60 protein-coding genes (2 of these 60 running past the window's edge) are annotated in these 53,855 nt (G+C 63.8%); 20 read left to right on the top strand and 40 right to left on the bottom strand.

All coding sequences use genetic code 11. The annotated features are described in order from the left end of the window. From ACSC1S_RS09895 to ACSC1S_RS09885, 3 genes are all read right to left on the bottom strand, one after another. Positions 1 to 1,918, bottom strand: the 5' portion of a protein-coding gene (locus tag ACSC1S_RS09895) for a DHH family phosphoesterase (RefSeq protein ID WP_435364147.1). It extends 269 nt beyond the left edge of the window; only the first 1,918 of its 2,187 coding nucleotides appear in the window; the start codon lies at positions 1,916 to 1,918; its stop codon lies off the left edge, out of view. A gap of 47 nt (positions 1,919 to 1,965) precedes the next feature. Further along, a complete protein-coding gene (locus ACSC1S_RS09890; protein WP_435320252.1) occupies positions 1,966 to 2,220 on the bottom strand; it encodes a DUF7521 family protein in 255 nt (84 codons plus the stop codon). Positions 2,221 to 2,300: 80 nt separating this feature from the next. Beyond that, entirely contained in the window at positions 2,301 to 2,654 is a 354-nt protein-coding gene (locus ACSC1S_RS09885; RefSeq protein ID WP_303647521.1) for a winged helix-turn-helix domain-containing protein, read from the bottom strand. A 140-nt stretch (positions 2,655 to 2,794) separates the two neighbouring features. Between ACSC1S_RS09885 and ACSC1S_RS09880 the strand changes: the two genes are divergently transcribed. Continuing rightward, positions 2,795 to 2,995 carry a DUF7835 family putative zinc beta-ribbon protein gene (locus tag ACSC1S_RS09880; RefSeq protein WP_435318697.1) on the top strand — a complete coding sequence of 67 codons (201 nt, stop codon included), beginning with the start codon at positions 2,795 to 2,797 and terminating at the stop codon, positions 2,993 to 2,995. A gap of 95 nt (positions 2,996 to 3,090) precedes the next feature. On the opposite strand, the gene ACSC1S_RS09875 is transcribed toward ACSC1S_RS09880, so the two are convergent. Next, positions 3,091 to 3,354 (bottom strand): hypothetical protein, encoded by a 264-nt coding sequence (locus ACSC1S_RS09875; protein ID WP_435320251.1) that lies wholly within the window; start codon positions 3,352 to 3,354, stop codon positions 3,091 to 3,093. A 103-nt stretch (positions 3,355 to 3,457) separates the two neighbouring features. On the opposite strand from ACSC1S_RS09875, the gene ACSC1S_RS09870 reads away from it, so the two are divergent. Further along, positions 3,458 to 4,198: a metal-dependent hydrolase gene (locus ACSC1S_RS09870; protein WP_435364146.1), complete on the top strand. Its 741-nt coding sequence runs from the start codon at positions 3,458 to 3,460 to the stop codon at positions 4,196 to 4,198. Here ACSC1S_RS09870 and ACSC1S_RS09865 read toward each other — a convergent pair whose 3' ends face one another. The 4 genes from ACSC1S_RS09865 to ACSC1S_RS09850 form a co-directional block, all read right to left on the bottom strand. Then, positions 4,199 to 5,305 (bottom strand): PAS domain-containing sensor histidine kinase, encoded by a 1,107-nt coding sequence (locus tag ACSC1S_RS09865; protein WP_435364145.1) that lies wholly within the window; start codon positions 5,303 to 5,305, stop codon positions 4,199 to 4,201. A gap of 63 nt (positions 5,306 to 5,368) precedes the next feature. Next, positions 5,369 to 5,791: a DUF8036 family membrane protein gene (locus ACSC1S_RS09860; RefSeq protein ID WP_435318694.1), complete on the bottom strand. Its 423-nt coding sequence runs from the start codon at positions 5,789 to 5,791 to the stop codon at positions 5,369 to 5,371. Beyond that, positions 5,784 to 6,068 (bottom strand): ArsR/SmtB family transcription factor, encoded by a 285-nt coding sequence (locus ACSC1S_RS09855; RefSeq protein WP_435320250.1) that lies wholly within the window; start codon positions 6,066 to 6,068, stop codon positions 5,784 to 5,786. Before ACSC1S_RS09855 ends, ACSC1S_RS09860 begins: the two co-directional genes overlap by 8 nt. 89 nt (positions 6,069 to 6,157) lie before the next feature. Next, positions 6,158 to 7,435: a hypothetical protein gene (locus tag ACSC1S_RS09850; RefSeq protein WP_435364144.1), complete on the bottom strand. Its 1,278-nt coding sequence runs from the start codon at positions 7,433 to 7,435 to the stop codon at positions 6,158 to 6,160. Positions 7,436 to 7,663: 228 nt separating this feature from the next. Between ACSC1S_RS09850 and ACSC1S_RS09845 the strand changes: the two genes are divergently transcribed. Then, a complete protein-coding gene (locus ACSC1S_RS09845; RefSeq protein WP_435318692.1) occupies positions 7,664 to 8,056 on the top strand; it encodes an OsmC family protein in 393 nt (130 codons plus the stop codon). A 36-nt stretch (positions 8,057 to 8,092) separates the two neighbouring features. Here the strand turns inward: ACSC1S_RS09845 and ACSC1S_RS09840 are convergent, their stop codons facing one another. Continuing rightward, positions 8,093 to 8,953 (bottom strand): ubiquinol-cytochrome c reductase iron-sulfur subunit, encoded by an 861-nt coding sequence (locus ACSC1S_RS09840; protein ID WP_435364143.1) that lies wholly within the window; start codon positions 8,951 to 8,953, stop codon positions 8,093 to 8,095. 153 nt (positions 8,954 to 9,106) lie between these two features. Here ACSC1S_RS09840 and ACSC1S_RS09835 point away from each other — a divergent pair, with 153 nt between their 5' ends. Then, positions 9,107 to 9,562 carry a DUF5799 family protein gene (locus tag ACSC1S_RS09835; RefSeq protein WP_435318691.1) on the top strand — a complete coding sequence of 152 codons (456 nt, stop codon included), beginning with the start codon at positions 9,107 to 9,109 and terminating at the stop codon, positions 9,560 to 9,562. A gap of 6 nt (positions 9,563 to 9,568) precedes the next feature. On the opposite strand, the gene ACSC1S_RS09830 is transcribed toward ACSC1S_RS09835, so the two are convergent. Continuing rightward, positions 9,569 to 9,712 carry a DUF7557 family protein gene (locus ACSC1S_RS09830; protein WP_435318690.1) on the bottom strand — a complete coding sequence of 48 codons (144 nt, stop codon included), beginning with the start codon at positions 9,710 to 9,712 and terminating at the stop codon, positions 9,569 to 9,571. A 174-nt stretch (positions 9,713 to 9,886) separates the two neighbouring features. Here ACSC1S_RS09830 and ACSC1S_RS09825 point away from each other — a divergent pair, with 174 nt between their 5' ends. After that, complete coding sequence (locus ACSC1S_RS09825; protein WP_435364142.1) at positions 9,887 to 10,681, top strand: class I fructose-bisphosphate aldolase; 795 nt, start codon at positions 9,887 to 9,889, stop codon at positions 10,679 to 10,681. Further along, entirely contained in the window at positions 10,678 to 11,538 is an 861-nt protein-coding gene (locus ACSC1S_RS09820) for a class 1 fructose-bisphosphatase (protein WP_435364141.1), read from the top strand. Before ACSC1S_RS09825 ends, ACSC1S_RS09820 begins: the two co-directional genes overlap by 4 nt. Here the strand turns inward: ACSC1S_RS09820 and ACSC1S_RS09815 are convergent. From ACSC1S_RS09815 to ACSC1S_RS09775, 9 genes are all read right to left on the bottom strand, one after another. Continuing rightward, positions 11,535 to 12,152: a class I SAM-dependent methyltransferase gene (locus tag ACSC1S_RS09815; protein WP_435364140.1), complete on the bottom strand. Its 618-nt coding sequence runs from the start codon at positions 12,150 to 12,152 to the stop codon at positions 11,535 to 11,537. The genes ACSC1S_RS09820 and ACSC1S_RS09815 overlap by 4 nt on opposite strands. 87 nt (positions 12,153 to 12,239) lie before the next feature. Beyond that, on the bottom strand, positions 12,240 to 12,707 hold the full coding sequence (locus ACSC1S_RS09810) for a PTS fructose transporter subunit IIB (RefSeq protein WP_435364139.1): 468 nt from the start codon (positions 12,705 to 12,707) through the stop codon (positions 12,240 to 12,242). Then, positions 12,704 to 14,395: a phosphoenolpyruvate--protein phosphotransferase gene (ptsP, locus tag ACSC1S_RS09805; protein ID WP_435364138.1), complete on the bottom strand. Its 1,692-nt coding sequence runs from the start codon at positions 14,393 to 14,395 to the stop codon at positions 12,704 to 12,706. Before ptsP ends, ACSC1S_RS09810 begins: the two co-directional genes overlap by 4 nt. Then, positions 14,392 to 14,673 carry an HPr family phosphocarrier protein gene (locus ACSC1S_RS09800; RefSeq protein ID WP_435318684.1) on the bottom strand — a complete coding sequence of 94 codons (282 nt, stop codon included), beginning with the start codon at positions 14,671 to 14,673 and terminating at the stop codon, positions 14,392 to 14,394. The genes ptsP and ACSC1S_RS09800 overlap by 4 nt, the downstream gene beginning before the upstream one ends. After that, positions 14,670 to 15,140 (bottom strand): PTS sugar transporter subunit IIA, encoded by a 471-nt coding sequence (locus tag ACSC1S_RS09795; protein WP_435364137.1) that lies wholly within the window; start codon positions 15,138 to 15,140, stop codon positions 14,670 to 14,672. Before ACSC1S_RS09795 ends, ACSC1S_RS09800 begins: the two co-directional genes overlap by 4 nt. A gap of 65 nt (positions 15,141 to 15,205) precedes the next feature. After that, positions 15,206 to 16,384 (bottom strand): PTS fructose transporter subunit IIC, encoded by a 1,179-nt coding sequence (locus ACSC1S_RS09790; RefSeq protein ID WP_435318682.1) that lies wholly within the window; start codon positions 16,382 to 16,384, stop codon positions 15,206 to 15,208. Between the two features lie 110 nt (positions 16,385 to 16,494). Beyond that, a complete protein-coding gene (gene pfkB, locus ACSC1S_RS09785; RefSeq protein WP_435318681.1) occupies positions 16,495 to 17,400 on the bottom strand; it encodes a 1-phosphofructokinase in 906 nt (301 codons plus the stop codon). Continuing rightward, positions 17,400 to 18,164 carry an HTH-type transcriptional regulator GlpR gene (gene glpR, locus ACSC1S_RS09780; protein ID WP_435318680.1) on the bottom strand — a complete coding sequence of 255 codons (765 nt, stop codon included), beginning with the start codon at positions 18,162 to 18,164 and terminating at the stop codon, positions 17,400 to 17,402. The genes pfkB and glpR overlap by 1 nt, the downstream gene beginning before the upstream one ends. 189 nt (positions 18,165 to 18,353) lie before the next feature. After that, positions 18,354 to 19,331, bottom strand: coding sequence for an isocitrate/isopropylmalate dehydrogenase family protein (locus ACSC1S_RS09775; protein WP_435364136.1), 978 nt, complete (start codon positions 19,329 to 19,331; stop codon positions 18,354 to 18,356). 420 nt (positions 19,332 to 19,751) lie between these two features. On the opposite strand from ACSC1S_RS09775, the gene ACSC1S_RS09770 reads away from it, so the two are divergent. The 3 genes from ACSC1S_RS09770 (at position 19,752) to ACSC1S_RS09760 (ending at position 22,164) form a co-directional block, all read left to right on the top strand. Beyond that, complete coding sequence (locus tag ACSC1S_RS09770; RefSeq protein ID WP_435364135.1) at positions 19,752 to 20,369, top strand: hypothetical protein; 618 nt, start codon at positions 19,752 to 19,754, stop codon at positions 20,367 to 20,369. Positions 20,370 to 20,427: 58 nt separating this feature from the next. Continuing rightward, on the top strand, positions 20,428 to 21,681 hold the full coding sequence (locus ACSC1S_RS09765) for an acyl-CoA thioesterase/BAAT N-terminal domain-containing protein (RefSeq protein WP_435364134.1): 1,254 nt from the start codon (positions 20,428 to 20,430) through the stop codon (positions 21,679 to 21,681). Between the two features lie 210 nt (positions 21,682 to 21,891). Continuing rightward, on the top strand, positions 21,892 to 22,164 hold the full coding sequence (locus ACSC1S_RS09760) for a hypothetical protein (RefSeq protein WP_435364133.1): 273 nt from the start codon (positions 21,892 to 21,894) through the stop codon (positions 22,162 to 22,164). A 275-nt stretch (positions 22,165 to 22,439) separates the two neighbouring features. Here the strand turns inward: ACSC1S_RS09760 and leuD are convergent, their stop codons facing one another. The 7 genes from leuD to ACSC1S_RS09725 form a co-directional block, all read right to left on the bottom strand. Continuing rightward, entirely contained in the window at positions 22,440 to 23,066 is a 627-nt protein-coding gene (gene leuD / locus ACSC1S_RS09755; RefSeq protein ID WP_435364132.1) for a 3-isopropylmalate dehydratase small subunit, read from the bottom strand. Continuing rightward, positions 23,059 to 24,486 carry a 3-isopropylmalate dehydratase large subunit gene (gene leuC, locus ACSC1S_RS09750; protein WP_435318673.1) on the bottom strand — a complete coding sequence of 476 codons (1,428 nt, stop codon included), beginning with the start codon at positions 24,484 to 24,486 and terminating at the stop codon, positions 23,059 to 23,061. The genes leuD and leuC overlap by 8 nt, the downstream gene beginning before the upstream one ends. A gap of 1 nt (position 24,487) precedes the next feature. After that, positions 24,488 to 24,766 (bottom strand): DUF7989 family protein, encoded by a 279-nt coding sequence (locus ACSC1S_RS09745; protein WP_435364131.1) that lies wholly within the window; start codon positions 24,764 to 24,766, stop codon positions 24,488 to 24,490. Positions 24,767 to 24,780: 14 nt separating this feature from the next. Further along, a complete protein-coding gene (gene ilvC, locus ACSC1S_RS09740; RefSeq protein WP_435364130.1) occupies positions 24,781 to 25,830 on the bottom strand; it encodes a ketol-acid reductoisomerase in 1,050 nt (349 codons plus the stop codon). Next, the gene (ilvN, locus tag ACSC1S_RS09735) at positions 25,827 to 26,426 is read right to left on the bottom strand and encodes an acetolactate synthase small subunit (protein ID WP_435364129.1); all 600 of its coding nucleotides are present in this window, start codon (positions 26,424 to 26,426) and stop codon (positions 25,827 to 25,829) included. Before ilvN ends, ilvC begins: the two co-directional genes overlap by 4 nt. Continuing rightward, positions 26,423 to 28,195, bottom strand: coding sequence for a biosynthetic-type acetolactate synthase large subunit (gene ilvB / locus ACSC1S_RS09730; RefSeq protein ID WP_435364128.1), 1,773 nt, complete (start codon positions 28,193 to 28,195; stop codon positions 26,423 to 26,425). The genes ilvN and ilvB overlap by 4 nt, the downstream gene beginning before the upstream one ends. 316 nt (positions 28,196 to 28,511) lie before the next feature. Beyond that, positions 28,512 to 29,771, bottom strand: coding sequence for a LeuA family protein (locus ACSC1S_RS09725; protein ID WP_435364602.1), 1,260 nt, complete (start codon positions 29,769 to 29,771; stop codon positions 28,512 to 28,514). A gap of 320 nt (positions 29,772 to 30,091) precedes the next feature. Between ACSC1S_RS09725 and ACSC1S_RS09720 the strand changes: the two genes are divergently transcribed. Beyond that, a complete protein-coding gene (locus ACSC1S_RS09720; protein ID WP_435318669.1) occupies positions 30,092 to 30,547 on the top strand; it encodes a ferritin-like domain-containing protein in 456 nt (151 codons plus the stop codon). An 87-nt stretch (positions 30,548 to 30,634) separates the two neighbouring features. Then, positions 30,635 to 30,931: a DUF5779 family protein gene (locus ACSC1S_RS09715; RefSeq protein ID WP_261651647.1), complete on the top strand. Its 297-nt coding sequence runs from the start codon at positions 30,635 to 30,637 to the stop codon at positions 30,929 to 30,931. 20 nt (positions 30,932 to 30,951) lie between these two features. Here ACSC1S_RS09715 and ACSC1S_RS09710 read toward each other — a convergent pair whose 3' ends face one another. The 4 genes from ACSC1S_RS09710 to ACSC1S_RS09695 form a co-directional block, all read right to left on the bottom strand. Next, positions 30,952 to 31,635: a VOC family protein gene (locus ACSC1S_RS09710; RefSeq protein ID WP_435364127.1), complete on the bottom strand. Its 684-nt coding sequence runs from the start codon at positions 31,633 to 31,635 to the stop codon at positions 30,952 to 30,954. 102 nt (positions 31,636 to 31,737) lie between these two features. Then, positions 31,738 to 32,028 carry a hypothetical protein gene (locus tag ACSC1S_RS09705; protein ID WP_435364126.1) on the bottom strand — a complete coding sequence of 97 codons (291 nt, stop codon included), beginning with the start codon at positions 32,026 to 32,028 and terminating at the stop codon, positions 31,738 to 31,740. Between the two features lie 14 nt (positions 32,029 to 32,042). Further along, positions 32,043 to 32,567 (bottom strand): DoxX family protein, encoded by a 525-nt coding sequence (locus ACSC1S_RS09700; RefSeq protein WP_435318666.1) that lies wholly within the window; start codon positions 32,565 to 32,567, stop codon positions 32,043 to 32,045. A gap of 120 nt (positions 32,568 to 32,687) precedes the next feature. Continuing rightward, complete coding sequence (locus tag ACSC1S_RS09695; protein WP_435364125.1) at positions 32,688 to 32,921, bottom strand: hypothetical protein; 234 nt, start codon at positions 32,919 to 32,921, stop codon at positions 32,688 to 32,690. A gap of 251 nt (positions 32,922 to 33,172) precedes the next feature. On the opposite strand from ACSC1S_RS09695, the gene ACSC1S_RS09690 reads away from it, so the two are divergent. Beyond that, positions 33,173 to 33,856, top strand: a complete 684-nt coding sequence (locus tag ACSC1S_RS09690) for a hypothetical protein (RefSeq protein WP_435364124.1) — start codon at positions 33,173 to 33,175, stop codon at positions 33,854 to 33,856. Between the two features lie 35 nt (positions 33,857 to 33,891). Here the strand turns inward: ACSC1S_RS09690 and aglM are convergent, their stop codons facing one another. After that, entirely contained in the window at positions 33,892 to 35,196 is a 1,305-nt protein-coding gene (gene aglM, locus ACSC1S_RS09685; RefSeq protein ID WP_435364123.1) for a UDP-glucose 6-dehydrogenase AglM, read from the bottom strand. Between the two features lie 171 nt (positions 35,197 to 35,367). On the opposite strand from aglM, the gene ACSC1S_RS09680 reads away from it, so the two are divergent. Further along, positions 35,368 to 36,366, top strand: a complete 999-nt coding sequence (locus tag ACSC1S_RS09680; RefSeq protein WP_435364122.1) for a patatin-like phospholipase family protein — start codon at positions 35,368 to 35,370, stop codon at positions 36,364 to 36,366. Between the two features lie 62 nt (positions 36,367 to 36,428). Beyond that, positions 36,429 to 36,842: a JAB/MPN domain protein-containing protein gene (locus ACSC1S_RS09675; RefSeq protein WP_435364121.1), complete on the top strand. Its 414-nt coding sequence runs from the start codon at positions 36,429 to 36,431 to the stop codon at positions 36,840 to 36,842. A gap of 40 nt (positions 36,843 to 36,882) precedes the next feature. Here the strand turns inward: ACSC1S_RS09675 and ACSC1S_RS09670 are convergent, their stop codons facing one another. Beyond that, complete coding sequence (locus ACSC1S_RS09670) at positions 36,883 to 37,092, bottom strand: ribbon-helix-helix domain-containing protein (protein ID WP_261651636.1); 210 nt, start codon at positions 37,090 to 37,092, stop codon at positions 36,883 to 36,885. A 79-nt stretch (positions 37,093 to 37,171) separates the two neighbouring features. On the opposite strand from ACSC1S_RS09670, the gene ACSC1S_RS09665 reads away from it, so the two are divergent. Beyond that, positions 37,172 to 37,495 (top strand): hypothetical protein, encoded by a 324-nt coding sequence (locus ACSC1S_RS09665; protein ID WP_435318658.1) that lies wholly within the window; start codon positions 37,172 to 37,174, stop codon positions 37,493 to 37,495. On the opposite strand, the gene aglJ is transcribed toward ACSC1S_RS09665, so the two are convergent. Continuing rightward, positions 37,492 to 38,472 carry an S-layer glycoprotein N-glycosyltransferase AglJ gene (gene aglJ, locus ACSC1S_RS09660; RefSeq protein ID WP_435364120.1) on the bottom strand — a complete coding sequence of 327 codons (981 nt, stop codon included), beginning with the start codon at positions 38,470 to 38,472 and terminating at the stop codon, positions 37,492 to 37,494. The genes ACSC1S_RS09665 and aglJ overlap by 4 nt on opposite strands. Positions 38,473 to 38,569: 97 nt before the next feature. On the opposite strand from aglJ, the gene aglF reads away from it, so the two are divergent. Next, positions 38,570 to 39,325: a UTP--glucose-1-phosphate uridylyltransferase AglF gene (gene aglF, locus ACSC1S_RS09655; RefSeq protein WP_435364119.1), complete on the top strand. Its 756-nt coding sequence runs from the start codon at positions 38,570 to 38,572 to the stop codon at positions 39,323 to 39,325. A 79-nt stretch (positions 39,326 to 39,404) separates the two neighbouring features. Here the strand turns inward: aglF and ACSC1S_RS09650 are convergent, their stop codons facing one another. From ACSC1S_RS09650 to ACSC1S_RS09635, 4 genes are all read right to left on the bottom strand, one after another. Beyond that, on the bottom strand, positions 39,405 to 40,928 hold the full coding sequence (locus ACSC1S_RS09650) for a flippase (RefSeq protein WP_435364118.1): 1,524 nt from the start codon (positions 40,926 to 40,928) through the stop codon (positions 39,405 to 39,407). A gap of 82 nt (positions 40,929 to 41,010) precedes the next feature. After that, positions 41,011 to 41,955, bottom strand: coding sequence for an alkaline phosphatase family protein (locus ACSC1S_RS09645; protein WP_435318654.1), 945 nt, complete (start codon positions 41,953 to 41,955; stop codon positions 41,011 to 41,013). A gap of 75 nt (positions 41,956 to 42,030) precedes the next feature. Next, positions 42,031 to 43,425, bottom strand: a complete 1,395-nt coding sequence (locus ACSC1S_RS09640; protein WP_435364117.1) for a sulfatase-like hydrolase/transferase — start codon at positions 43,423 to 43,425, stop codon at positions 42,031 to 42,033. Between the two features lie 72 nt (positions 43,426 to 43,497). Further along, positions 43,498 to 44,517 (bottom strand): alkaline phosphatase family protein, encoded by a 1,020-nt coding sequence (locus ACSC1S_RS09635; RefSeq protein ID WP_435318652.1) that lies wholly within the window; start codon positions 44,515 to 44,517, stop codon positions 43,498 to 43,500. A gap of 55 nt (positions 44,518 to 44,572) precedes the next feature. Here ACSC1S_RS09635 and ACSC1S_RS09630 point away from each other — a divergent pair, with 55 nt between their 5' ends. Further along, positions 44,573 to 45,640 carry a glycosyltransferase gene (locus tag ACSC1S_RS09630; RefSeq protein ID WP_435364116.1) on the top strand — a complete coding sequence of 356 codons (1,068 nt, stop codon included), beginning with the start codon at positions 44,573 to 44,575 and terminating at the stop codon, positions 45,638 to 45,640. A gap of 208 nt (positions 45,641 to 45,848) precedes the next feature. Here the strand turns inward: ACSC1S_RS09630 and aglG are convergent, their stop codons facing one another. After that, the gene (gene aglG / locus ACSC1S_RS09625; protein ID WP_435364115.1) at positions 45,849 to 46,787 is read right to left on the bottom strand and encodes a glucosyl-dolichyl phosphate glucuronosyltransferase; all 939 of its coding nucleotides are present in this window, start codon (positions 46,785 to 46,787) and stop codon (positions 45,849 to 45,851) included. A 117-nt stretch (positions 46,788 to 46,904) separates the two neighbouring features. On the opposite strand from aglG, the gene ACSC1S_RS09620 reads away from it, so the two are divergent. From ACSC1S_RS09620 to ACSC1S_RS09610, 3 genes are all read left to right on the top strand, one after another. Continuing rightward, a complete protein-coding gene (locus ACSC1S_RS09620; RefSeq protein WP_435364114.1) occupies positions 46,905 to 49,907 on the top strand; it encodes an STT3 domain-containing protein in 3,003 nt (1,000 codons plus the stop codon). Positions 49,908 to 49,954: 47 nt separating this feature from the next. After that, a complete protein-coding gene (locus ACSC1S_RS09615; RefSeq protein ID WP_435318648.1) occupies positions 49,955 to 50,884 on the top strand; it encodes a DUF368 domain-containing protein in 930 nt (309 codons plus the stop codon). 218 nt (positions 50,885 to 51,102) lie between these two features. After that, entirely contained in the window at positions 51,103 to 51,240 is a 138-nt protein-coding gene (locus tag ACSC1S_RS09610) for a DUF7503 family protein (protein WP_435318647.1), read from the top strand. Positions 51,241 to 51,290: 50 nt separating this feature from the next. Here ACSC1S_RS09610 and ACSC1S_RS09605 read toward each other — a convergent pair whose 3' ends face one another. Together ACSC1S_RS09605 and ACSC1S_RS09600 are read right to left on the bottom strand one after the other, a co-directional pair. Then, entirely contained in the window at positions 51,291 to 53,333 is a 2,043-nt protein-coding gene (locus ACSC1S_RS09605) for a hypothetical protein (protein ID WP_435364113.1), read from the bottom strand. A gap of 315 nt (positions 53,334 to 53,648) precedes the next feature. Then, on the bottom strand, positions 53,649 to 53,855 hold the end of the coding sequence (locus tag ACSC1S_RS09600) for an anaerobic glycerol-3-phosphate dehydrogenase subunit C (RefSeq protein WP_435364112.1). Its footprint extends 1,101 nt past the window's final position; only the last 207 of its 1,308 coding nucleotides appear in the window; its start codon lies beyond the right edge, outside the window — the gene reads right to left on this strand; it ends in the stop codon at positions 53,649 to 53,651.

Genomic DNA, 53,855 nt, shown 5'->3' with positions numbered 1-53,855 from the left:
CCGTCGGCGGGAAGTCGAAGCGGTGCGTGAACGCGTCGGCGTCCAGCACGGCGAACTCGATGCCCTGTGCGGTCCGGGTCGAGACGTTCCGGCGGGCGGTCTCCAGTTCGCGCTCGAGCTTGGTGCGGAACTGCTTGCTGACGTGGCCCGCGAGTCCGTCGCTCTCGTTGAACAGGAGGTCGGTGACCAGTTCGCGCTTGTCCTTGTAGGACTGGTAGTACGCCTCGAGGGCGATGGCCTCGCGGAGTTCGCGGGTCTCGTCCTCGCTGTAGCCCGCCTCGCTGGCGAGGTCGGTGTACACTGCCGGCGCGTCGGCCCAGTAGCCGATGGCGGGCAGGTGGAGGAGGTCCTCGCGCACGTCCTCGTTGACGTGTGCCGCGACGTTCGCGGCGAGGGTCGCACTCGTCACGTCGTCACCGGCACCGGCGAGGTGCGGGTTGACGATACCCGAGACCGAATCGACGATCTCCTCGTCGGGGTGGCCCGCGTCGACGACGACGCGGTCGGCGTCGTACACGTCGAGCAGGTCGTAGCTCTCCTGGGACTCCAGCGTGCTGCCGAGGTCGGCGAGCACGATGAGCGGGAGTTGCTCGCCGTGACGCTCACGCGCGTCGAGCATGTTCGTCACGTCGTTCGTCGCGGCGTCCATGTCGTACACCGGCTCGTCGAGCGGTCGCCGCTCGAAGAAGTGGTAGACGGCGTCGTCGCGTGCGTGTTCCTCGCGGACGAGGGGCAGGACGGCGCGTTCGATGGCGGCACCGGCGACGTAGCCCTCCGCGTTCGCGCGGTGGCGCACGACGACCGGGCGCGACTCGATGACGGCGCGGCGGATGGCGGTCGCGACCTCGCGGATCTCGTCCGCGACGGCGGCGACGGAGTCGTGGTCGGCGAGCAGGTCGACCGTGCCGGGGTCGGCCTCGTCGTCGAGGGCGGCCTGCATGCGGTCTTCGACGGCGGCTGCCTCGTCGCCCTCGAGGACGGTCAGGGACTCGGTCTCGACCTGGATGTTGTCGTGACGGCGCTCGACCTCACCGACGAGGCGGACGACGTCGTCGACGTTGACTTCGGGGTAGGCGCGGACGCCTGCCTCCTCGAAGGCGGCGCACTCGATGACGCCGCTCTCGTCGCGCAGTTCGAAGACGGTCGGGCCGGAGGTCTGGCGGACGCTGATGACCTCGCCCTCGATGCTCACGTCCTTGCCGACGTTGTCCGTGAGGACGTCGATGGCGGTGCGGGCGAGTTGCTTGTCGGGGCTCGGCTCGGACTCGTCGCTCGATTCGTCGGCGGTGACCGGTTCGGATTCGTCGCTCGATTCGTCGGCGGTGACCGGTTCGGATTCGTCGGCAGATTCGTCGGCGGTGACCGGTTCGGACTCGTCGGCCGATTCGACCGCCGCGTCAGCGTTTCCCTCGTCGGGGGCCTCCGTCGGCTCCTGCGTCTTGTCGGCGCTCGGTGCGGCGTCCTCGGCGTCGGGGGTGCGGACCTGCGTCGCGGCCTGCTGGCTCCCGTCGGTCGTCGCCGCGACCTCCTGTTTCTCCTCCTCGGGGAGGCGGTCGCCGCTCGGGTTGTCGATGAGCTTGCCGCGGAACTCGGACTCGTCCTGCCGGATGGACCAGCCGAGGTCGATGTTGCCGTTGTCGCGCACGTCCGTCACCTGCACGAACACGGTGTCGCCCGACTTCCAGTCGAGGCTGTCGAGTCGCTTGTCGAGTTCGCTTCGGTGCAACAGACCGGTGACCGAGGTCCCGATGTCGACGAACACGCCGAACTCGGCGAAGCCGTCGACGCTACCGCGGTAGTAGCGGCCGGGGGTCAGTTGGTTCGGTGAATCGCCCTCGAACGTGAAGACGACGTCTTCCTCGTGGCTCTTACAGATGTGCCCGTCAACCGAGGCACCACAGATGATACAGTTACCCATTTGGCGGAGTAGAATGGACCCGGCCTAAAACTGTTGTCGAAACTCGCTCAGCGGTACAGGGAGAGATACAACATGCTGAACCCCACGATGAACGGCACCGTCTCGGCGATGTTGAAGTAGATCACACCTTCCGTTATCTGCATGCTGATGTTGGTCAGCGCCACCCCCATACTGATGAATGCGAAGCCGATGAACGCCGATTCGAGCCGCTTCCCGCCCTTCTGATTGTATGCCTGAAAACTGATGAAGGTCAATCCCAGCGCGAGCGCGAACAGGACGAGACGCATCATCATCAGCACCATTCCAGCGATTTCGAGCAACTCTACCACGGTTGCTCTCCTGCTACTGTGCCCGAGAACATAACTGCACCGCCGGAGCCCGGTCAGCGACCGAGCTCGTCCCACAGACTGGAGAACCGGTCCGGCAGGTTCTCCTTGCGGTAGATCCGGATGTCGTACTCGTCCTCTTTGAGACGGATGACCGTCGCGTCGAAGTTCGACTTGATGGCGTCGTAGTGGTTCCCGTCTTTCGCGACGAGGGTCTCCGAGGTGACGAGCTGGTGTTCTTTGAGCATCTCGATTCGCCGGTACACCGTTGGGAGGGAGAGGTCACAGAATTCGGCGACCTGCTTGGCCGAGCGAGGCTCCTCGCTGACCGCGGCGAGCACTTCGCGTGCGTGCTCGTCGCCGATGGTGTCCAGAATCTCCTCGATTGGCCGCTCGTCGTCCACGCACATACGTCACCGGTTACGAAATATAAGGTTTTTGTACCCGGTCTGAACAGTGTCAAAATTCACCACCAAGTGGTACAACAGGGTTATTTCTCAGCTTGAAAACGCTAATGTGGCATTATAACAGTAGAGGGTAATCTTCAGATATGGCAACGACTGACGACTCATTCAACGGGCTGACCGAACACTGCGATTGCTGTGGTACGGAGACGCTACACAAGGTCTCCGTCCAGATCATCACCGAGAGTTCCAAGACGGAGAATGCGCAGTTCTCCCGCGAACCGTACCGCGTCAAGGAGTGCCAGACGTGCGGCGAGCGCTCCAGCCAGCGGATGAACAACGCCTGATTCGGGCACTCGACCGACGAATCGACCAACTGGCCGGCCGGGTAGCTGGGTACTGCCCTGCCGGCGTGCGTATCCCACACTGGTGGTTCCGGGGTTCACTCGAACACCGGGGACTCCTCTTCGAGGTTCTCGATATCGTCGACGAGCGACCGCACCTGCTCCGGGAAGAGCGCGACCTGTACCTCGTTTCCGTCGTCGTCTTCGAAGACCAGCTTCACGCGCTTGTCGCCGAACTCCCGTGCCGCTGCCTCCGCGACGTCGAACAGCTTCGCCGAGCCGGACTTGTTCGCCGGGCCGACGTTCTTGATGGAGCCCTCCTTGAGTTCGAGCATGAAGTCACTGAGCTGTAACGCGAGCATGCCGTCGGCTACGTGAGTCCGACTCATATAACCCGTCGGACATCGTACCGTCCCTGCCGCCGCGTGCAGTTTTAAGTGTATCTCGGGAGTAGTACCAGTTGCCATGCAACTCACCTGGTACGGCCACTCGACGTGGTCCGTGACGGTCGGCGATACAGAGCTGCTCATCGACCCGTTCTTCGACAACCCGAAGACGTCGACCGACCCCGAGGAGCTGGACCCGGACTACCTGCTCCTCACGCACGGGCACGCGGACCACATCGGCGACGTGGACCGCTACGAGGGGACGAAACTCGTCGCCACACCCGAGGTCGTCGAGTACTGCCGCGACGAGTTCGGCGAGTACGAGGCAGTCGGCGGCATGGGTATGAACCTCGGCGGCACCGTCGAGTGTGGCGACGCCTACATCACGATGCACCGCGCCGACCACACCAACGGGATGGACACCAGCTACGGCACCTCCGGCGGGATGCCGGCCGGCTTCATCATCTCGAACACGAAGCCGACGCAGGTCGCCGACGCGGATTCCGAGACCTTCTACCACGCGGGTGACACCGCGCTGATGACCGAGATGCGCGACGTCATCGGCCCGCACCTCCAGCCCGACGCGGCCGCCCTCCCCATCGGCGACCACTTCACCATGGGCCCGTGGCAGGCCGCCATCGCGGTCGACTGGCTGGACGTGGACTACGCGTTCCCGATGCACTACGACACGTTCCCGCCCATCGAGCAGGACCCCAACGACTTCGCCCGCGAGGTCAAGGCGACCGGCAGTGACGCCGACGTCGTCGTCCTCGAGGGTGACGAGTCCTGGGAGCTGAGCGAGAACCTGCTGGACCGGTAACTAGCGCTTCCGGTAGCCTGACCCCGACATTTCTTCGGTCTCCGTTTCGAACGAGACGCCGGTCACCTCGAACCGGACACCCGCCGTCTGCGTCGTATCCACCGCGATGTTCCAGTCGTGAGCGTCGACGATCTCCTCGACGATCTTCAGACCGAGGCCGGTGCCGTGCTCGGACGTCGAGAAGTCCGTCTGGAAGATTCGCTCCGGCTCGTCGACGGCCAACCCGGTCCCGTTGTCCTCGACGTAGAACCCGTCCTCGAGGAGCCCGACACGGACCCGCACCTCGCCCGACTCACGACTCGTGTCGTCACCGTTTTCGCCGGCGCCCCGCCGCCCGTGTTCCACCGCGTTGCTGAACAGGTTCTCGAACAGTTGCGCGAGGCGGTTCCAGTCAGCGACGACGGTCCCCTCGGCCTCGTTGTCCAGTACGGCATTCTCGGACTCGACGTTGTTCCAGCACTGCGAGACCAGGACCGAGAGCGGCACCGGTCCGGTCTCGTGGACTGCCTTCCCCTCCCGTGCGAGGACGAGCAGTTGCTGGGTAAGCTCGTCCATCCGTTCGAGGCTCTCCTCGGCCTCGGTGAGATGCTCGCAGTCACAGGTCTCCTGGGCGAGCTGGAGTCGCGTCGTGGCGACACTGAGCGGGGTGCGGATGTCGTGTGAGACCATCGAAGCGAACGCTTCGAGTCGTTCGTTCTTCGCCTCCAGCGCGTTCGCTTGCTCGACGCGCTCGGTCACGTCGCGGTACACCCAGAGGTTCGCTTCCCCATCCGGGAGCGTGTAGGGCACGTAGGTCCGTTCCAGCGTCCGGCCGTCGACGAGGCGAAGCGACTCACCGGACACCGGCTCCCGCCTGTCGAGCAGCTCCTCGATGCGCGGCATGAACTCCGCCGAATCGACGAACGAGTCGGCGACGGTTGCTCCGGCGGCGGCACAGTCCTGCCCGAGGAGTCCCTCCGGGTCCGTGTCGAGGTCGAGCACGTCACAGAGCGCACTGTTGACCACGATTATCTCCCGAGTCTCGTCCTCGACGAGTACCCCGTCCGGGAGGTTATCGACCAGCGCTTCGAGGACGGCCGACGAGATCTCCTGTGCGTACTCTGCCATGACTATCCGAAACTAGCGAAGCAAGCTAATAGTCATTCCGGCGAGTATTCGGCCTCCAGTTCGTCACTCGTAGCTCTGGTGCAACAGTATCAACACCGCGATACTGGCGAACATGTCGGGGATGAACGCGAACGGGCCGATACTCGCGGCGAGGCCCTGCCGGAAGCCGCCGAATATCATCGCGACGATGGGGACCGACGTGATGGCGTACAGCAGCAGCGAGAGACAGAAGATGATGAGACTCAGCGTGAACCGGTTGGGCAGCTCGCGGTAGACGGTGAGGTAGTTCATCGTCAGCGCGATGAGCAGGACGACGGTGAACGTCGAGACGAACATCTTGACGACGAGCTGGATGGCTATCTCTGGGTGGTCGGTCAGCGGGAGCCGGCCGACGAGCCGGGTGAACAGGAACGTCGCGACGATGGCGACGAGGAAGGCGACCAGGGCCACGGCGAGCGTCCGCCGGCCCGCGCGCACCTCAGACATCCACATCACCAAGGTCCGCCTGTTCGGCGATCTCGTCGAGGACGTCCATGTTCGCTTCCATCTGGTCGGTCAGAAAGTAGGTCTTGCCGTAGTCGTCGCCCATGGTCATCAGTACGTTGTTCTCGGTCAGGAGTTCGAGGTGGTGTTGCACCGTCTTGTAGTCGAGGTCGAGCGCGTTCGACAGCTGGTTGGTGTTCATCGGTTTCTGGTCCAGCGCGTAGACGATGCGCAGGCGGTTCCGACCCCCGCGAGCACCGCCGATGAGCCACCAGAGCACCTTTCGCATCGATGTCTGTTTCCTGTACCGCGAACGCTGTAATAAGTCACTGGGGTCGGGGGGTGACACTCGGAGGGCCGGCGGTCAGCTCAGGCCGGGGCGACGAGTCGCCGGGAGTCCGCATCGTCGGGGCGCTCGGGGTCGGACTCCTCGGTGTTCGTGTCCGCACCCGAGAGTTCCTCGGCGCGGTCGGTGATGTACTCGCGGACCTCGGCCCAGGACGCCCCGTCGTTCCGGAGGTCACGGGCCTCGCCGAGGACCGTGTGAATCTCCTCGCGGGTCAGGTCGTACTCGGCGTGGAGGTGGTGGGCCACGCGCTTCGCGACGGCCTTCTTGCGGTCGTCAGCGGTGAACCGCGTCACCTTCTCGCGGACCATCTGCTTGATATCCTCGCGGTCGGCACCGTTCTCGTGCATGGTCTTGACCGTCGTGACGATGTCGCGGACCTCACCGTCGGTCAGGGCGAAGTTCGCCTGCAGGCGCTCGGCGAGCTGGCTGAGCCGGTCGCTGCCGTCCGTGGGATGGTCGTCGCTGGCGTAGTCGCGAATCAGTTCGCCGACTGCGGCGCGAATCTTTTCGTTGCTTGCGCCGTCGGCCTTCATCTCGCGGGCCGTGGTGACCACGTCACGGACCTCCTCGCCGCTGAGGCCGTACCGGTGGGCCAGGTCGTGGATCTTCTTGACGTGCTGGAGCTTGTCGCGCCAGTGGCCCTGGTCGACGCGCCTGGCGTCGAACTCACGGAGGTGCGAGCGGACCGAGTCCTGGATATCGTCCCAGGTCGCGCCGTCCTCGAACAGGGCGCGGGTGTCGTCGACGATGAGCTGGGCTTCGGTTTCGGTCAGGTCGTACCGGCGCAGCAGGTGGTCGTACCGGGCCTGCCACATGCGCTCTTCGAGGGCGGTCGTGTCGACGCCGTAGTCCTGGAGCTGCCAGACGACGGCGTGCTTGATCTCGGGGATGGCCTCGCCATCCTCGTACATCGTGACGACCATCGTCGTCAGCTCGTCGAGCTGGGCGTCGGTCAGGTGGTAGTGCGTCTTCAGTTCGTACAGGACGCGTAGCTGGGACTTCTCCCGAATCTCGCGCTCGGCCACCCCGTACTGGTGGAGCGAGTCGACGACCTCGCGACGTATCTCGTGCGCGGTCGCCCCGTCCTCGTGCATGCGTTCGGCCTCGTCGACGATGGCGTCGACCTGGTCGTCGCTCAGGTCGAACAGGCCGAGGTACCAGGTCAGTTCGGCGCGCCAGTCGCCGGTCGATTCGGGGTCGGTCGTCGTCTCGTCGGGCGTCGCAGCCACCACGCCGACCACACTAGACGTGAGGAGGAGGGTGGCGAACCCGACCGCGGTCATCGTTCGTGCTTTCATGTCTGAACTGCAGCCTGACAGAGCCCGAAGGACCTAAAGAGCGTTCGCCGAGGTTACATGAAACTCGACCACAGGTTAGACCCAGATTCGTCCCACGATGGCCCCAGAACCGGCCGGAGTCGGGCGGTTTCGGGGGACCACATGCGCGCCCGGTCTGCGTCCGAGACGGCGACAGCAACCACCGGGAGGCCAACGCTTACCCCGCTTCCGTGAGATGTACGCAACGCAATGTCCAAGGAAGTCCGTACCATCTCCGAGGAGGGGTTCAGCGCGACGAACGAAATCCGCGACTTCGAGACCAGCATCGACGCGACCGGTGAGGCCGCACCGGACACACTCGAGAGCCTGCTGGCCTCCTACGCGGCGTGTTTCGTCCCCGCGCTCCGCGTGGCTGCCGAGCAGCGCAAGGCCGGCGACCTCGGCCGCGTCGAGATTCACACCATCGGTGACCTCAACGACGACGACAAACTCGACGCGATCACCTTCAACGTGCAGGTCGAGAACGAGGTTGGCGACAAGGCCGACGCCGTCGTCGAGCGAGCCGAGGCCCTCTGTAAGGTCCACGACGCGCTCAAGGAGAGCCTGCACGCGACGGTCGAACTCGAAGACGGCGCGTTCTAACCGGTTTCGGCCGGCCGCCCCGGCCGTGTTGCGGTCTTACTCGTCAGGCCGCGGCAAGGCGATGTACGTCTTCTCGACGATGTCGAACGGGTCGTACACCGACTGGTGACAGCCGCAGTAGCTCTTGTTCGCCGCACCGAACTTCGGCGCGTCGCCGCTGTCTTTGAACCCGGGGATGCAACAGAAGTGGGTGCACTTGTTCATGAAGGCGAGACAGCCCTTTACCGTCGAGGCGGCGATCCATTCGTCCTCCTTCGCGGCTTCCTCGATGAGCGGGCTCCGGATGACCTGCACGGCGAGGCTCTCTTCTGCGGGAACCGAGTCCGCGTGGGAACGCCAGTTGCAGTCGGCGGGTTTGCCGTACCCCGGGTCACCGATGTGGTTCGTCCAGTCCTCGTAGGGCACGAAGTCCTCGGGGTGGACCTTCTCCCCGCCTTCGACCGCCTGGCGCTGCCAGTCGTACGTCGTCGCGGGTTCGTACCGGAGGTAGTTGTCGTGGTCCGAATCGGGCTGGATGTTGCGGTACGTCTGGACGCCGCAGTACTGGAACCAACGCGAGGAGTAGGTGACGCCGGCGATCTCGGTCTCGGCGACGGTGATCTCGGTGCCGTCTTCGAGCGTTCTGGTCTCGGCCTCGGGCCAGACACCCTTGAGGTAGCCGTCCTCGTCCGTTTCGAGCGGTATCTGGGGAAGGCCGCGCGGGGCGGGGCCGTCGGTGTTCCGGATGGCACGGTAGGTCACTGACCCGCCGCCCTTGCCCACGTCGGTCGTGCTGCTGTTCACTGCGGCCGCGCCGGCAGTCGTGATGGCTGCCATGGAGGAGCCACCGACGACGCCTTTGACGAACCGTCGTCTATCGGTCTCTGGAGGGTACTTGTCTTCGTCCATGGGGACCATTTCCCGGTTCCAGTGTCAGAACCACTAAACGACTACCTGATTGTCGCGGCCAGGCAACTGGCAGAATAATTTTATCCTGTGACTGACAATCCTATGGGGTCGCGTCCTCGGCGAGACACAATTCTGATACGGGCCGTCCCCGAACTATCGGGTATGGCTAACTGGCAGGACACTATCGTGGGTGACCGGATGACCGTCGACAAGGAGTTCAATCAGGAGGTGCTCGACTCCGAGTTCTCGAACCAGGAGTGGGACCTCATCATGAGCGCTATCGAGTTCGAGATAGAGAACCCCGAGAACCCCGAGGAGGCTCGCATCGTCGCGAACGACGAGAAACTCTCGGCGATCATCCCGGAACTGGAGAAGATATCACAGCAGATGCAGGGAATGGGCGGGGCCCCCGGTGGCTCCGGTGGGAGCAGTGGCGGCGGTGGCGGCCTGTTCGACTCCGTGAAAAATGCGCTCGGGATGGGTGGCGGCGGCAAGAAGCGCGAAGCCGAGCGGACCGAAGCGGCGAGCAAGCTCGCGAGCGAGTACGCGGAGACGCTCCAGGCACACCTCGAGTCGAAGGGCAAGTGGGCCTCGGTGTGCGCCCGGGCAGAGAAGTAGAGAGAATCAGTCCCCTGCGTGGAACAGGGTCCGCTCGCTCGCTTCGTAGATGTTGATGAGCTCGATGATGAGCTCGTCGTCTGTCTCGTCCTCCTCGCGGAGGCGGTCGAGTCGCTCTTTCGTCTTCTCGGAGACTTCGATGGTGGGCATACGGGTAGAGATACGGCTGCAGAGGGGTTAAGCGCGGTGCCGAGGCAGAACTGGTGGGGGTTTCGGGCGTTCAGTCCGGATAATCGGTTTCGAAACCTCCCCGATTACAGACAGAGACAAAAGCAAACAAACATATTCAAAAACTGTTTTTGTTTGTTTCCCGTCGGTCGTGCTATGCAGCCACAAGTGGACTCGGCGCTGACGAGAGACGGCAAGGCAATCATCCTCGCACACGACCACGGGCTCGAACACGGGCCGACAGCGTTCGACGGTGTCGAAGCACGACTCGACCCGGAGACGGTGTTCGAGATGGCGACCCACGACGCGGTGACGGGCTTCGCCGTCCAGAAGGGGCTCGCGGAGACGTACTATCCGTCGTACGACGACAGTGTCTCGTTGCTCGCGAAATTGAACGGGTCGAGCAGCCTGTGGGAGGGCGAGCCATACGCCCCGCCGACGTGTTCCGTGGAGTACGCGGCCGAACTCGGTGCCGACGCGGTCGGCTACACGGTCTACCCAGGGACCAACCGCGAGCCGGAGATGTTCGCGGACTTCTGTGCGGTGCAGGAGGCAGCCCGCAAGTACGACCTCCCGGTCGCGATGTGGTCCTACCCTCGTGGACAGGCCATCAAGGAGCACCGCAAACCGAGTACCATCGCGTACGCTACGCGCGTGGCACTCGAACTCGGTGCGGACCTGGCGAAGGTGAAGTATCCGCGCTCGCCCGAGGCGATGGCCTGGGCGTGTGACGCGGCCGCCGATATGCCGGTCGTTCTCAGCGGCGGCTCGAAAACGAGTTCCAGAGCGTTCCTCGACCTCGTCGAGACGGCGATGGAGGCCGGGGCGTCGGGCCTCGCGGTGGGCCGGAACGTCTGGCAGGCCGACGACCCGCACGCGCTCCTCGACGCGCTCGAACAGGTCGTGTTCGAGGGCGAGTCCGCGGCGAACGCAGCCAGCGCACTCGAATGACCACGAGCGTCGCGGCGGTCCTCGACGCCGTCGCCGCCGCAGAGCCGGCAATCCGCAGAGCGCTCGCGACCAGTCGTGGTGAGACCGCGGCTATGGTCTCGGCAGGCGAGAACCCCTCCGGCGACCACGCCATCGCGGCCGACGACCGGGTCGACGCACTGCTTCACGACCGGCTGACGGCACTCGATGCGGTCGGTGCCTACGCCAGCGAGGAACGCGAATCGGTCGTCGACTGCGGGTCGGGCTTCTCGGTCACGGTCGACCCGGTCGATGGCTCCTCGAACCTCGCCTCGAACAATCTGGTGGGAACGGTCGTCGGCGTGTACGATGCGCCCTTGCCCGCGAAAGGGACGAGCCTCGTCGCCAGCGCGGTCGTCCGGTACGGCCCGCTGACGACGATGACGGTCGCCCACGAGGGGGAGGCCACGGAGTGGGTCGTTCGCGACGGGGAGCGGGTCGCGCCCAGTCAGGTTGCGCTCCCGGACGAGGCCACCGTCGTGGGACTCGACGGCGTCGGAACCATCGACCGGACCGACGATGGGATGCCGGCCAGCGTGCTCGACCTGGCGGGCGAGGTCGGCCTCAAACTCCGGTACACCGGCGCGATGGTCGCGGATATGGGGCACCTGCTGGCCAACGGTGGCCTGCTGTGCTACCCCGAACACGAGGGGCGACCTAACGGGGTGTTGCGGCTCCAGTACGAGTCGAACCCCGTTGCCCACATCGTGGAGTGTGCCGGCGGGGCAGCTACCGACGGGCGGCAGCGGTTGCTCGACCGTGAGCCTGGAGAACTGCACGAGCGCGTCCCGACGATTCTGGGGACGCCCGACCTGGTCGACGCACTGACCGAGAGCTAGTTCTCGCTCGCGGGACACACCTCACCCGCGAGGACCTGAATCCAGGCCAGCTGCGGTTCGGTGCCCGGCACTTCATTTATCTCGATCTCCACACAGTCGAACCCGTTCTCCTCGAACAGCCGCCGCACTTCCCCCGACGTGTATCGTTCGAAGTACCGTCCGTCCTCACTGTAGCCGCTCTCCTCGCCGCGTTTGAGCGAAGCGAACACGAGGCCATCCGGAGCGAGGACCCGGCGAAACTCCCGGAGCGTCGCAGGAACGTCCTCACGGGGGACGTGAAGCAGGGAGGCACAGCTCCAGATACCGTCGAAGGCATCGTCACAGAAGGGCAGCCAGCGCATGTCGCCGTGGGCGGCGCGAGCCTCGGGGACTTCCTCACGCACCGTCTGCAAGAACGGCCGGGTCCGGTCGATTCCCGTCACCTCGTAGCCGCGCTCTGCGAATACCGTCGCGTCGGCTCCAGGACCGCAGCCAACGTCGAGGACGCGCTCGCCGGTGAGGCCGTCGAAGAACCGCTGCCCGTACAGCTTCGCGACCGACTCCGACCGGTACTTCTCGACGAAGGCGGTGGCGTCGTCGTCGTACACGGCCGCGGTTCGGGAGACCTCGTCCATACGGGCGTGTCAGTTGGTTGGTGGAAAAGCGTGTCGGCTCCGGGGGTGATGGGCTTCGGCCAGAAGACGGGAACGAATCGGGCGAACTCAGGAGAAAAGTCGCTTCAGGCGGGCGAACAGGCCCTTCGAGCGGTCGCCGCCCTTCGGTCGCTGGCTGGTGTCGGTGTCAGTCGTGGTCGTCTCTGTGGTGTCGGTCGTGGTCGTCTCTGTGGTGTCTGACGAGGCGGCGTCTGCCGCCGCACTCCCTTCGCCGTCGACCTCCGCCTGAGCCTGCTCGATGAGGCCTTCCGGGTCGTTGACTGCGTCTTTCACCGTTCCCTTGACGAGGGGCTTTCCCTCGAATCGGTCGCGGCTTACGGCGGTATCCGCGGCGATGATGACCGCGTCGGCCGCGTCGATTTCCGCGGCGGTGAGCTCGTTCTCCGCGCCCATCGCGCCCTGGACCTCGACCTTGATCTCGTGGCCGAGCTCCGGCGCTGTCTGTTCGAGGTTCTCTGCTGCCATCTGGCTGTGTGCGATTCCGGTCGGACAGGACGTGACTGCGACAAGTTTCATGATGAATCGTTGGTGGTCGTGGGCACTTGGTCTTTGGTGTGTGCTGACAATGCGCGTTCGGCGAGCGTGGCCGCGGCGTCGTCTCCGGTCGATTCGACGCCAGCCTTCACGGCGGGGACCGTGACTGCGCTCATGCTCAGTTCGTCGAGGCCGAGTCCGACGAGCAGTTCTGTGACCGCGGGGTCCCCGGCCATCTCGCCGCACATGCCGACCCAGGCGTCGTTCGCGTGGGCGGCCTCGACGGTGCGGGCGATGGCCCGCAGGACCGGCGGGTGTAGCGGGTCGTGGAGGTCCGCGACCCGGTCGTTCTCGCGGGCCGCGGCCATGACGTACTGGGTGAGGTCGTTCGTGCCGAGGCTGAGGAAGTCGACGCGCTGGGCGAGTTCGTTCGCGAGGAACACGGCTCCGGGTGTCTCTATCATGACCCCGAGTTCGGGGACCTCGTGGGCGATACCTTCTGATTCGAGGTCGGCGGCGACGGACTCGACCCGCTCCAGAAGCGCGTCGAGTTCCTCGACGGTTGCGACCATGGGGAACATGACCGCGAGGTCGCCGTCGCCAGCAGCGGCCGCTCGCATGAGCGCACGCAACTGCGTCTCGAACAGGTCGGTGTCGCGCCCGAGCGACCGGCGGACGCCACGTTCGCCGAGGAACGGGTTGTCCTCGTCGGGCTGCTCGAGGTACGGGATGGGCTTGTCGCCACCCACGTCGAGCGTCCGGACCACGACGCGCCCCTCGGGGAAGGCGTCGAGCGCTTCCGTGTACGTCTCGACTTGCTCGGCCTCCTCGGGCGGGCTGGTCCGGTCCAGGAAGAGGAACTCGGTTCGGAACAACCCGATGCCGTCCGCGCCCTGTTCGACTGCACCGTCCAGTTCTGCGAGTGTGCCGAGGTTCGCCGCAACCTCGACGGGCGTTCCGTCGGCGGTCGAGACCGGGTCCGGGCGGATTTCGACGGTCTCCGTCTGCTCGGCCGCGGCCCGAGTCTCCTCGTCGGGGTCGACGACGAGCGTTCCGTCGTCGCCGTTCACGACGACTGTCGCCCCCTCCTCGACTTCGTTGAGCTGGTCGCCCAGCCCGACGATGGCCGGGATGGCGAGCGACCGGGCGAAGATGGCCGCGTGGGAGGTCCGACCGCCCTCGACCGTCGCGAATCCAGCGACGCGGTCGGAATCGAGTTGTGCCGTGTCGCTCGGGGTGAGTCGCTCCGCGAGCAGGACCGTCCCCTCGGGGACGTTCCCGAGGTCGACTCGGTCGCCATCGGTCAGGAGGCGGACCAGGCGGTCACGGATGTCCCGCAGGTCGTCCGCGCGCTCGGCCATCATGCCGTCCATGCCCTCGAACTGGGCGATGGGGTCTTCGAACCCGGCCACGACCGCGTGTTCGGCGGGTAGTCCCTCGTCGATGGCGTCGTCGACGGCGTCGACCAGTTGTGGGTCATCGAGGAACTGCAGGTGTGCGTCGAACACTTCGGCTTCCTCGTCCCCGATGCGCTCACGGGTCTGCTCGCGCTCGGTTTCGATCTCCGATCGCGCGGTCGCTCGCGCGTCGGCGACACGCTCGCGCTCGACGTCCGCGTCGACCGTCTCTGGTTCGGGCGGCTCGTCCAGGCTCGCGTCCGGGTCGTACCACACGACGGTGCCGACCCCGGACCGGGGCGTGGCACCGACGCCGTCGAGTCGCCAGCTCATGCGTCGTGTTCGGCCTCCGGCGTGGAGAGGACGGCTTCGAGCGCGTCGAGTGCGACTTCGGCGTCGGCCCCCTCGGCGGTCAGCTTGACCGAGTCACCGCAGGCCACACCGAGACTCGTCACGCCGAGCATACTCCGGGCGTCGACCGGGTCGGTGTCGCCATCGACGGGCTGGACCGTCACGTCGGCGTCGTGCTCGTTCGCGGCCTCGACGAACTTCGCGGCGGGGCGGGCGTGCAGGCCGTCGGCAGGGACGACCTCGACGATGCGCTCGCTCATTCGACCGCCTCCGCGACCACGTCGACCACTCGGTCTGGCGAGTCGGCATCGTACAGCGACTCGCGCACGTCGTCGTGCATGAGCGCTCGGGAGAGGCTGCTCAGGATGCTGAGGTGGTCCTGACTTCCGCTCTCGGGCACCAGTATCATGAATATCAGGTGCGCCGGTTCACCGTCCATCGCGTCGAAGTCGATGCCGGCCTCGGAGCGGAGGAACGCGAGCGTCGGTTCGGAGACGGCATCCGTCTTCGCGTGCGGGATGCCGATTCCCTTGCCGACGCCGGTTGTCGTCTCCTCCTCGCGGGCGAGGAGCGCGTCGAAGGCTGCGTCCCGGTCCTCGACGCGACCCGTGGCGACCACGAGATCGAGCAGCGTCTCGATGCAGTCGGTCTTGCTCTCCGGTTCGCTGTCCAGGGCAACGGTGTCAGTCGTCAGTATCTCTCGGATGTCGGGTTGTGGCTGTTGCATGTATGGTGTTTCCGTGTATGTGAAATGGTCCAATCGGGCGGTTGTCGGTAGTCGAATTTCGATTCTCAGTCCGAGGGCTGTGCGTCGCCCTCTGCTCTACTCTCTGCCATGCGCTCTTCGTAGTCGGGCTTGATGAGCGTCGCGACCGCCGCGGTGGTGAGCGACCCCAGCACGACGCAGGCGAGGAACAGCAGCGGACTGTTCGACAGCAGGAAGACGAAGATGCCGCCGTGGGGGGCGGGCATCGTCACGCCCAGTGCCATCGAAGTTGCGCCCGCGACCGCACTGCCGGCGATGATGCTCGGGATGACACGGAGCGGGTCGGCCGCCGCGTAGGGAATCGCCCCCTCCGTGATGAACGACGCCCCGAGGACGAGCCCGCTCTTGGCGTTCTCGTACATCTCTTCGGAGTACTTGTGCGGCGCGATGAGGTTCGAGAGCGCCATGCCGATGGGCGGGGTCATCCCCGCGATCATCACCGCGGCCATCGGCTTGGTGACGGCTCCCCCTTCCGCGGCGATGAGGCCGACCGCGAAGACGTACGCGACCTTGTTGACCGGACCGCCCATGTCGAACGCCATCATCCCACCCAGGATGAGGCCGAGGACGATGGCCGTGCCGCCCTGCATACTCGACAGGAACGAGGTCAGCGCGTCGTTCACGATGGCGACCGGGACGCCCAGCGCGAACAGGACGACGGGCGTGAGGACCGCCGTCGAGACGACGGGGATGATGAGCACCGGCATCATCGGCTTGATGGCCTTCGGTACGTCCAGGTTCTTGAACCACCGGACCACGAGGCCGACCACGAGACCGACCACGATGGCCCCGAGGTAGCCCGCGGGCTTGCCCCCCGCGTTGAGACCGAGCAGCTTGCCGGTCTGTTCGATGACGGCCGGCTGCTGGATGATGTACGTGAGGATGAACGCGGGTGCGAGTGCTGGTCTATCGGCGATGGCGTACGCGATGTACGCCCCGAGTATCGGGACCATGAACGTGAGCCCAGCCCCGCCGATCTGGACGAGGTACCAGTCCAGCGTGCCGGGCTGGCTCGCCAGGTTCTCGATTGCAGGCGTGCCCGGGACGAATTCGGTGGCTGCGAACCCGAGCGCGATGAAGATACCGCCGATGGTGACGAACGGTATCATGAACGAGACACCCGTCATCAGGTGTTCCTTGACGTTCGTTACGTGTGATCTGAGCGCCCCCTCTGCCGTGTCCTTCAGTGCCATGAGTGTGTCCATCACAATAGTTCAGGTACGGTTCAAAAGTACTTTCGAATATTTTCGTTTTTGTTTGTTTTGGGCTGTAACCTCGCCAGAAGGGCGAATTTCGGGCACACGCGATAGACACATCAGTGGACCGTGACCGAGACGTGCTCGGCGTCCGTCGGCAGATCGGCCAGGGAGGGGATGCTCGTCCCCGCCACGGCGACCACCTTCGACGCGACGGCGACCCCTTCTCCCAGGGCCTGCCGGGGGGAGTCCCCACGGTCGAGCGCGGCCAGCACGCCGGACAGCAGTGCATCCCCTGCGCCGACGGTATCCACCACGTCCACGTCGAGTGCGGGTGCGTGGTACGTCCCATCGGACGAGGCGAGGACAGCCCCATCCGACCCGAGCGACGCGACGACCGTCTCGAACCCTTCCTCACGGAAGGCTTCGGCCGCGGCGGCACACTCGTCGACCGTTCCGACGGGCATCTCGGTCGCGGCGGCGAGCTCGGCGCGGTTCGGCTTGCAGAGCGCGTAGGTCGCGTCCAGGCCCTGCAGTGTCGCCCCGCCCACGTCGACGACCGTCTGCCAGTCGCCCGCGCGACTGATGGCGTCTATCGCGTCGGTCGTGAGGCCCGGCGGGAGGCTGCCCGCCACGACGACCAGCGCTGGCTCGTAGTGCTCGATGGTCTCGATAATCGCATCGATGGCCTCGACGCCGACGGTCGGTCCGTTCTGGTTCACCTTGTACTCCTCTTCTCCCAGGACCGTCGTGTTCAGCCGGGTGAGGCCGTCGATATCGACAAAGTCCTGCGGGATTCCGTCGGCGGCGAGGCGTTCGCGGACGAACTCACCGAGGAATCCGCCGAGGACACCGGTCGCGACCGTCTCGCGACCCAGCTCGACGAGGTACTTCGAGACGTTGATGCCCTTCCCTCCGGCGTCGTATCGGGCCGACCCCGCGCGGTGGACGGTGTCGGGGGTGAACGCCTCGTCGACCGTGACGGTGTGGTCGACGGCCGGATTCAGGGTGACCGTGAGTATCATCACGCAACCTCCGTCACGAGTCTGACGCCCGCCGCGTAGAACGCCTCGCGCTGCTCGTCCGTGAGTTCGGCGTCGGTCACGAACACGTCCACGTCGTCGAGCGTGGCGAACTGGACGAAACTCCGGTCGCCGAGTTTGGTGCTGTCGGCACAGAGCACGACGGTCTCCGCGCAGCCAACCATCTGTTCTTTGATGCGTGCTTCGTCCTCGTTGGGCGTGGTCAGACCGGCCTCGACGTCGACCGCGTTCGTCCCCAGGAACAGCAGGTCGAAGTTCATGCGCTCCATGAAGCGCTCCGCGCTCGGTCCGACGAGCGCCCGGGTCCGCTCGCGGAGCGTCCCGCCCGTGAGTTTGACCTCGTTGTCCTCTTTCCCGAGTTCGAGCGCCAGCAACGGCGAGTTCGTGACGGTGAGGATCGACCCGTCCTTGGGCGTCTGTTTCGCGACCTCCATCGTCGTCGTCCCGGAGTCGAAGCAGACCACTTGGCCTTCGACGATCTCCTCGACGGCACGGGCGGCGATGGCCATCTTCTCCTCTAAGTTCTGGACCTCTCGCTGCCCGTAGGTCTGTTCGCGCCCGACGGTGGTCACCGGGACCGCCCCACCGTGGGAGCGTTCTATCATCCCGTCGTCTTCGAGTTGCTGGAGGTCGCGTCGGACGGTCGCCTTCGAGAAGCCGAAGTGGTCCGCGAGTTCCTGCACGGAGCACCCGTCCTGTGCCGATACGAGTTCCACTATCTTTCGTTTTCTCTCTGCAGGTAGCATACTATCCTCTTGAGTTCCTATTCGTGTGTGGTGACTGCACGGATTTAATTGTTTGTGCCAGATATTGTGTTTGTTTCTGAGTAGAGCACTCGCAACTTTCTTGATTGTGTGAACAGGTGGCACGGGGCGGTCGCATAGCGACAGCTGCGCAGCCCCTTGCGATGCAGCAGAAAGAGAACTGGTGTCGGTCTACAGGCGCTCGACGATGGCCGCGGTGACCTCCTCGGTGCTGGCGTCGCCGCCGAGGTCGGGCGTGGTCGGGCCCTCTTCGAGGGTCGCTTCGACGGCATCGCGGACTGCCTGGCCCTCCTCGTCGTACCCGAGGTACTCCAGCAGCATCGCGGCTGAGAGGATGGTCGCCGAGGGGTTGGCGACGCCCTCACCGGCGATGTCGGGGGCGGTACCGTGGACCGGCTCGAACAGCGCGTTGTCCGGCCCGATGTTCGCGCTCGGGAGCAGTCCGAGCCCACCCACGAGGCCGGCTGCGAGGTCCGAGAGCACGTCGCCCGCGAGGTTGGGGCAGACGACGACCTCGAACTGCGTCGGGTCGAGACAGATGTGGGTCGCGAAGGCGTCCATCAGGACCTCCTCGGTCTCGACGCCGTTGGCCTCGGCGACGTCGACGACGGTGTCGCGGAAGCGCCCGTCGGTCTCGCGCATCACGTTCGCCTTGTGCGCGACGTGGAAGGAGTCCTTGCCGCGTTCGTCGACGTAGTTGCAGGCGTACTCGGCGAGCTGGGCCGACGCCGACGAGGTGACGACGCGGGTCAGCGTCGAGAGGTCGTCCGAGAGGCGGTCTTCGTGGCCGGAGTAGACGCCCTCGGTGTTCTCGCGCAGGAAGACGAGGTCCGTCTCGGGGCGGAGCGCGTCCACGCCCGGGTACGCGCGGGCGGGCCGCACGTTCACGAACGAGTCCACGATGTCACGCAGCGGGAGGATGACGTCGGCTGCGGTCTCGCCGGCCGCGCCGAACAGCGTCGCGTCCGCGCTCGCGGCGAGCTCGCGTGTCTCCGGCGGGAGTGCGTCGCCGGTCTCTGCTTTCGTGGCGTCGCCCGCTTCACCGTACTCGAATTCGAAGTTGCCGACCGCGTCGAGCACTTCGATGGCCGCTGGAACGACCTCCTGTCCGATCCCGTCGCCGGGGATGACGGCGATGTGTTCGCTCATTGCTCGCGATGACGGTACAGTGGGTGGAAAGGGATTCGGTATCGGCAGATGTTCTCCGGGTCGGCAGATGTGCAGTTTCGACCGACCTGTCACGCGAACAGCACCCCAAGACTTTTATCCCCGGGCATCAAATTATTAAACGAAAGAGCAGTGCGTAATTAAATCGCCAGTTACTTGTATCAGTCTCCAGTAGCTACTTCTCCGGAGCACGAGACTCCGGTGTTCGGCCAGTAGCAGGCTGAACACGAGCGCGAACACGCCAGCGACACTGACCACCGAGCGACTGCCAATCCGAAAACAGACAGGACACATGAGAGACATCTCCGCCGATTCCAGGTCCCCGGCTGACGCCCGCCCGCTGACTGACCGCGAACGAGGAACCCGGAACGTCGTCGCTGACATCCGCTCGTTCCTCGACCGATGACAGGCGAACCGCCCGCGAACCAGCGGCACACCCGATACATGTCCGAGTACGCCACACTTACCGAGACCGACGTACCGCCCACCTTCGACCAGTTCACCGACCTGCAATCGCTCGCCGACGAGGTCGACGCCGACTACCGAGAGACGCCCAACGACCACGAGGGGGAGGACCACTGCGAGGCCGACTATGCGGGTCGCGCTATCGCCGGCATCGTCGACGAACAGGGTCGACTCCTGCTCATGGTCCACGAGCCCTCCGGGACCCGGCTCATGCCGAACGTCAAGGTCGAACCGGACGAGGACTGGCTCTCGTCTGCACTCGCCGAGGTCGAACACCTCACCGGCATCGCCGTCCAGTTCACCGGAACCGAGCGCCTCCGCCGGGTCGACCACCGCGTCGAGGGCTCCGAGGAGGTCCTCGAGTCGACGACCCACGTCGTCTTCCGGGCCGTCCCAGTGGCGGGTCCAGCGGACCGCCCCGACCCCCAGCTGAACCACGAGGCCATCGAGAACGACGGCATCGACCCCGACGACTTCACGGTCGACTGGTTCCAGGAGGTGCCCGGCGACGAGTCGGGGATGGTCGAGGCCGACGCCCGACTGCTCCTCGACTGACCACGGACCGACCCGGACAGGACCAGCACCGCCTGCAGAGAACCGGCCTCCCTTCGACATGACAGACCACGTGATTGCTGACGACGCGAGCACCGACACCGACACAGACGACCACGAAACTACCCTCACGATTCACGCCCCCGACACCAGTCACAACGACGAGCGAATCGCGATTCGGCTGACCGGCCTCGACCCCGGCGAACCAGTCACGTTCACCGCTTCCCTCGCGGCTGACGACGGCGTCGAGTGGTACTCGGAACTGACGTTCCGGGCCGACGACGACGGCACGGTCGACCTGACCGAGCACGCGCCCGCGTCCGGCAGCTACGACGGCTGTGAACCGATGGGTTGGCTCTGGGCGATGGACAACGACGCCGACGAGGCCTACCCCGCACTCGGGGACGACCCGCACGCCGCCATCGAGCTATGGGCGACCACCGACGACGCGGTGGCCACCCGGACTATCACCCGCACCCTGTACGACCCCGGAATCACCATCCGGCCCGTCGACCGCGACGACCTCGTCGGGACCCTGTTCGAGCCGGCAGGCGACGGCCCGCACCCGGCCATCCTCGACCTCCACGGGTCGGCCGGCCGCCTCAGCACCCGCCGGGCGAAACTGCTCGCCGACAAGGGCTACGCCACCCTCGCCATCGACTACTTCGGCGAGGGCGACCCCATCCCCGACGACCACCGGAACGTCCCCCTGGAGTACTTCGACACTGCGAGGGAGTGGCTCAGCGAGCAACCGGGAATCGACGCGGAGCGCGTCGGCGCGTTCGGCGTCTCCCGCGGGGCCGAACTCGCCCTGCTGCTCGGCGCTCGCCGGGACTGGGTCGGGGCCGTCATCTCCTACGCAGGGAGTGGCCTCGCGTGGGACACCCCATCCGGTGAACCGGCCTGGACCGACGGCGGCGAGCCGGTTCCGCACATCGTCGCGCGTGATACGCCCGGCGAGACCGTCGAGACGGGTATCGACGACGAGGAAATCGAGCGCGTCGCCACGAGAGTCGAGAACACGAACGGCCCGATTCTCCTGCTGTCGGGTGGCGAAGACCCGGTCTGGCAGTCGCGCTATCTCTGCGAGATTGCCGTCGACCGCCTCGACCGCCACGACTTCGAGCACCCGTACGGGCATCTGACGTACGATGGGGTCGGCCACTACATCGGCACGCCGTACCAGCCGCTCTCCGGTGTCGGGCCTGCCGAGGTCGCGACGGCCACAGCACGGGCTGGCGAGGATTCGTGGCCGCGGGTGCTGGAGTATCTCGAAGCGGGGCTCGAATCCGGGGACGGGACCGCTGACGTGTGACCGACAGATAGAGAGTGCGAGTGAACCGCCGAAGAAATCACAAATTTTCAGTACTGTATCAATGGCGTGCTGAATACAGCGTGCATATCTCACATAGGTGTGCTCCCTGGCCAGATGAGGTCCGGTCTCAGCGAGTGGTATCGTCTCAAATGGCTTGGTTGAATCTCTGTGCTAACATTTAACATTATGGGGACTCTTGATTCAAGAACCATGCCAGACCCAGAGCTACCGATGCTTCCAGACGGCACGACTCTTCGATGGCAGTATCTTGAGCAAGGAGAATACTCAGCAATAACGATTTTTGCGGAGGTGCAAGATGGTCGGATTCAGTTCCAAGGCGAGCCGAGGAGTCCATCGGGCGCGACACGTGATTTTGACAAACTCATTAGAGGAGACGACGGATATGCCTGGGACTATCCATGGGAACAATGGGAATGGAACACCGGAAATGAATGGGTTCCAATTAAGGGCCTCAGAGAGTGACGGTTGGTTATTCTTCCCTGTCAAAAGCTAAAATAACGTCGTAGAATCTAGCAGTTCGAGATGGCCATGCATTGAATTCGCTGTTGAATATCTGCTTTGAGTTCATCAGGGCGCTCCTGACAAATTCAATTTATTGCACTTACGATCCTGGCAGACTCGGCCCTCTGAATCAACCGACCAGCCGACCACCGGCTGACCAGTGGTCGCCTCCCGAGTTACGCGCAGCGTTCAACACGGTAGAAAACCAGCTCGGCGACGGGACCGACGAGAACAGCCTACACTCGCTTGCCGTCCTCGACGTACGGCAGACTCTCTGCCGTCTCCGAGACCGCCTGCGAGTTCGCCTTCATCAGCGCGGTGGTGTCCCAGACGCCCTCGACGAGCGCCTTGCGCTGGGCGTCGTCGACGGTCACGTCGACCGTGGTATCGCCGTAGGTCACCGTCTCCTCGGCGACGTCCACGTCGATGTCCCCGTCAGGATTCTCGTCGACCCAGTCCTGGATGGCTTCGACCGTCTCGGTGTCGGCCGTGACGGTCGGCACACCCAGCGCGAGGCAGTTGCCCGCGAAGATCTCGGCGAAGGACTCGCCGATGAGTGCGTCGATGCCCCAGCGCATGAGCGCCTGCGGGGCGTGCTCGCGCGAGGAGCCACAGCCGAAGTTCGAATTGACGACCATGACGTTCGCGCCCTCGAACCGGTCCTCGTTGAACGGGTGGTCCTTCGGGTTGTCGTCGTCGTCGAAGCGGAGGTCGAAGAACGAGAACTGCCCGAGCCCGTCGAAGGTGACGACCTTCATGAAGCGGGCCGGGATGATCTGGTCCGTGTCGATGTCGTTCCCGCGGACCGGGATACCCGTCCCGGAGACGTGTTCGACGATTTCGGCGGGGCCATCATCACTCATTGGTGACCACCTCCGTCTCCTCGACGGTACGAACGTCGGTCACTTCACCGTTGATGGCCGCGGCGGCGACCATGCGCGGGTTCATCAGGACGGTGCGGCCGTCCTTGCTTCCCTGGCGGCCGACGAAGTTCCGGTTCGAGGAGGAGGCACACGCCTCGTCTCCTTCGAGCGTATCGTCGTTCATCGCGAGGCACATCGAACAGCCGGCGTTGCGCCACTCGAAGCCGGCCTCCTCGAAGACCTCCTTGAGGCCCTCTTCCTCGGCGGCGCGCTGGACGCGCTGGCTGCCGGGGACGACGAGTGCGCGAACGTCCTCGTCGACCTGCTTGCCCTTGACGATGCTCGCGGCGCGGCGCAGGTCGGGCATCCGGGCGTTCGTACAGGAACCGATGAACGCCACGTCGATGGGGTAGCCCTCCATCGTGTCACCGGGCTCGACGCGCATGTGCTCCTGGGCGCGTCGGGCGGTGTCCTGCTTGTCCGCGGGCAGGTCCTCGGGAGCCGGGATGGGCTCGGTCACGCCGACGCCCTGGCCCGGTGTCGTGCCCCAGGTGACGACCGGCTCCAACTCGGAGCCGTCGATGGTGACCACGTCGTCGTACTCGGCGTCCTCGTCGGAACTGATGGACTCCCAGTACGCCTTGCGCTCCTCGAAGGCGTCGCCCTCGGGGACGCGGTCGCGCCCTTCGAGCCACTCGTAGGTGGTCTCGTCGGGGTTGACGTAGCCCGCGCGGGCACCGCCCTCGATGGACATGTTGCAGATGGACATTCGGCCTTCCATGTCGAGGTCCTCGATGGCCTCGCCCGCGTACTCGTAGACGTAGCCGACGCCGCCGTCGGTGCCGAGTCGCCGGATGATCTCGAGGATGATGTCCTTGGCTTCGACGCCCTCGGCGAGTTCGCCGGTGACCTCGATCTTGCGGACCTTTTGCTTCTCCATCGCGACCGTGCCCGTCGCGAGCACGTCACGAATCTGGCTCGTCCCGATACCGAACGCCAGCGCGCCGAACGCGCCGTGGGTCGAGGTGTGGGAGTCGCCACAGACGATGGTCATGCCGGGCTGGGTGAGCCCCTGCTCCGGCCCGATGACGTGGACGATACCCTGGTCGCCCGAGGTCGGGTCCGAGAAGTCGATGCCGGCCTCGCGCACGTTCTCCTCCAGTTCGGCCATCATCTCCTCGGCCGCGTCCTCCTTGTACGGGCGGGACTGGTCGGCTGTCGGGACGATGTGGTCGACCGTGGCGTGCGTGAGGTCGGGGTAGGCGACCTCCATGTCGCGCTCGCGGAGCATCCCGAACGCCTGCGGGCTGGTGACCTCGTGGATGAGGTGGAGGCCGACGAACAGCTGGTCCTGCCCGGTCGGCAGCGTCGTGACCTTGTGCTGGTCCCACACCTTGTCGTAGAGCGTGCCCTCGGACATCTTACTCCTCTGTCTCCTCGGGTACACCCTCACCGCCGCGCTCGAAGACGCGGTCGGTGCCCTCGCCGTCGTCGTGCGGCGGGGTGTGGTCGACGTCTTTCATCGGTGTGCCATCCGTCTCGGTCTCGGCCTCGGCCTCGACGTCCTCTCGTTCGGGGTCGCGGCCGCCGTCTGCGACGATGGTGACGCCGTGTTCGAACACCGACCCCATGCTCTCGCCGGTGTAGGGGTTGGTGTGGCTGACGTCTTCCATCGTTCCGTTCGCTTTGTTCGTGGTCATTTGGGGTCTCGGTCTCAGTCGTCTGCAGTCGCTGGTTCTTCGGTCTGTTCTTCGTCCTCGTCCTCCTGCCACGCGAACAGGCTGCGGAGTTCCTCGCCGACGGCTTCGATGTCGTGGTTCTCCTCGGCCTGCTTGAGCTGGGTGTAGCTCGGGCGGCCGGCCTGGTTCTCGCTGATCCACTGGCGGGCGAACTCGCCGTTCTGGACCTCTTCGAGGACCTCCTCCATCTTCTCGCGGGCGTGGTCGTCGACGATGCGGTCGCCGCGGGTCAGCCCACCGTACTCGGCCGTGTCCGAGACGGAGTGCCACATGCCGCCGAGCCCGCCTTCGTACATCAGGTCGACGATGAGCTTCAGTTCGTTCAGGCACTCGAAGTACGCCATCTCCGGACTGTAGCCGGCGTCGACCAGCGTCTCGTAGCCCTGCTTCACCAGCGAGGTGACGCCGCCACAGAGGACGGCCTGCTCGCCGAACAGGTCGGTCTCGGTCTCCTCCTGGAACGTCGTCTCGATGACGCCCGCGCGGGTGCAGCCGACGCCCTGGGCGTACGCCAGTGCCTCGGACTTCGCCTCGCCGGTCGCGTTCTGGTAGACCGCGATGAGGCCGGGGACGCCCTCGCCGTTCTCGAAGGTGCGGCGAACGATGTGGCCCGGCGACTTCGGCGCGACCATCGTCACGTCGACGTGTTCCGGCGGCTCGATCTGGTTGTAGTGGATGTTGAAGCCGTGGGCGAACTGGAGCGTGTCACCCTCGTCCAGCACCGGTGCGATCTCCTCGAAGACGGCGGGCTGGACGGTGTCGGGCACGAGGACCGACACGATGTCGGCCTGCTCGGCGGCCGCTTTCGGGGTGGCGACTGCCAGCCCGTCGGCTTCCGCGGCGGCGCGCGAGGAGGAACTCTCGCGCAGGCCGACGACCACGTCGACCCCGCTCTCGGCGAGGTTCTGGGCGTGGGCGTGGCCCTGGCTGCCGTAGCCGAGGACGGCTACGGTCTTGTTCTCGATATGCGATGCGTCGGCGTCGTCGTCGTAGTATACTTCGGTGGTGAACTCGTCGTCTGTCATTGCTGTTGTGCGGTATCGGTGGTTCCTCGCGCCAGTGCGGCGGTGCCGGTTCGGGTTATCTCGCGGACACCGAAGCGTTCGAACGCTTCGACGGCCGCCTCGATCTTCTGTCTGCTCCCGGTGATCTCGACGGTCACCGTCTCCCGACAGGCGTCGACCGTCTTCGCGTCGTACATGTCGGCGACGGCAGCGACCTGGTCGGGGTGCTCGCCCACGACCTTGATGAGTGCAAGCTCGCGGTTGATGGCGTTGTCGGGCAGTTCGTTGACCGCGATGACGGGCACCAGCTTCCGGAGCTGTTTCTCTATCTGGTCGATGCCGGGGTCGGGTTCCTCGGTGACGACCGTGATGCGGGCCTTCGAGTCGTCCTCGGTCGGCCCGACGGTCAGGCTCTCGATGTTGAACTGCCGGCGGCTGAACAGGCCGGAGACGTCCGAGAGGACGCCCGGCTCGTGTTCGACCAGCACGGAGATGACCGCCCGTCGGGGCTTCTGTTCCGCCTCGACCTCGGGGTCGATGCGGATGCCCTGCTTGTTGCGTCGGCCCTGGGGTCGGACGCGCTCTTCGGGCGCGGGCCCCTGCAGTCCGCCGCTCATAGGTGACCCTCCTCCAGTGCGAACTGGCCATTGTCGCCGCCGCTCGGGACCATCGGGTAGACGTTCGCCTCGGGGTCGACGTGGAAGTCGACCACCGCGGGGCCGTCGTAGTTCAGTGCTTCCTCGACCGCGTCCGCGACCTCGTCGTAGTCCTCGACCGAGATGCCCTTCGCGCCGAACGCCTCGGCGAGCTTGTCGAAGGCGGGCACCCACGGGTACTCGGATGCCATCCGGCGGCCGCCGAAGAAGGCGTCCTGCCACTGGCGGACCATCCCGATGTGCTCGTTGTTGAGGACCGCGACGGTGATGTCGAGGTTCTCGCGGACCGCGACCGACAGCTCCTGCATCGTCATCAGGAACGAGCCGTCGCCTTCGAAGCAGACGACCTCCTGGTCGGGGGCCGCGACCTTCGCGCCGATGGCGGCGGGCAGGCCGTAGCCCATCGTCCCCAGCCCGTGGCTGGAGACCCAGGTGCGGGGCCGCTTGTACGTCCAGTACTGGGCGGCCCACATCTGGTGCTGGCCGACGCCGGTCGTGACGATGGCGTCGTCAGCGGTTGCCTCGTCGAACGCCTCGACCACGAACTCGGGGCGGAGGGGTTCGTCTTCCGGCGCGCTGTAGTCCATCGGGTACTCGGACTTCCACTGCTGGCAGGTCGCGCGCCACTTCTTGGTCTGGGGCGCTGCCTCGATGGCCTCGTCCAGCTGTTCCAGGACGGTGCCGGCGTCGCCGATGAGCGGGTAATCCGCCTCGACGTTCTTGCTGATCTCGGCGGGGTCGATGTCGATGTGGACGACCTCCGCGTCGGGCGCGAACGTCTCGATGCCACCGGTGAGCCGGTCGTCGAACCGGCAGCCGACCGCGATGAGGCAGTCGGTCATCGTGATGGCCATGTTGGCGTAGCCGGTGCCGTGCATGCCGGCCATCTCCAGCGAGAGCTCGTGGTCCTCGGGGAACGAGCCCAGCGCGGGCATGGTGGTCGTCACGGGGATGTCGTACGTCGTCGCGAACTCCCGTGCTTCTTCGCTCGCGTCACCCTTGATGACGCCGCCGCCGAACAGCAACAGCGGCTTGTTCGCGGACTGGATTGCGTCTGCGGCCGCCTGGACCGCGTCGGGTGCGGCGCTCTCGGTCACCGTGTAGGTGTCCGGGAGCTGTGGCGGGCCGGCGTCGGCGTTCGAGTCGGCCTGCGTGATGTCCTTGGGCAGGTCGACCAGCGTCGGGCCCGGGCGGCCCTCGCGCGCCAGCGCGAACGCTTCGGAGACGGTCGTGCCGACCGTGTCCGGGTGGCTCGCGAAGTAGTTCGTCTTCGTGATGGGGGCGGTGACGCCCGTGGTGTCCGTCTCCTGGAACGCGTCGTTCCCGACGAACTCGGTCGGGACCTGTCCGGTCAGAGCGATCATCGGGTCCGAGTCCATCGAGGCGTCCGCGATACCGGTCACGAGGTTGGTCGCGCCGGGACCGGACGTGGCCAGGCAGACGCCGGGTTCACCGGCGACGATGCCGTACGCGTCCGCCGCGTGGGACGCCCCCTGCTCGTGCGCCATCGTGACGTGGTAGATGTCGGAGTAGTACAGGGCGTCGTAGACGGGCATGATGGCACCGCCCTGGACGCCGAAGGCGAACTCCACGCCGGCGGCTTCCAGTGATTCGATGACGGCGGTCGCGCCGGTCTTCGGGACGGTCGATTCGGCGTCGGTCTCCGTGTCCGCGCCGGTCGTTTCACCAGTCGCTGTGTCGGTCGGTGTCGTGCTCGCGCGTTCACTCATGTGTTCGGGCCTGTCGGTGTCGCGTCGAACGCGGCTGGTGTCGGTCGGGGTCGATACGGGGTGTCGGATGTGTGCTGGGACATTACTGACGTACGTGCTGTCGGCTGTGACTCTCGAAACGATGCAAAAACCGGGTCAGGATGGGGTGTTGTAGGGGCTAGGCGGCCCCTACGATAATCGACAGCGTCCGTACGACAGCACCGCTGCTGGCGAGGGTGTCGCCGTCTGCAGCTGGTGACTGTCTCATTACCGACTGTGTACGCCCCCCGGTCGATATAAATCTTGGTGGTGGGGCAGACCTTGCGGGGATGGCCCATCAGGCCTTCACCTCTTCGGTCTCCTCCACGGTGGGGATCCCGATGTCGCGGGCGAACTCGAACAGCGTGCTCGCGGTGACGCGTTCTTTCTCCGCGCCGCGGTCCTTGACCTTCCGGGTGACCGCGCGGACCTGGGTCTCGGTCGGGTCGAAGCCCGCCTCGACCAGGTGCTGGCGGACGGCGTTGACGCCCGTGTGCTTGCCCAGCACCAGCTCGCGGGTCGCGCCGACCATCTCCGGGGTCATGACGCCCGGCTCGAACGTGTCGGAGTTCTCGATGACGCCGGCGGCGTGGATGCCGGACTCGTGGCTGAAGGCGTTCTGGCCGACGACCGGCTTGTTCGCCGGGACCGGCATGTCCGAGCGCGCCTCGACCAGCTTGCTCAGTTCCGTGATTCGGGTCGTGTCGATACCCGTGTCGGCCTGGTACACCGACTCGACGGCCATGACGAACTCCTCGTAGGCCGCGTTGCCGGCGCGCTCGCCGATGCCGTTGACCGAGACCTGTGCCTGGTGGGCACCGGCCTCGATGCCGGACAGGGCGTTCGCGGTGGCCAGCCCGAAGTCGTCGTGCGTGTGCACGTCGATGCGAGCCGTGGTGTGCTCGCCGATGGTCTGGATCATGTCGTAGAACCGTCGGGGGGTTGCGACCCCGCAGGTGTCCGGGACGTTGATCCAGTCGGTCCCGGCCTCGGTGACGGCCTCGACCATCTCGATGAGGAAGTCCTCGTCGGTCCGGGTGGCGTCCATGGGCGAGAACATGCACTCGACGCCCGCCTCTTTGACGCGGCGGACGGAGTCGATGGCTCGCTGTTTCACCTGTTCGCGGGTGGCGTGCATCGAATCCTCGATCTGAACGTCGGAGGTGCTCACGAAGACGTGAACCATCTCGACGCCGGAGTCGATGGCTGCCTCGATGTCCTTGTCGACGACACGGGCCAGCCCGCAGGTCGTCGAGTCGGTGTACTTTGCGATGTCCGAGACGGCCTCGAACTCTGCGTCGGAGTTGACGGGGAACCCTGCCTCGATGACGTGGGTGCCCATCTCGTCCAGCACGGCCGCTATGTCCCGTTTGTCTTCGTAGGAGAAAGACGTCCGTGGGGACTGCTCGCCGTCCCGCAGTGTGGTGTCGAATACGCGTGCAGTGTCGAATTCAGTTGTGGCGTTCAGTGTGCCCTGGAAGAACTCGATCGCCCTGACTGGTGTCAGAGCGGGTGTCGTGGTGCGACATTGTATCTCACTCCAAGCGCGAACCCATATTTAAACTTGGTGGTGTGACAGGTCTGCTGCGCGTCCCGGAACGTGCCGAACGACCATCATGAATTCTGTAATCGCACGACTGCGGCGACTACAATCGGATACATATTCCTTATATTCCTTCCAGATGGTCTGTCACCGGACGAACAGGACGACCGTGCGAGACGGCAGGTCTTGCCAGCTTCGGGATGGTGCGCCGGGGTGACAGGCTCACGCGCACCGCTGGGGGGAGTCAGAATGCGCCCTCGGCCAGCATCCGACCGGCCTGGGTCTAGCTTGCCTTTGGCCCCATCGTTATGTCTCCGGCGTGAGAATACCCGGGTATGGCAGACCAGCAAGTCGTTGACCTCCTGAAGAAGGCGTACAGCGACGAGATAGAGACCGTGATGAACTACATGACGAACGCAATCGTGCTCGACGGCGTCCGGGCCGAGGAGATCAAGGATAGCCTCGACCAGGACATCCAGGAAGAGCTCACGCACGCACGCCAGCTCGGGGACCGCCTGAAGCAGCTCGACGAGGCCCCGCCCGGCTCCATGGCCTTCCAGGCCCGCCAGGAGAACCTCCAGCCCCCCGAGGACACGACAGACGTGCTGTCGGTCATCGAGGGCGTCATCGAGGCCGAGGAGGACGCGATCGAGACTTACCGCGCCCTCATCAGCGCGGCCGAGGAGGCCAACGACCCCGTCACGGAGGACCTCGCGGTCACACTGCTCGCCGACGAGGAGGCCCACCGCACGGAGTTCCGTGGCTACCGCAAGGAGTACAAGACCGACTGAACGGTCGCAGGCATCGGCCGCCCGCAATCGAGTGGGCCGTACCACCAGAGGCGAGGATTTTTCTCGGGGCACACCGAGTAGTCGCTCATGGGCGACTTCGACCTGGATCTGCGGGCCGTCGAGGACCACCTCGACGAAGACGAGGACGGCGACCTCGTCGGTGGCGTCGAACTCGGTGTGCTCGACGGCACGACGCCGCCGGAAGAGTGGATAGACACCATCATGAACGGGCGAATCCTCGTACTGCACATCGAGGGCGACGTGAACGAACTCGCGTCCGGGTTCGCACGCGACGTGAAGAAATCGGGCGGTGAGCTCGTCCACTTCCGTGGATTCCTCATCGTCTCCCCGCCGGGAATCGAGATAGACACCGGCCGACTGTAGCCGGGCGCGATCTGTTTCTGTCAGGCCCTGTCGACCGTCAGGTAGTGACCGTCGGGGTCGAGGAGTCGCACGCCACCATCGTCGAGTCGTTCGACCGACCGGGCTGCCGCACCGACCGCGTCGACCACGGCGTCGGGGTCGCCATCGAAGCCGAGGTCGACGTGCAGGCCACCGCGGGCGTCCGCGAGCCCGAGATGGGGTTCCCACAGTTCGAGGGCCATGGGTCCCTGGAGTCGAATCCGGGTCCGGTTCTCGCCGCGGTCGACGACGTCGAACCCGAGGGCGCGGTAGAACGACTCCGCGCGGTGGAGGTCGGCAACCTCGAGTACCACCTCGAAGATGCCGTCGATGCCCGGGCCCGTGACGTTGGTCTGGCCCAGCTCGACGCAGTTCCCGTCCGGGTCGTACAGGTACAGTGACCGGGCCTCGCCGAAGACGTGCTCGTCGAGGTCGTACTCGTCTGCGAGCCGGTCCCACCAGTCGTCGTACTCGTCGGCCGGAATCGAGAAGGCGTAGTGGGTGTGGACGCCGCCCCGGGGGACCGACGAGGGCCGTCGCAGGACGAGGTCGGTGTCTCCGGCCGCGTAGGCGACCTCCGACTCGTCGCGGCGGCGCTCGGCCATGCCCAGCGTCTCACCGTAGAACTCCATGGCCGACCCGAGGTACTTCACTTCGAGTGCCAGCCAGCGCAGGGTCGAGAGCATACGCCCAGTTCGTGCGCCGGTCGCTTAAACGTGGGTCGCGAGCGTCGCCACTGGGTGGCGTGTGGGTCGTCCCGAAAAAGCCGAGAAGCCGCGTTCGCGCGTCTACTCCCCAGCGAGATTCGGCTGCTTGGCAGCGCCGTCCGCGATCTGTGGCTGGACCATCTTGTAGAGGCCCCACAGCAGCAGGATCACGAGGCCCATGATGACCAGTCCCGTCCGCAGGGCCGGGTCGACCGCCGGGGTGGCGACGACCTCACCCGCGTCGTTCGTGACCGGTGCAGCCCCGTAGGGCTGGCCCGCCAGTATCTCCACGATGCCGAGGCCGACGATACCGAGGAACATCAGCGCGCCGCTGAGTCCCATCGCCGTCTTGTCGATGATTTCGTTGTTCATTGTGTGTCACCTCCTTAGCCGAGCAGGTACCGGAGTTTCGGACGTTGCTTGACGAACTGGAACTTCTCGATGATGGCGTCCAGGCCGAAGTACCGGCCAGCGCCGACGACCATCATGGTCCCGAACAGGAGCAGCCCCATCAGGTCCCCGTTCACGACCCCGTGGCCGAAGCCGGCGTTGCCGACCCAGAACAGGGTCATGAAGATGACCCCGAAGAACGAGGCCAGCCGGACCATGGCCCCGACCAGCAGGGCGAGCCCGATGAACGTCTCACCGAGTGGGACGAGCGCCGGGAGCGCCCAGCCGAGGTAGTCCGCCATCATCACCGGGATGGGCCCGAGGGCGGTTCCCGTCATGCCCTCGAGGTAGGCCGGCGCGTAGCTGAAGTTCAGCCCGCTGTCGATGAGTTTCGTCACGCCGGCGTGGAAGAACCACCAGCCGGTCACGACGCGCAGGAGCGCGAACCAGTACGCCGTTACTGGCCGGTCCAGGTTGAACTCGAACTCGTCCGCCAGGGGATTGGTCGCTTGGTATGACATCGTTTCCTCACCTCACATTTCGAGGTTGCGCCGGGAACCCCGTATAAACCGGTGTACGTTCTCAAAGTGTGGAAAACAGGATGATAGAACCGGATGGATCGGTGGGTATCGACAGCCGACTCAGAGCGCGTCGCCGATGAGTGTGACGGCGAGCACCGGAAGGCCGACGAGCAGTCCGAGGAGGACGGTCCACGCGAGGAGTGCGAGCAGGATGCCCGCACCGGGGAACAGCGAGGCGACCGTCACGAGGACGGCCACGACGAGCGTGAGGGCGACAGCCAACGCGGTCCCGCGGAGTAGGCCGGAGAGGTGGTTGTTCGTGGCGATTCCCTGGGTGGTGATGCTGTTGTTCATCGTCAGTCTCTGGTACACCCCCTGTGGATAAATAGGTAATCAGAATTACATTTCTGTAATCCGCCGTACCGAAATCCGTTTCTGTCAGTTCGTTTCGAGTACCCGCGCGACCCCGAGCATGTGGGTCGAGCGGTCCACGGCAGACCGGTCCTCGCGCAGCAGGTCGTTCACCTCGCGAACGACGGTCTGCCGGTCCTCGTCCAGCTGCCGTTAGGCAGTCACTTATTCCCATCGCGCCCCTGAGTACAACTATGCCGATGAAAGGGTCCGGCTCCCCCGACCAGTACCGCATCGTGAACGAGCACGATGGCGGGTTCGGGTGGATCCCATACCCCGACGAGAAGATGCAACGAGCGTGTCACGCACTCGTGGTCGACGACGAGGTGTGGGTCCTCGACCCGGTCGACATCCCCGACCTCGACGACCTGCTCGCAGAGCGCGGCGAGGTCGCGGGCGTGGTTATCACCCTCGACCGCCACAAGCGCGACTCGGCGGCCATCGCGAACCGCCACGACGTGCCGGTGTACGTTCCGACGTGGATGGAGGGCGTGGCGAACGAACTCGACGCGCCGGTCGAACGCTTCGGCGACGAACTCGCCGACACCGGCTACCGGACCCTGCGCCTGCGGGACAACCGCTTCTGGCAGGAAGCCGGCCTCTGGAACGAGGAGCTTGGGACGCTGTGGGTGCCCGAATCGGTCGGGACCGTCGACTACTTCTGTGGCTCCGGCGAGCGCCTGGGTGTCCACCCCATGCTCCGCGCCGTCCCCCCGAAGCGCGTCCTCGGTGGGCTGGAACCCGAACTGATTCTCGTCGGCCACGGCGAGGGCGTCGAGTTACGCCCAGCCGAGGCACTTCGCGAGGCGCTCTCGAACTCGCGCAAGAAGATGTTCGGGCTGTACGCGAAGAACGCGAAGCAACTGCTGCCGGTCTAAGGTTCCACTGCTGTCTCTTCCTCGGCCTGCTTCGATTACCAGGTCAGCCCTTCGTACTCGATTCCATCCCGCCGGCCGATAACGTGTCGACCATCGACCACGACCGGGTCGGCCATCGCGTCGAACTCGTCGTCGAGCGCGGCGAACTCGTCCCAGTCGGTGACGACCGCGCAGCCGTCGGCCCCGTCGAGGGCGGCCGGCGCCGAGTCCGCGTACTCGATGTCGACGTGGTCGTACTTCTCGCGGAAGCTGTCGGTCGCGACCGGGTCGTAGGCGACCACGCTGGCACCACGCTCCTGCAGTCCCTCGATGACGGGCAGGGCGCGGGTCCCCCGCACGTCGTCGGTCCCGGGCTTGAACGAAAGGCCAAGGACCGCGATGCGGGCCCCGTCGAGGTCGACGTGCCCGGCGAGCAGGTCCAGCAGGCGCACGGGCTGGAGGTCGTTCACCTCGACGGCGGCCTCCAGCAGGGGCGGTTCGTAGCCCTGGTTCTTCGCGGCGGCGATGATGGCTGCCACGTCCTTCGGGAAGCAGGAGCCACCCCAGCCGAGGCCGGAGCGCAGGAAGCGCTCGCCGATGCGGTCGTCCAGCCCGATGGCGTCGGCGACCTCGTAGGAGTCCACGTCGAACTCCTTGCAGATGTTCCCGAGGTCGTTGATGAGACTCACCTTGCTCGCGAGGAACGCGTTGTTCGCGTACTTGATCATCTCGCCCTCGCGCAGGCCGGTCTCGACGATGGCGGGGTCGGCCGCGTCGACGATGGGCGCGAACAGTTCGTGTAAGGTGTCGAGCGCCCACTCGTCACCCTCCTGCGTGCCGAAGACGATCTTCTCGGGCGTCTGGAAGTTCTCGACGGCGGACCCCATCTGGAGGAACTCGGGGTTGACGGCGACGTGGACGTCCTCCCCGATGGTCAGGCCGCCAGCTTCGGCCAGCAGCGGCGCGACGGTCCCGTCGGTCGTCCCCGGGACGACCGTGCTCTTGACGATGACGAGATGTTTGCCGTCCTTCTCGGCGAGCGTTTCGCCCAGCATCTCGGTGGCCGCCTCGACGACGGACGTGTCGATGCTCCCGTCGTCGCGCGAGGGCGTCCCGACCGCGAGGAAGGTCACGTCCGTCTCGAGAACCGACTCGTAGTCCGTCGTGGCTCGCAGGCGGTCGCCCGCGTGTTCGGCGATGAGCTCGTCGAGACCGGGCTCGTGGACCGGCGACTCGCCCGCGTTGATGCTGGCGACGATGTCCTCGTCGATGTCGACGTTCACCACGTCGTGGCCGAAGTCTGCGAGACAGGCGGCGGCCGTGGTCCCCACGTACCCACTGCCGATGATGCTGACGTTCATCGGTCGCGGGTACTCGGTGGCCGGTCTTTACGGTGATGGTTGTGGAGACGCCGACCACGCCTCCCTGTGCTCTCATCCTGAACTCCCATCCTGTACTCCCCTCTTGAACTCCGTGCCGACATTACCCTCCATGGAGGTTCGCTTTGGTAATCGCCGCCGTCGTCTCGGAGCGTGACGACGACAATCGCGGTCGCCTGTCAGGGTGGCGGGAGCCACACCGCCTTCACCGCGGGCGCACTGAAACGCATCGTCGAGGACTGCCCAGCCGAGTACGACCTCGTCGCCGTGAGCGGAACTTCCGGCGGCGGCATCTGCGCACTGGTAGCCTGGGCGGGACTGGCCGCGGACCAGCCCGTGACCGCGGTCTCGAACCTCACCGCGTTCTGGCGCGACATCGCCGCCGAATCCTACGCCGAGGCCGTCGCGAACGACTGGTCGCTGGCGAGTCAGAGACTGATGAGCGAGTTCGGCTCTGTGGGAATCAGCCCGTACTACAACCCTACCGCGGACGTGGGACAGCGACGGCTGCGCGAGACCATCCTCGGCCACTGCGACGTGTCTGGTGCGTTCGAGGCTGACGACGCGCCCGCCCTGTTCCTGGGCGCGGTCGACGTCGAAGGCGGCGACTTCACCGTCTTCACCACGGATGAAGCGCGGGTTACCGCGAAACCGGAGACGTTCCGGCTGGTCGAGACCGCGGAGCAGGCGGCCGACGCCGCCCTCGCCTCCGCGGCCGTCCCGACCATCTTCGAGGCCGTCGAAATCGACGGGCGCTACTACTGGGACGGCCTGTTCTCGCAGAACCCGCCGATTCGGCACTTCACGTCGGGCGTCGACGTGTCGGCGAAGCCCGACGAGATCTGGATCGTCCGCGTCGACCCGAAGGCGATGGACCCCGACACCAGGGACGTGCCACCCCGGTCGATGCTCGATATCACCGACCGCCGAACCGAACTCTCGGGCAACCTCTCGCTCGAACAGGAGAAACACACCATCGAGACGGTGAACGGGCTGCTCGACGGGAACCCGGACTACAAGGAGATCCAGCTCCGCGAGGTCGTGCTCCGGAAGAACCTGGACGCGTACTCGAAACTGGACCGGGACCCCGAGTTCCTCGCCGACCTCCAGGCGCGAGGATACGACCGCGCCGACGAGTTCTGGACGGCCTGAGTCGGTCCCACTGCTGGGGGACCGACCGCATCCCTTTAGCCACCAGCCGTGCTAGATGTTCCGTGGTCTACGTAACTCGCGGGTTGCTCGAGGTACTCGTCGACATCGCTAAAGAGGCTGACCCCGAGGGTGTGACGCTCTCGCTCGCCGCCTCGGCTGCCGGCGACCTCGACGGGGCCGACGACCTCTCGCCCGAAACACCCGTCTTCACTGACTTCTACCTGCCCGACGCGGGACGGTCCGTGAGCGCGGTCTTCGGCGTCGACCTCTCGACGCCCCCGGGCCAGACCCACGGCCGGTTCGTCTCACACCCGACTGGCGGTCGGTCCGTCTCCCTCGAAGACGACCTGCACGCGGTCGTGTTCGTCGCGATTCCGCCCTGGGAGGCCGACACGGTCCGGGCGTTCGACCGGGCCGGTACCCAGCAGGAGATGACCGTCATCGACGCGGAGCCGCCGCAAGAACAGTGGCAGTGAACTCCTCGACAGCAGCTGGTTTACCACCGCGCTCGGCTGCTCACTCCAGGTAGCCCAGGTCCCGGAGCTGGTTCGTTATCTCGTCGAACTCCGCCTCCGACAGACCGTCAGACCGCTGGTGCTGGATGACGATGCTACGAAGCAGGAAGCGCACGAGGTCGGAGGTCGACGAGAAACTCGTGCCCTCGATGGTCTCGTCGACGCGCTCGGCAAGGTCCTTCGGGATGGAGACCGTCGTGTACTCGGTCATACACGGTGTGTTCGCCGCATCGGCCAAGTTGCTTTCGACCGAAGGATTTTGATGCCTGCAGCCCGACAGGACCTGATATATGGCAATGCGCCCGCCGTCGAACGACACGAGCGCAGCTGCAGCGATGGACTTCGGAATCGCACGCGTCGACGCGGAGCTCGACCGCGTCGACATCGAATACCCGGTGACCGCCGAGGAACTCGAACGACAGGTCGGCCACATCGAGGTTCCCTACGACACGCGAGGGCGAACGGTCAACCTCGGTGAGGCCATCGCCGATACCAACGTCTCGGAGTTCGAAGACGAACAGGCCCTGTTGAACGCCCTCTATCCCGTGTTCGACGAGTGGCGCTCTGGCAGCCTGAGCGTCGTCGAACGAGTGCGTGGCGCGCTTCCCTTCTAATCTTCGGCGGCCGAGGCCTCTTCAACCGCTGCAGTCTCCTCTCGCGTCTCCTCCGCGATCCGTTCGAGGCGACTTCGCTGTTCCCGGTGGAGCGAGACGATGGTGTCCGCGAGCACGCCGAACATGACGAGTTGCACGCCCAGGAGCACGAGTACCCCCGCGAGCATCGCCAGAATGTCGTGTGGGACGCTCCTGAAGAACCATTCGTAGCCGACCCACGCGCCAACGAAGAGCCCTGCGAGCCCGCTGATGCCGCCTACGCTCCCGAAGTAGAACAGCGGGTTGTGTGTCTTCGAGCGCAGATACAGCGTGAGCAGGATGGCTCCGCCGTCGCGGAACGGCCGCAGGTTCGTCTCCGACTCCTCCGGCCGCGCGAGATACGTGATGTCCACGACTTCGGTCCTGATTCCCTGTCGCGCACACTCGACAGCGAGCTCGGTCTCGATGCCAAAGCCCTCCGCGTTGAGCGTCATCCGCTCGAACGAGTCGCGCGTGAACGCCCGGTAGCCACTCAGGATGTCGCGGAAGTTCTGCCCGTGCACGACGTGAAAGCCCGTGTTTATCATCCGGTTCCCGAACCGGTTGAGCCGCGTCATCGCGCCCAACTCCATGTTGGCGAATCGGTCCCCGATGACGTGCTCGGTGCGGCCTGCGAAGAGCGGTTCGAGCATGTCATGTGCCTCTTCCGGCCTGTAGGTCCCGTCACCGTCCAGCATCAGGACGTACTCCGCGTCGATGTACTGGAGCACGCCTTCCCGAACGGCCTCGCCTTTGCCCGAGCCGCGGCCTGTCCCGCTCTGCTTGACGACGCGTGCGCCGTGCTCTTCGGCGATCTCGCGAGTGTCGTCCGATGAGTGCCCGTCGATGACGAGCACGTTCTCGAACCCCTCCTCGCGCAACCCGTCGATAACCTCGCCGATGGTCGCCGCCTCGTTGTAAGTCGGCACCAACACGCACACGTCGTCGCTATCGGCCATCGAGCGGATGTCCTCGGTGTGGGCGCAAAAGAGTTGCTGTCGGCGGGGCGACGTTCGGGCTAAAAGTATTTATCGCCGGGGAGGTGGAGGTTGTGGTATGAAAGCAGTCGTCCTCGCAGCGGGGAAAGGAACTCGCCTCCGACCCCTCACCGACGACAAACCGAAAGGCATGGTCGAGGTCGCCGGCAAACCGATTATTACGCACTGCCTGGAGCAGTTGCGAGACCTCGGTGCCGACGAGTTCGTCCTCGTCGTCGGCTACATGAAAGAGAAGATTATCAGCCACTACGGGGACGAGTTCGAAGGTATCCCGATCACGTACGCGCACCAGCGCGAACAGAAGGGTCTCGCACACGCCCTGCTGACCGTCGAGGAGCACATCGACGACGACTTCATGCTGATGCTTGGGGACAACATCTTCGACGCGAACCTGAAGGACGTGGTCCGCCGCCAGCGGGAGGACCGTGCGGATGCCGCGTTCCTCGTGGAGGAAGTCCCGTGGGAGGAGGCGAGTCGCTACGGTGTCTGTGCGACGAACCAGTACGGCGAGATCACGGACGTGATCGAGAAGCCCGAGGACCCGCCGTCGAATCTTGTGATGACCGGGTTCTACACCTTCACGCCCGCAATCTTCCACGCCTGTCACCTGGTGCAGCCGTCGAACCGCGGAGAGTACGAGATTTCGGATGCTGTGGACCTGCTGATTCAGAGTGGCCGGACCATCGACGCGATTCGTATCGACGGGTGGCGGTCCGATATCGGGTACCCAGAGGACCGGGACGAGGCGGAACGGAAACTCCAGGAGGGGGAGACGGGAGGTGGCGAGGCGTCGGTCGAGAATCAGGTAAACTGAGTCGGGCACGGCTGCTTGGCGACATTCTGGTGCGGTTCTCTCTGATTGTGACAACGGTGGCCGGACAACAGCGTACTGCTCACATCAGCCGCTTCGCCGCCGTCTTCAGTGGGCCGAGGTCGACGTCGTACTTGTCCTCGAAGTCGAGTACCAGTTCGACGTCCTCGTTTTCGATTCCACCGAAACGCAACAGTGCCAGCCCGTACACAAGTAGGAAACACGTGAGAGCGAGGATCGAGATCGGGAGCGTGATCGACACGTTCGTCCGCAGACCGTAATACAAGACGCTTATCACGACCCCCGCGACCAACGCTGGTTTGACCAGTGGCGTGCTGAAGGGCTGGATCCCCGTTCGCCGGTAGAGTTGAACGCCATACAGAATGTTCAGGACGATGTACGAGATCGCGGTTGCCAGGGCGGCTCCGACCAGCTGGTACCGGGGAATCAATAGGACGTTGAGGACGACATTGGTGGTCGCCGCAGTGATGTTGTCGTACATTATCATGCGCGTGTGTCCGATTGCGGTCAACGTGTCCCGGTTCGGACCCATTATAGTCCGGAAGAAGAACCCGGCAGAGAGGATCACCAGCGCGAGGCTCCCACCGACGTACTCCTGTCCGAACGTATACCTGATCGAGATGGTCGGGAACAGCGCCAGGAACAGGAAGATGGGAAGCGTCGAGATGAACACCCACTTGGTCAGTATCTTGTACATCCTGTCCATCTCTTCGAACTCGTCTTCGGAATGGAGTTCCGAGAGGATCGGGACGGTCAGGAACGCGACCGATGACAGGACGAGCAGAACGAGATTGGATATCGGATAGATTACGTTGTAGACACCTACTGCCGCGGTCGTGGAGTAACTCGCGAGGAGAAAGATGTCGAGGTCTCCTAGTATCCGTGCCATCAGGATAGTGACCACGAGGGGAAGGGAGAACCCGAGCAACTCGCGATGCATGGGCTCGTACGGCTCCCGGGAGAACAGAGGAGTGCGTGTGTACAGGTAATAGACCCCGAGCACGCTTGCGACGACGAACGCGGCAGCGTAGGCCGATGCAACTTCGAGCACACCGTAGCCCAGGAGGACCGCGCCTGCTGCGAGCACGAGCCTCGTGAGCGGGAGCGTGATGTTCTGAACGATCACCTTCGGACCAGAGAGTTTCGACCCCTGCATCGCTCCCTGAACGTATTTCACCAGCGCACCGAACGGAATCGCGAGACCGAACAGGCGTAATATCGGGGCCAGAGACTCATCGTTCCAGATGTTCGTCGCGATGAACTCCCCACTGAAGAACACGGCAGCACCAGCAAGGATTCCGAGTGGCATCGTTAGCTGGAAGGCAGATACGAGGATACCACGGCGCTTGGCGGGGTCTTCGTAGCGTGGGAGATATCTCCCCACCCCGGTATGGGTCCCAAGGACCACCAGGGTGGAGACGACCGCCAGGACGGTCGCTCCGAGACTGACCGTTCCGTATCCTTCCTTCCCGAGTTCCCGGGCGACGATCAGTGCGACAGCGAACGAGATACCGAGTTCAGAAATTCGGCCGACGAACACGAGGCCGCTTCCTTTGAGCAGTTCTCTGAGCGAAGAGTCGGCCATCTACTGTAGCTATCTACGTCTGGAAGATGGGCGTTGTGGTTCGTGTTCGTGCGTAGCGGTCGACGGGTTGTACGTCGAACACCTACGTCCTGTACCCTAGCGCTTCTAATTTCGAGTCGAGGTCCTCGTCACGTTGTGTGGCACGACGTTCAGGGTCGGGGACGTACTCTCCCGTGTCGGTCGCCGATACCTCGACCCACGGGACAGTGTAGAGCGCAGGCAATGGGACTCTGCTCGGGTGGCCATACAGTCCCCAGGAGCCGAACGCTTGCCCGTGGTCGGCCGAGATGATGACCGAATCGGCATCGAGACTCCTGAGGAGCACCTCCACACTGTCCATCACGTATCGCAGGTTCTCCACGTGCGCGTCCCACAACGTACTCGGCTCGTACCCGTCTTTCAACACAAGGTCTCGCATGTTGCTGCCAGCTTCTTCTTTCTCCGGAGGAGTCACCCGCATCGCATCAATGTCCATGTCGGGAACGAACGGTGGATGGGGTTGCATGTAGTGAAGGATGAGCCGGTCGAAATCGTTCTCGCGTGCTGCCTCGATCGCACGGTCCGTCACCGCCTCCGCTGGAATCGTCTGCAGGTCTGGGTCCCACTCGTCGCGCCACACCTCGTCCAGGAGTGCGAATTGGGAACTCGAGACCGTCCGCTCGGAGTTCGGGTTCGCGGTCACGTACGCTGTCTTGGATATCTCGTCAGCGTACGTGTCCACGAAAGTGTTCTCGAGCCAATGTTCAGACGACGACCCGACGGAGACAAGTGTCGACTCGGTAGCGCCCGCCTCGAGGAACTCGTATTCGTCTTCGACCTCCGAGATGAATTCGGGTCGAGCACAGTCGAGGAGGATGAGGACGTCCCACTCCTCATCGAACACGTTGGTCGAATCGACCCTCGAATACAGGCCACTCATCATGAGGGCACCGACGTAATAGTCGTAAGCGGTTAGTTTCACTCCCGTGAGACCGTCGTTCTTCACGTTCTCACTGAACCGGGAGAGCGCACGCTTCAGTAGACTCATTCTCGTTATCGAATTCCTTGGTACGTATATTAATCACGCGGAAAGTGTTACGCACTCGTGAGATTCTCGCGTGAATCATAGATATCCGAGATTCTTCAGACGTTGCTCCGTCGACCCACTGACGTCCGGTTTCGATGCATTTGAGACTGCTTCCCGTTTGAAATCCCCTATTTCGGTTGCGAATCGCTCAGTGGCCCAGTCCGGGATGCCATCGGTCGACTCGACCCTCGTTTCCGTGGAACTTGTTTCGGGTTCCAACTCGAACCACTGTGTCTCGCCTAACGAATCCCAGACGACCTTCTCCGAGTTCCGGTACGCGCATCTCATCGCACGATCCCAGTAATCGTAGTCTTCGGGGGGTTCAGGGCCTGCGCTGAGTCCAACCAGTTCGGCCGTTATCACGTCTTCTGTGACGTCTGGAACGGACTCGTTCGCGATTCCCGTGATCAATCTGGGCAGCTTCGCGTGCGAGACGAAGTCGGTGACCGACTCCGAGTCCTTCGGCGGGTTGATAATCTCGAGAGGGACGTGGAGCAATCCTTCCGACAGGCTACTTTTGTGGTTGACGAGCCCTCCCTCCGACTCCCTGCCGTGGTTCTCTCCGTGATCGGCAGTGACGATGATCGTCGTCTCGCCATCGTCTCTCGCGTCGAGCCACTCCGCGAAGGACGCCAGCTTGCGGTCGATGTAATCGATTGCGGCCGCGTAGACACCTTCACGGGTTTCCCAGTAGTCCTCGTGCTCACCATCCATGAGTTCCCAGACGCCCTTCGAGGAGGAACTCCAGGACCACGGAGCGTCGTGCAGATCGGAATCGAACCCAAGCACGTGCTGCAGCGGCATGTGGGCCTCCATGATGTTCAAGAAAAGAAAGTAGGGAGAATCTACGTCACGCACTTCTCGCTTTGCGGCGCGGAGGACGGGGGTCAGGTCGTCGTCGACCGGTTTCGGTATCGGCCTGCTCTCCGAGAGACTGTGTGCGGCAGCGACCAGGAGGTTCACCAGACTCTTACTCGTGTTCGGATGCCCGAGAATCGACCGCAGAAGTTGGAGATGCTTCGACGCTCCCTCCGAATCGATTTCGTCGAGGGCTTCGAGTGGGTCTGCACCATCTGGATACCAGTGCGTCGCCGAGGTCTCGACGAACCGGTCGAAGTAGCGATCGAACTCGTAGGACGAGCTCGCGAACTCGTTCGCACTGACTCCGATCGTCGTCGCTTCGTCCAGCTCGTTGAAGAACGTCCGTTCGACCGGCAAGGAACTGAAACTCGGGGAATGGGTGTGTACACCGTGTACCGACGGAAGTTCCCCCGAAATCATGCTCGCATGACTAGGTGTGCTCCAGGAGCTCACTGCCCGACACTGCTCGAAGGCGATGTCGGATCTGCGTCGAATTCGAGGGGCGTACTCATCGAAGAAGTCCTTCCGGACCGAGTCCAGAACGACGAGTACGATGTTCCGTTGGGCCATACCGGAGTTCTACAGTAAGACAGATATAAGCATTGTGTAGGGAGAAACACGCGGTCACTCCCGGTGGAGTTGCTATTGAACGTACCCGAGGTCCCGCAGTCGGTCCATCGTCGTGTCGTCTTCGACACCGGTCGCTTGGTCGATTGGCTCTTCGGAAGTGATCTCTGGTCGGTCGCCCCACTGGTACACCTGCCATGGGACCTTCACAAGTTCTTCCGTGTAGATCCCTCTCGGGTGTCCCCACTCAGTGACCGGAACGGGCGAGGCCCGTTCACCCACCATGTTCCCGTGGTCTGCCGTGACGACGTGCTTGCCCTCCAGCGTTGTGATGAACTCTTCGACGTGCGGGAGGGCCGCTGCGAGCGTCTTTCTATACAGTGGCCAGATATCGGACGGCGTGAGCGCCAGCTGTCCGAACATTATCTCGTGCCAGAAGTCGATGGTGTCGTCCATCTCGTTGTGAAGGTGCCGTTTGTCGAAGTCGGTCTCGTCGTCGATGAACGGGTAGTGCGGTTGCATGTAGTGCACGAGCAACCGTTTGTTCGGGTATTCTCGGGCAGCTTCCAGCGCGTATTCGGTCGTCGTTTCCGGAAGTACCGTGTTGTACACTTCGTTCCACCCGGAGTCTTGCCAGACATCGATGACCGCGTGGAACTCTGCATCGAGCTCGTCGAAGTGTCGTCGGTATTGGGGGTTCGCCGTGACGTAAACCGTGTCGTGTAGCTCTCGGCCCGCGAGGTTCGCCTGAAGGAACTCGACCGTGTTGGACCCCCGAGACTGGCGAGATTCCAGGGTACCGGGCAGCGTCGACTGGTCCTCGAACATGTCGTAACGGCACGCGTCGAGGAGACACAGGTAATCCCAGTCCTGTGTCATCAGGTCCACACCGGCAGTGTTGTGGTCGCGAGTTTTCAAACGGGTGTGATAGAGATAGTTGAGTTCTCTGAGGAAGAGGGAGGGAGCGCGTAACCCCCGTTTGAGTTGGGCTACCGAATACATGCGTCTAGCATGATTCAATCGGGGGGCTCTGAAATACGCATCGGTCAGTTCTTGAAGTCCCGGGACGAGCACGACGGTGAGAGGACGGACCACAGTGCGTGGGCGGTGGTCAGAAGCCTTTTTTATACAGATGGGGGACCTTCAGTGTATGAAAGTGATGTTCGCCCCCTTCTATTCGGGGAACCAATACCAGGAGCTGCTCTCTTCGGCGCTCCGGGAGGAGGGGGTCGAAGTGGTCGGCGAACGGTGGAACATCCCATTTTCTCCGTTGCTTCTCCAGGTAATCTCGACGAGGGTGGATGTGCTCCACGTCCACTGGACACACCCGTATTTCCTCTTCGGAAGCAAGCGAGAGCTGTACTCACTGCCCTTCAGCAGATTGGTGTGTCGGGTCGCTGCCGTCGTTTTCCTGCTGCAGGTATGGCTGGCATCGATAGTCTGTGAGAGAGTCGTGTGGACCATCCACAACAGATGCAACCACGAACAACGATACGAGGACCTCGACCAGTGGGTGAGTCGCCGTCTTCTCCGCATCGTCGACGGTGTGCAGGTGTGGGATGGTCGGACTCGCGAAGCGTTCGAGGCCTACCTTAACGTGTCGCTTCCTGAAGTACACGAGATCGCCCACGGAAACTACCGGCCGCTGTACGAGGGCCGAACCCACTCAAGGGCGGAAGCAAGAGCCGAAATCGGTGTCGAAGACTGCGAGCGAGTGTACCTGTTCTTCGGGATGATTCGACCGTACAAGCAGGTCCCTCTCCTCATCGAACGGTTCCAGGCGCTCGACGATGATGCGTGTCTCGTGGTCGCAGGCAATCCCAAGTTCACCGATCTGCGAGACGAAATCGAACAGTTAGCGGCAGGGGACGAGTCGGTACAGCTTCACCTGGAATACATCCCGGACGACGAGGTCCCACTGTACTTCTCGGCCGCTGATGCAGCGGTTTTCCCCTACAGGCATATCTTCAACTCAGGCTCCGTCCTCCTCGCGATGACCCTCGGTCTGCCGTTCGTCGCTCCCAGAATGGGGAGTATCCAGTCCGTTTCTCCCCCCGGTAACATCCTGTACGAAGACCTCGACGAGGGACTCGAACGGCTGTCTGCGTGTTCTACAGCCGACCTCGAGTCCGTCGGTGCCCGGAACAGAGAAGCGGCCGTGACCAACCACGACTGGACGGACATCGCTGCCGAGCATATCTCGATGTACCGAGACTGAGTCGGTCAAAGCAGAGCACCTGGGAGTGGCGAATCTTCGAAAAATCAACAGAGAAGCGTTGGCGTTGATAGTGAGCTACCGGGGAGTCAGTCGAAGTCCGGCAAGAGGTTCGGCGTCAGAATTGCACACAGATACCCGAATCCGACTGCCGCGGTGAAGATTGCGGTGAGTCACTTGACTTTCGCGAGTTGGGGCTTGCTCCTCGTCGTTACGCGTTCGCCTTCTCGACGACGTCAGGCGTCACCATCGCGTACAGGTAGCCGAGTCCGACGACAGCAGTGAAGACGAAGATCGTGACCAGCTGTTTCACCTTCGGAATCGACGGAGACCGAACGAGTTCAGCGACCCGTTTCGGCACGTACTGCGTCATAAGCTGCTTCAGGTACGCGCTCTTGTCGTCGGGTGCGTTGGGGTATAGCAGGTCCATGACCCGCTTCGAGTATCCTTGCCAGAACGACCGACTGACCAGCCACCTGTAGTCACCCCGGTAGTCGAAGAGTTTGTGGTGGACGACCGCGTCCTCGATGAATACCATCCCTCTTCCGTACTCCTCTAGCATCCGAATTCCGACGGGGGCTTCGTGCGCCTGAAGGTGTTTCTCGCCCTTCCGACCCGTGTTCGGGTCGTACCCACCGACGTTCAAGAACACGTCACGCCGGTAGGAGATGTTCGACCCGTACGTATTCCGGACTTCTTCCCCGTCCTCGGCGAATCCCGGTTCGACGCAGCCAACGAGCCAGTAGAACTCGTCCGGAAAGAAATCTGGTTTCTCGACTTGCCAGTCTGGCTTGACGTCTCCACCAACTGCCAGTGCATCCGTACTCTCGTAGGTTTCGACCAGCGTCTCTATCCAGTCCGGTTCTGCGACGGCGTCGTCGTCTATCATCGCAACGATGTCTCCTTCAGCTAACTCAGCACCCTTCGTCCGGCTGTAGGAGATGCCACGGTTCTCGTCGTTACAGTGGATTCGGAGATTGGGCACGTCACCGAAGTCGTCGACCGTCCACTCGTGGACCTCCTCGTTGCCGTCGATGACCAGGACCACCTCAAGGTCATCGTATGTCTGTTCGAGCACACTTTCCACGCACTCGTGGAAGTACTCGTAGCGGTCCGTCGGATAGGTACAGACGACGACGGAGACTTTCATTGTTCTCACCAATCGTGGAAGCTCGAATAAGGGTTTTGAAAATCGGGTGAGGGAAAGCTGTCTACACAGGAACGGATTACACAAGGCTTATTCGTCGCTTCAGACTTTTCCCGTACAATGAGCACGTCGACTGGCGAGCAGACGGAATCCGAACAGGTCCGTTCGGACTCCGTCATCGAGCTTTTCAAACGCTGGTATCACGTGCCCAGTGTGGGGCTGATCATGGCCTTCATGCTCTGGGTACGGCTGCAACCACTGGATAACTTCACACGAAACGGCGAGGTGTTCTACGCTGGCAACGACGCCTGGTACCACCTTCGTCAAGTCTCCTATACGGTTCGCCACTGGCCGACGACGATGCCGTACGACGTCTACAGCGAGTTCCCGACCGGGGTTCGTGCGGACCAGTTCGGGACGCTGTTCGACCAGCTCGTCGCGACTGCTGCACTCATCGTCGGCCTCGGCGACCCCTCCCAGCACACCATCGCGATGACCCTCCTGGTCGCGCCGGCCGTTTTCGGGATGCTGGTGGCGATCCCCACGTACCTCATCGGGAAGCGCGTCGCTGGACGCTTCGGTGGTGTCACTGCTGCACTGGTCCTCGCGCTCCTTCCGGGCGTGTTCCTCCGTCGGTCGACGGCCGGTTTCTCCGACCACCACGTCGCGGAGGTCCTGTTCCAGGCGCTTACCGTACTCGGCATCATGGTGGCGCTCCGCTCGGCCGAGCGTGAGAAACCCGTCTACGAGCTCGTCGCTGACCGCGACTGGGATGCGATGCGGACGCCGGGCAAGTGGGCCGCCCTCGCCGGTATCTCGGCTGGCCTCTACATGTGGGTCTGGCCGCCCGCAGCTGTGCTCCTCGGCATCCTCGGAGTGTTCTTCGCCATCGCGCTCTCCATCGAGTACATCGCGGGGCGTAGCCCGGACCACCTCGCGTTCACCGGTGTGGTCGTCGGTGTCACCTCCGCATTCACCGTCCTCCTGAGCATCGACCAGTTCAGTCTCGGCGTGACCTCACTCTCGCCTCTGCAGGTCGGACTCGGGCTCGGTCTCGCAGCCGGCTGTGCTTTCATGGCGTGGCTGGCACGGACGTGGGATACGATGGAGACGGAGACGCTGCGAAACGCCTCCCTCATCTCCTTCGGACTCCTGTTCTTCGCTATCATCCTCGCAGCGGTCGCCGACCTTCCCTTCCTCGGGCTCCCGTTCGCACTCATCCTCGTCTTCGGTGGGCTCTTCGGCGGTGTTGCGTACACGCGAGACGAGAAAGCCGAGAAGAAAGCCTACTATCCAGTGGCTATCTCCTCGATTCTCGTGGCAGGACTGGGTGCACTCAAACTCGTCGCCCCCGACGCGTTCGGTATCCTCATCCGGAACGTCAACCGCACCATCGCCTTCGCACAGAGCGACACCACGCTGACCATCGGCGAAGCGCAGGCAGTCGTCGGTGCCGGTGAACCGTTCGTCCAGACGATGACCCAGTTCATGGGCGCACAGTACGGCCTCACCTACGTGGTCGCCGCGGCCGCGTTCGTCTGGCTCGTCTGGGACCTCTACTCGAGCGACAAGTATCGCTCCGAACTCCTGTTCGTCCTCGTCTGGTCGACGTTCATGTTCCTCATGGCGATGACGCAGGTGCGGTTCAACTACTACCTCGTCGTGAGTGTGGCCGTCCTGAACGGCTTCTTCATCGGCCGCATCGTCCAGGTCGTCGGCATCCCGGACGTTTCGACCGACGATATCGACGTCGAGCCGTATCAGGTCATGTCCATCGTGGCGGTCATCATGCTCGTCGTCATGCCACTGACGCCGGTGCTGGCGATGACCTCGACGACGGTCGACGCCCAGGCAGATAGTATGTCGCCAGGCTCCGTCGTGCTCTGGGACAACAGCACGGACTTCCTCGAGAGCAACACTCCCGAACCCGGACAGTACGGCGGTGCGAACAACGAACTCGGGTACTACGAGACGTACGAGAACCAGGACGACTTCGCCTATCCCGAAGGCGCGTACGGTGTGATGTCCTGGTGGGACTACGGGCACTGGATCACGGTGAGAGGCGAACGTATCCCGGTCGCCAACCCGTTCCAGCACAACGCGAAGGCGGCGTCCGACTACCTGCTCGCGCAGAACGAGACGCACGCGAACCTGCTGCTCGAGGCACTGCCGAATCTCCACGACGCCGAGAAACCGGTCGACCAGCTCTCGAACGAGGACCTCCAGCGCCTCGTCGACCAGCAGAACGACCAGCAGGCCAGCGAGGACACTCGGTACGTCATGATCGACTACCAGATGGCGAGCAGCAAGTTCGGCGCTATCGCGACCTGGACCGGGCCGAGCCCGCAGACCTACTACACCAACAAGCAGGTCACCATCAACAACTCGTCCGTCGTCTTGCCCGGCATGGGTGAGCAGTACGAGAGGACGATGCTCTCGCGGCTGTACTTCGACGACGCGAACGGGCTGGAGCACTACCGGCTCGTCCACGAGAACCCCTCGCAGGTCGGCTTCGCGTCCCTCGCGGTCCAGCAGAACGGACGCTGGCAGGCGGCGGCGGTCAACCGCGCACTGAACATCCAGCAACTGCTGCAGTACCAGTTCAGCCCGCAGGTACACGTGTACGACACGAGCGTCGAATCGGTCGTCAAGACCTACGAGCGCGTCCCCGGCGCGACAGTCGCCGGCCAGGCGGACGTCTCCAGTGCGACGAACGTGACCGCGAAGGTCCAGCTCAAGTCCCAGACGACCAACCGGACGTTCAACTACACGCAGACGGTCCAGACGGACGACCAGGGTAACTTCGAGATCACGGTGCCGTACGCGACCGACGACTCCCTGACCGTCGAGGACGGGAGCACCGACACCGTCGTCGAGGCGACCGGCGAATACACCATCACGGTCGAGGGCTCCAACGAGACCGGGACCGTGGCGGTGCCCGAATCGGCCATCATGACCGAGGACGGCGAGCCCATCACCGTCGAACTCTCCGCTGCAACCGGGAGCTCGAACAGCACGGTGAGTACAGACGTGGCCAGTGGCTCCGGGTCCACGTCCGCTGCCGATGAAGACCAGCCGCGCCTCGTCCGCACTGACGCTGGCACGCTCGCCCGCGCAGCCTAATCACCGAAGGACAACCGTTTTCTCGCTTCCAGCGATACCTGAGAGCGATGCGTGAGTCATTCGCGGTCTACCTGAAGGGGTTCATGATGGGCGCTGCCGACACCGTCCCCGGTGTCTCTGGCGGCACCATCGCGCTCATCACCGGCATCTACGAACGACTCATAGAAGCCATCACCGCGTTCGACCCGCGTGACCTCAGACACGTCCTGCGTGTGCACGAGGAGTCGGGTCGGGCCGCCCTCGGCGAGCTCTTCTACCGCGTCGACGCACCGTTTCTGCTCGTTCTCGGCCTCGGTATCGCGACGGCCGTCATCACCCTCTCCCGCGTCCTGCACGCCGCCATCCAGCAGTATCCCGCGCTGGTGGCCGCGTTCTTCTTCGGGCTCATCGCGGCCTCCGCGGTCGTCCTCTATCAGGAGGTCGACGTCTCGACACCCCGCCGACTGCTGGTCGGCGCGGCTGGCGTCATCATCGCGGCCGGCGTGACGATGATTCCGTCGAACGCGCTCGGGCACTCGACGCCGGTCGTCTTCGTCTCGGGAGCGGTCGCGGTGTCGGCGATGGTCCTGCCGGGCGTCTCCGGCTCGTTCTTCCTCGTCATCCTCCAGCAGTACGAGTACATGACCGGCACGCTGAAACGCTTCGTCGACGGGCTGCTGTCGCTCGCCAGCGGCGGTGACTTCGGCCCCGTCGCCGAGTCGGGCGTGGTGGTCGTCACGTTCTGTACCGGGATGGCGCTCGGCCTGCTCTCGATGTCCCGTGTCATCGACTGGGCACTCGACAACTACCGCGAGGCGACGCTGACCTTCCTGGTGAGCCTCATGGTGGGCGGGCTTCGACTCCCGCTCGTGGATATCCTCGACAAGGGCGATCTGAGTTCGGGGGAATCGATGGCTGCCATCGTGGGTATCGCGCTGATAGGGGGCGTGCTGGTGCTCGGGATCGATTACGTGACCGAGGACTTCGAGTACGCCTGAGCCCGGCTGGTGGAGGCCGAACTACCCATTATCCGAATGTAATCTTTATCGGTGATTTCTAGCGGCAACCTACAAATTTTGGAGACAATATGGATGTGTTTGTCTGGTTCTAATGGAATTATGGCTACGTCTGTTTTCCATACTACTAAGAAATATGTATTTTTTATAAGTAATATTAAGATAGATTAATGTCATCCACTACCAATGGTGCTGTTGTCATGCAAGAAGACAACGACACCCTGGCGAACTACCTCGCAGAACACCCGCGGATGATCGGCGTGCTGTTCATGATCGGACTCCTGCTCATGCAGGCAAGCCCTGTGGCAGCAGGCAACGGCGGTATCGTTGGACCCTGAAGGATTTTCGTTTCGTACAGTCAGCGCTGTTCTGCCGACACCGGCTAACGCTACTCCTCGAATAGTACGACGCCAATCGAGTTGTTCCAGTTAATCGACCCCTGCATCTCGAACGGATACATCGTCCAGGTCAGGTATTCAGTGAGTTGTTCTTTCGAGATATCGAACGCGGGGAGACTCCCGGGATGTAAGAAATGTTCCTCTACGTGGTCGAGGTACGGCGTCATCGTTGAACCCAGCTGATAGAGTTTCGTGGGAAACAGATCGACCGTTAACTCGAACTGGTCGTCTTTCGGAGCTGGCGAAACTCTGCTCACCATCGGCGCCCCAGCATCGGGTTGCACGATGTCCAGAGAGCCATCCCCTACGATGAGATACTGGTCACCGATGCTGGTATGCTTGTGTACTAGCTCGACCGTCGCTCTCAGGGGGAATCCAAGGTTCAGCAGGTGTGCGATCGCCTGTCCGATCTCTATTGCATGCTCGTTCACCACATCCCCGAGAGTCGCCACTCCCCCAAACGAACCCTTTTCGACGAGCGCTTCTGCCTGTTCGAAGGACCGACAGGCGTTCAGTAGAAACGCGTTCACGGAGATCGAGTCGAGGGTTCGGATATCAAGCTCTCCATCTGTGCACCGAAGCCCAGTCGGAGTCGCGTGCCCGATGTAATGCAACAAGTCACATCTATCATCGGTCAAGATCTCGGAGAGTTGTTCTCTCGAGACTCCGAAATGAGAATCGACGTTGTAAGGATGGTCGTCACGGTCTCCGTACACACCGTCCAAGGTGGTCTGTTCGTCGATCATATGTGGGTCGTTACAGACCACCGTGATGTCGATCGAATCGTTGCGCTCGATTTCGCGCAGCTGGTGCTCGAACGACTTCACAGATGCCTTCGACGCACCAAGCGGGGTTCCAGCACCGAACCAGGCGTGTTCTACCGACTCGTCCTTGCGGACGGGTTCGACGAGTGTCATGGTTCGTGCGTTCTCATCCGTACTACGGGCTTCCGACCGAACTGCTGGTGCCCGGGTCTGAGCCTGCTCTACATTCCGTGTGATCTGATGCTCGTTGGCTCTTGGTGCCCGGATGACACCGAGGTCGTTGACGATGTGTGGAATCGCCTCGACACTGTCCGGTGTCGGAGGGAGGTGCGCGGTGAGGCACCACCGGGGTAGATGCGGTTCGACGGTCTCGAATGGGACTTCGAGATACGAAGGGAGCTGTTCACTCACCGACCTGTCGTACATCTCCTCGATGTCGAACGGCAGGTCTGGTTCGACCTGTGTGCGCTCGTGGAGGTCGACCTGATACAGCCCCTCGGTTCGAACCACGCAATCGAGGAACAGTACCTGCTTCAGTACCTCTGCGACTTCGTCCTCGAACCACCGGTCAGTGTCGAGCGAGTACTCGAACTGGTCGGTCACGAGCCGGGGGGTCCTCCCCGGAACCAGGTCTGCGCCGAGGTAGAACGCGAGCGGTGCTGCCGAGTAGATGAACTCGTGCTCTGGTGGGACGACGAACTTGATACCCGTGTCGGGCTGCTGGAATCCGGACGGGATGTCGAGTTCGTCACCGAGCTTGACCATCGGTGGATAGCCACGGAGCGTCGGGTACGACCGCTCGCAGGAGGTCGTCTTCAGCGACGACGAGAGGGTACTGAGTGCAGTCATCAGGTCGTCCGGGCAGCCCGTCGTCGTGATGGTCCCAGCGGGCTGTTTGTGATACGACCGGATGCCGAAGTGAACGGTGGTCGGTTCCGGAAACATCACCTGGAGCGTGTCGATCCCCTTCGAGATGGTTGCGGCTCCGTCGAAGTGCCAGTAGATCTTGACAGGAGCGGTGAAGTCGAGACTGTAGCGTCTCGATCCCAGGGACAACGTTTCGTGGGTTCGAACCGCCTTGTCGTACGTTCCGTCCGAACTCCGGAGGTACACCTCGGGCGATTGTCTCAGCGAGAGTTTGCTCGCCTGGATGTTGAATGCTTCATCGACGGGATATCGGAACGACTCTGTATCGCTCGACTGTATGGTGACACCGCTATCGGTCACCACCTGTATCTGGCGCTGTTTGATGTGGTCCTTGATGACCACGCCAGTCGGGTCCTCCGTCGTCCGATAACTAACCTTCATTGTGTCTGGTGCTGGCTACCGCCGATTTCACGTGCGTCCTCGGCGTTTCCACTGTTGCCGGTGTCCGAAAATACGTCGAACGCCCCATCGAGCTACCCAGGAGAGGGAATCGTTGCCCAACGATTCGATGGAGCGGTCGAGTATCAGCTGGTTTCAGGTTCGACGTGCCAGTCGGGTCTATACCTACAGGATACAGATTGGAACACTTAAATTTCCGGTCGAAAACGATGTTCTCTAGACGACAATCGGTAGCATGCCCTGAGTCAGAAAGGCGATTCAATCGCCCCCCAGCGCGTCCGCGACGACCTCCAGCGTGTGTCGGACGTCGTAGCCGCTCCCGTGTTCCATCTGCATGGCACAGGTCGGACACTCGGTCAGCCCGGTCTCCGCGGGGGCCTCGTCCATGTGGTCGAACATCTCCTCACCGATAGCCATCGAGTTCTCGTAGTTCTCCTCCTTCCAGCCGTAGGTGCCGGAGATGCC

Origin of the sequence: Haloarchaeobius pelagicus (genome assembly GCF_051207375.1) — an archaeon.
Taxonomy (GTDB): domain Archaea; phylum Halobacteriota; class Halobacteria; order Halobacteriales; family Natrialbaceae; genus Haloarchaeobius.
Note: the sequence above shows the minus strand (reverse complement) of the source record. Positions and strands in the feature narration are given on the sequence as shown.

What these genes read in the sequence shown, in the direction of transcription:
- ACSC1S_RS09890 (WP_435320252.1), bottom strand. Translation starts at nt 2,220, where the DNA reads ATGGTGCTGATGATGATGCGTCTCGTCCTGTTCGCGCTCGCGCTGGGA.
- ACSC1S_RS09885 (WP_303647521.1), bottom strand. Translation starts at nt 2,654, where the DNA reads ATGTGCGTGGACGACGAGCGGCCAATCGAGGAGATTCTGGACACCATC.
- ACSC1S_RS09880 (WP_435318697.1), top strand. Translation starts at nt 2,795, where the DNA reads ATGGCAACGACTGACGACTCATTCAACGGGCTGACCGAACACTGCGAT.
- ACSC1S_RS09875 (WP_435320251.1), bottom strand. Translation starts at nt 3,354, where the DNA reads ATGCTCGCGTTACAGCTCAGTGACTTCATGCTCGAACTCAAGGAGGGC.
- ACSC1S_RS09870 (WP_435364146.1), top strand. Translation starts at nt 3,458, where the DNA reads ATGCAACTCACCTGGTACGGCCACTCGACGTGGTCCGTGACGGTCGGC.
- ACSC1S_RS09865 (WP_435364145.1), bottom strand. Translation starts at nt 5,305, where the DNA reads ATGGCAGAGTACGCACAGGAGATCTCGTCGGCCGTCCTCGAAGCGCTG.
- ACSC1S_RS09860 (WP_435318694.1), bottom strand. Translation starts at nt 5,791, where the DNA reads ATGTCTGAGGTGCGCGCGGGCCGGCGGACGCTCGCCGTGGCCCTGGTC.
- ACSC1S_RS09850 (WP_435364144.1), bottom strand. Translation starts at nt 7,435, where the DNA reads ATGAAAGCACGAACGATGACCGCGGTCGGGTTCGCCACCCTCCTCCTC.
- ACSC1S_RS09845 (WP_435318692.1), top strand. Translation starts at nt 7,664, where the DNA reads ATGTCCAAGGAAGTCCGTACCATCTCCGAGGAGGGGTTCAGCGCGACG.
- ACSC1S_RS09840 (WP_435364143.1), bottom strand. Translation starts at nt 8,953, where the DNA reads ATGGTCCCCATGGACGAAGACAAGTACCCTCCAGAGACCGATAGACGA.
- ACSC1S_RS09835 (WP_435318691.1), top strand. Translation starts at nt 9,107, where the DNA reads ATGGCTAACTGGCAGGACACTATCGTGGGTGACCGGATGACCGTCGAC.
- ACSC1S_RS09830 (WP_435318690.1), bottom strand. Translation starts at nt 9,712, where the DNA reads ATGCCCACCATCGAAGTCTCCGAGAAGACGAAAGAGCGACTCGACCGC.
- ACSC1S_RS09825 (WP_435364142.1), top strand. Translation starts at nt 9,887, where the DNA reads ATGCAGCCACAAGTGGACTCGGCGCTGACGAGAGACGGCAAGGCAATC.
- ACSC1S_RS09820 (WP_435364141.1), top strand. Translation starts at nt 10,678, where the DNA reads ATGACCACGAGCGTCGCGGCGGTCCTCGACGCCGTCGCCGCCGCAGAG.
- ACSC1S_RS09815 (WP_435364140.1), bottom strand. Translation starts at nt 12,152, where the DNA reads ATGGACGAGGTCTCCCGAACCGCGGCCGTGTACGACGACGACGCCACC.
- ACSC1S_RS09810 (WP_435364139.1), bottom strand. Translation starts at nt 12,707, where the DNA reads ATGAAACTTGTCGCAGTCACGTCCTGTCCGACCGGAATCGCACACAGC.
- ptsP (WP_435364138.1), bottom strand. Translation starts at nt 14,395, where the DNA reads ATGAGCTGGCGACTCGACGGCGTCGGTGCCACGCCCCGGTCCGGGGTC.
- ACSC1S_RS09800 (WP_435318684.1), bottom strand. Translation starts at nt 14,673, where the DNA reads ATGAGCGAGCGCATCGTCGAGGTCGTCCCTGCCGACGGCCTGCACGCC.
- ACSC1S_RS09795 (WP_435364137.1), bottom strand. Translation starts at nt 15,140, where the DNA reads ATGCAACAGCCACAACCCGACATCCGAGAGATACTGACGACTGACACC.
- ACSC1S_RS09790 (WP_435318682.1), bottom strand. Translation starts at nt 16,384, where the DNA reads ATGGACACACTCATGGCACTGAAGGACACGGCAGAGGGGGCGCTCAGA.
- pfkB (WP_435318681.1), bottom strand. Translation starts at nt 17,400, where the DNA reads ATGATACTCACGGTCACCCTGAATCCGGCCGTCGACCACACCGTCACG.
- glpR (WP_435318680.1), bottom strand. Translation starts at nt 18,164, where the DNA reads ATGCTACCTGCAGAGAGAAAACGAAAGATAGTGGAACTCGTATCGGCA.
- ACSC1S_RS09775 (WP_435364136.1), bottom strand. Translation starts at nt 19,331, where the DNA reads ATGAGCGAACACATCGCCGTCATCCCCGGCGACGGGATCGGACAGGAG.
- ACSC1S_RS09770 (WP_435364135.1), top strand. Translation starts at nt 19,752, where the DNA reads ATGACAGGCGAACCGCCCGCGAACCAGCGGCACACCCGATACATGTCC.
- ACSC1S_RS09765 (WP_435364134.1), top strand. Translation starts at nt 20,428, where the DNA reads ATGACAGACCACGTGATTGCTGACGACGCGAGCACCGACACCGACACA.
- ACSC1S_RS09760 (WP_435364133.1), top strand. Translation starts at nt 21,892, where the DNA reads ATGCCAGACCCAGAGCTACCGATGCTTCCAGACGGCACGACTCTTCGA.
- leuD (WP_435364132.1), bottom strand. Translation starts at nt 23,066, where the DNA reads ATGAGTGATGATGGCCCCGCCGAAATCGTCGAACACGTCTCCGGGACG.
- leuC (WP_435318673.1), bottom strand. Translation starts at nt 24,486, where the DNA reads ATGTCCGAGGGCACGCTCTACGACAAGGTGTGGGACCAGCACAAGGTC.
- ACSC1S_RS09745 (WP_435364131.1), bottom strand. Translation starts at nt 24,766, where the DNA reads ATGACCACGAACAAAGCGAACGGAACGATGGAAGACGTCAGCCACACC.
- ilvC (WP_435364130.1), bottom strand. Translation starts at nt 25,830, where the DNA reads ATGACAGACGACGAGTTCACCACCGAAGTATACTACGACGACGACGCC.
- ilvN (WP_435364129.1), bottom strand. Translation starts at nt 26,426, where the DNA reads ATGAGCGGCGGACTGCAGGGGCCCGCGCCCGAAGAGCGCGTCCGACCC.
- ilvB (WP_435364128.1), bottom strand. Translation starts at nt 28,195, where the DNA reads ATGAGTGAACGCGCGAGCACGACACCGACCGACACAGCGACTGGTGAA.
- ACSC1S_RS09720 (WP_435318669.1), top strand. Translation starts at nt 30,092, where the DNA reads ATGGCAGACCAGCAAGTCGTTGACCTCCTGAAGAAGGCGTACAGCGAC.
- ACSC1S_RS09715 (WP_261651647.1), top strand. Translation starts at nt 30,635, where the DNA reads ATGGGCGACTTCGACCTGGATCTGCGGGCCGTCGAGGACCACCTCGAC.
- ACSC1S_RS09710 (WP_435364127.1), bottom strand. Translation starts at nt 31,635, where the DNA reads ATGCTCTCGACCCTGCGCTGGCTGGCACTCGAAGTGAAGTACCTCGGG.
- ACSC1S_RS09705 (WP_435364126.1), bottom strand. Translation starts at nt 32,028, where the DNA reads ATGAACAACGAAATCATCGACAAGACGGCGATGGGACTCAGCGGCGCG.
- ACSC1S_RS09700 (WP_435318666.1), bottom strand. Translation starts at nt 32,567, where the DNA reads ATGTCATACCAAGCGACCAATCCCCTGGCGGACGAGTTCGAGTTCAAC.
- ACSC1S_RS09695 (WP_435364125.1), bottom strand. Translation starts at nt 32,921, where the DNA reads ATGAACAACAGCATCACCACCCAGGGAATCGCCACGAACAACCACCTC.
- ACSC1S_RS09690 (WP_435364124.1), top strand. Translation starts at nt 33,173, where the DNA reads ATGCCGATGAAAGGGTCCGGCTCCCCCGACCAGTACCGCATCGTGAAC.
- aglM (WP_435364123.1), bottom strand. Translation starts at nt 35,196, where the DNA reads ATGAACGTCAGCATCATCGGCAGTGGGTACGTGGGGACCACGGCCGCC.
- ACSC1S_RS09670 (WP_261651636.1), bottom strand. Translation starts at nt 37,092, where the DNA reads ATGACCGAGTACACGACGGTCTCCATCCCGAAGGACCTTGCCGAGCGC.
- ACSC1S_RS09665 (WP_435318658.1), top strand. Translation starts at nt 37,172, where the DNA reads ATGGCAATGCGCCCGCCGTCGAACGACACGAGCGCAGCTGCAGCGATG.
- aglJ (WP_435364120.1), bottom strand. Translation starts at nt 38,472, where the DNA reads ATGGCCGATAGCGACGACGTGTGCGTGTTGGTGCCGACTTACAACGAG.
- aglF (WP_435364119.1), top strand. Translation starts at nt 38,570, where the DNA reads ATGAAAGCAGTCGTCCTCGCAGCGGGGAAAGGAACTCGCCTCCGACCC.
- ACSC1S_RS09650 (WP_435364118.1), bottom strand. Translation starts at nt 40,928, where the DNA reads ATGGCCGACTCTTCGCTCAGAGAACTGCTCAAAGGAAGCGGCCTCGTG.
- ACSC1S_RS09645 (WP_435318654.1), bottom strand. Translation starts at nt 41,955, where the DNA reads ATGAGTCTACTGAAGCGTGCGCTCTCCCGGTTCAGTGAGAACGTGAAG.
- ACSC1S_RS09640 (WP_435364117.1), bottom strand. Translation starts at nt 43,425, where the DNA reads ATGGCCCAACGGAACATCGTACTCGTCGTTCTGGACTCGGTCCGGAAG.
- ACSC1S_RS09630 (WP_435364116.1), top strand. Translation starts at nt 44,573, where the DNA reads ATGAAAGTGATGTTCGCCCCCTTCTATTCGGGGAACCAATACCAGGAG.
- aglG (WP_435364115.1), bottom strand. Translation starts at nt 46,787, where the DNA reads ATGAAAGTCTCCGTCGTCGTCTGTACCTATCCGACGGACCGCTACGAG.
- ACSC1S_RS09620 (WP_435364114.1), top strand. Translation starts at nt 46,905, where the DNA reads ATGAGCACGTCGACTGGCGAGCAGACGGAATCCGAACAGGTCCGTTCG.
- ACSC1S_RS09615 (WP_435318648.1), top strand. Translation starts at nt 49,955, where the DNA reads ATGCGTGAGTCATTCGCGGTCTACCTGAAGGGGTTCATGATGGGCGCT.
- ACSC1S_RS09610 (WP_435318647.1), top strand. Translation starts at nt 51,103, where the DNA reads ATGCAAGAAGACAACGACACCCTGGCGAACTACCTCGCAGAACACCCG.